The sequence below is a fragment of the Blautia faecis genome, assembly GCF_020554845.1.
GTDB lineage: Bacteria > Bacillota > Clostridia > Lachnospirales > Lachnospiraceae > Blautia_A > Blautia_A faecis.
The window spans coordinates 1-57,671 of sequence record NZ_JAJCIA010000005.1 but is presented as its reverse complement, the minus strand read 5'-3'; the positions used below and the strand labels follow the sequence as shown (position 1 = coordinate 57,671).

Sequence of the window (57,671 nt, the reverse complement as noted above, 5' to 3'; positions counted from 1 at the left end):
ACAGAATGGGAACGAGGAACCAGAAAGATGCCGGATTATGTATTACGTTTGTTAGCGTATAAGGTAAAGATGGATAATCTTATTGTAAAGGAAGATGTGTATGAAGAATAAAGTGATCGAAGTACAAAATGTGCAGATTTCTATTTCAAAACAAGAGTTAGATGATTATATTTGTATTACAGATATTGCTAAGGCGAAGTCAGGAGATTCACGTTGTGCAGATATTGTGAAAAACTGGTTAAGAAACAGAAATACATTGGAGTTTTTGGGAACTTGGGAGAAAATTTATAATTCCGATTTTAAAGTGGTCGAATTCGACCACTTTAAAGCAGAGGCAGGGTTACATACATTTGTATTAAGTGCAGCGGAATGGATCAATAAAACAAATGCCATTGGATTATACGTAAAGCGTGGAAAATACGGTGGTACATATGCACACAAAGATATTGCGTTTGAATTTGCATCTGCAATCAGTCCAGTGTTTAAGCTATATTTGATAAAAGAATTTCAGCGTTTGAAGGAAGAAGAAAACAATTCTGAGCAGAAGGAATGGGATGCAAAACGTTTCTTGAGTAAAAATAATTATCTGATTCAGACGGATGCTGTAAAAAAATATTTGCTTCCTCAAATGAATTACAGAGAAAACCTTCAATGGCTGGCATATGCGGAAGAGGCAGATATATTAAATGTGGCATTATTTGGATTTACGGCGAAAGCATGGAGAGAGGCAAATCCTGAACTTGCAAAGAAAAACAATGTCAGAGATTTTGCAACAATTAATGAATTAACAGTTCTTTCTAATCTGGAATCACATAATGCACAGATGCTGCGTGAAGGAAAAGAAAAAGAAGAAAGATTCAAAATATTACAAGAGATTGCGGAATATCAGCTGAATGTCTTGAATGCAGCTGAAGAGATCAAAATGATAGAGAGTGATGGAGCATTGTCAGAGGTATGAACCACCGGGTGAGTATTTTGTGAAATGTTTTGCTTATGTAGCTTATTTTATAAAAGTTGAATTGTCATTGCCATTACCATTGCCAATGGCGATGATAATGGCAATGAAAGTGGCGATGATGATATGACAATGACGTTACATCCTCCCTACTGTTTTTGTGACAACAATATAACGTCCTCCGTTCTAAAACAACGGTTTTATGGGAAAAATCGAAGAAAAAAAGGTCAAAAAGTTTGTAGTAATGACTTGACGTCCTCGGGGAGGTTGTGTGGTTCAGAGAGTTTGCCATGAAAACTAAACAATATTTAAACGAAAGTAAACTTGTGCTTGCGATTGTCTAAACGCTTGTTATAATAAAAATAGATAAACGCGATGTAAGGGGAAAATGAATGATTGCTGATGAAATGAAAGTCGATAAACTTCAAACAGGAAAAAAGATACGAAGTTTAATGGAAAAAAATGGAGATTCAGTTCAGGTTCTATCACAACGGATAGGGCTATCTAAGAGTGCAATTAGAAATGCTCTTTCCTTCTCACATTTGCTTCCGAGCAGACAATCCGTGAAGGATATCTGAAAGCATTCGAGCTTGCAACAAAGGGCTTTGAAGGAAAAGCAATGGCAGTTATGTCCTCCTTCAACTGGATCGGTACAGTACCAAGCTGTGCAAACAACGAGCTTTTGAACAACGTGCTCCGTGGAGAATGGGGATTTGTTGGAATGGTAGAAACCGATTATGACGGTTCCTATGGTTACATGATCACCGATCATTGTATCAGAAACGGAAATGATCTGATGCTTGGATTTAACAGTGCAGAGTCCAACAAACTGACAGACGAGAGCGCAACAGCAGTACTTGCAATGCGTCAGGCTTGCAAAAATATCCTTTATACAGTAGCAAACAGTGGATATTATGCAGATGGAAATCCGGCAACCGGAATGACCAATATGACAAAACTGTTTGTAATGATTGATGTGATTCTTGCAGTTGTTCTTATTGTAGTTGATACAATTGTAATTGTACGCTGGAGAAAAAAGAAAAAACAGGCTGCAAACGAATAATTAAACAATAATCTGGAGACATAAGTCCCCCTTTTAAATCTGGAATAAGAAGAGCAAGGAATCTGTGAAATTTCCAGAGCAAAAAAGGGGGATTTTTTTATATGATTTTTGTCTTGCAGAGTGAGGGAAAATTATTTATTATGAAAGGAGGCGTAATAACAGGAAAAAAGGAGGACTGGCATGATCAGCATTGCGATTGTAGAAGATGAAGAACTGTATGCAAAGCAGCTTCAGCAGTTTCTGCATCAATATGAAAAAGAGAACAAAGAGATGTTTGACATTACAGTCTATTCAGACGGCGATCAGATTGTAAATAAATATAAATCCCAGTACGATATTATCCTGATGGATGTGGAAATGAAATTCATGGACGGAATGTCTGCCGCTGAAGAAATACGCAAAATTGACACGGAGGTTGTGATCATTTTTATTACGAATATGGCACAATATGCAATCAGAGGATATGCAGTGGATGCGCTGGATTATGTACTGAAGCCGGTGTCCTATTTCGCATTTTCCCAGAGACTTAACCGCGCCATCAGCCGGATGAAAAAAAGGGAAACGAAGATCATCATGGTGAATATGAAGGGCGGCATGGTTAGGATCAATGTTGCAAATATTTATTATATTGAAAGTCAGGGACATACTCTGATACTCCATACCATACTGGGTGACTATGAGACAACAGGGAAAATGAAGGAGATGGAGGAAAAGCTTTCGGAGATGAATTTCTGCCGTGGAAATAAGGGATATCTGATCAACCTCCAGCATGTGGACCGAATCCAGGATGGATGCGCTTTGGTGAAGGGAGAAAATCTGACATTAAGCCGTGCACGCAGAAAGGCCTTCATGGAAGCCCTGACCAGATATTGGGGAGAGGTGATAAAATGACAGAATATTATCTGCCGGATATTCCAAGACTTTATACGGCACTTGCAGAGTGGATGGCTTGTCTGATTTTTATTCTGCCTTTCAAAAAAAGATTTTCACCGGCTGTAACAGGTTGTCTTGTGGCAGGCGCATTTGGAATACAGGGCGTATTTCTGATTTCTACCGGTGGGGTAAGATTGATTTTATGGATCCCTTGTATGATATTTGCAGTTTTTTTGATGGTTGCTTTTGTTTTTTGCTGCTGTGAGATAAGGATGACAGATGCGGCATATTTTGGAATGATTGCTTTTGTAGCAGCTGAATTTATGGCTTCTGCTGGGTGGCAGATTCTGTGTTATACAAGGAAAGAAGCATGGATGTCCTGGTGGCTGCAGGGAATGGCAATTCTTCTGATCTATGGTGTGATTGCAGTGATATTGTACAAAATTCTCCATGTTCATCTGCCAAAGGATGGACAGATGGAAATCACCAGAAGGGAATATTTTTCCGGACTTCTGATCGGTATTGCTGTATTTGCTGTCAGTAATATGAGTTATGTGAATGTGAACACTCCATTTACAGGCAGATATTCTTTTGAAATAGGGAATATCCGTACTATAGTAGATGTTGCAGGAATTGCAATTCTATATGCACATTTGATACAGTGCTGTGAACTTCGGGTAAGAAAAGAACTGGAGGCGGTGCAGAATGTGCTTCAGAATCAGTATGCGCAATACAAGCAGTCAAAGGAAAGCATTGAGCTGATCAATTATAAGTATCATGATCTGAAGCATCAGATCGCTGTGTTAAGAAGTGAAACTGATTCTGGGAAAAGAGAAGAATTTCTGGATAAAATGGAAGCGGATATAAAGAAATATGAAAACCAGAACAAAACAGGAAATAAAGTGTTGGATACTGTGCTGACTACCAAGAGCCTTTATTGCGCAAAGCATAACATTACCTTTACCTGCGTTGCAGATGGAACCTTGCTGAATTTTATGGACGTTATGGATATCTGCAGTATTTTTGGAAATGCACTGGATAATGCTATTGAATGCGAGTTGAAGATTCCGGATAAAGAAAAAAGGCTGATACACGTCAGTGTCTCAAAACAGAAAAACTTTCTGCTTCTCCGGTTTGAAAATTATTATGATACCGAACTAAACTATCAGGACGGAGCATTTATCACAACGAAGCGGGACAAGGAATTCCATGGTTATGGACTGAAAAGCATTCGCTATACGGTAAATAAATATGATGGCGCTGTCTCCATTGACACAAAGGAAAATTGGTTTGACCTGAAAATACTGATACCGGTCGGTGAAAATGCACAAAATAGATAAAGAAAACTATATAATATATACAAATACGGTATTGCAATTTTCTAAAAAAAGTAGTAAAACTTTAGTTAGATAAAGAGAAATGCATGGAACAGGACAAATTACAAAAGATAACCGGAACACAGAGAGCCGCAGACTGGTGAGAGGCGGCAGAAGGTATTTTGTGGTATCACCTGGGAGCATCCCGCTGAAAAAATAATAACTAATTTCAGTAAGCCGGGACGTAGTCTTCACGTTACAGAAGAAGCTGTTTATACAGACAGCAATGAGTGGTCGTATTTAGTAATAGATACGATAATACAAAGTGGTACCACGGAAATTCCGCCTTTGTTATCCATTGGATAGCAAGGGCGTTTTTTATATATATTAACCACTTGACTAAAAATGAAAGACGAGGAGAAAGATTATGAGTGGAATTATGATGATGGTAATCGCTATCGTAGTTCTGGGCGGCGCCTATCTTCTGTATGGCCGTTACCTCCAGAACAAATGGGGAATTGACCCGAAAGCAAAAACTCCGGCTTACGAAATGGAGGATGGAGTTGATTATGTACCGGCTGATACCAATGTAGTATTTGGACATCAGTTCGCATCCATTGCCGGTGCCGGCCCGATCAACGGACCAATCCAGGCAGCCATTTTTGGATGGCTTCCGGTACTGCTTTGGATCCTGATCGGTGGTGTGTTCTTTGGAGCAGTTCAGGACTTTGCATCTATGTATGCCTCTGTAAAGAACAAAGGACGTACAATCGGATACATTATTGAAGCGTACATTGGAAAACTTGGAAAAAAATTATTCCTTTTATTCTGCTGGCTGTTCTGTATTCTGGTTGTTGCGGCATTCGCAGATGTTGTAGCCGGAACCTTTAACGGATTTGCCACAAATGATGCAGGAGAAGTGACAAAGGTAGTGGCAAACGGAGCTGTTGCAACTACTTCCATGTTATTCATTTTTGAAGCAGTTGGACTTGGATTTTTCCTGAAATATACAAAGTTCAATAAATGGGTTAATACTGCTTTTGCAATTGTGCTGTTGGTCGCAGCAATTGTGCTGGGACTTCAGTTCCCAATGTATGTAAGCCTTGGAACCTGGCACATTATTATCTTTGTATATATTCTGATTGCCAGTGTAGCTCCTGTATGGGCATTGCTTCAGCCACGTGATTATCTGAACAGTTATCTGCTGATTTTCATGATCGTTGGCGCTGTTATCGGTGTATTTGCAGCGAACCCGGCATGTAATCTTCAGGCATTTACAAGCTTTAATGTAGATGGACAATACATGTTCCCAATCTTATTTGTAACAATCGCCTGTGGTGCAGTTTCCGGCTTCCATTCCCTGGTATCTTCCGGTACTGCTTCCAAGCAGATTAAAAATGAAAAGAATATGCTGCCGGTTTCCTTTGGTGCAATGCTTATGGAAAGTATGCTTGCAATTATCGCATTGATCGCAGTTGCATCCTTTGGACAGGGCGAGGCAGCAGCACAGGGACTTACCACTCAGCCACAGATTTTTGCAGGTGCGATTGCAAACTTCCTTTCTGTGATTGGTTTGCCTCACTCCCTTGTGTTCACGCTGATCAATCTTGCGGTATCCGCATTTGCGCTTACATCTCTTGATTCTGTAGCCAGAGTAGGACGTCTGTCCTTCCAGGAATTTTTCCTTGATTCCGACACAGATGAGAAAAATATGAGTTCGTTCCAGAAAGTGGTAACAAACAAATACTTTGCAACCATCATTACACTTGTACTTGCTTACCTGCTTACAAAGGTTGGATACGCGGAAATCTGGCCGTTGTTCGGTTCTGCAAACCAGCTGTTATCCGTACTTGCATTGGTAGCCTGCGCCGTATTCTTAAAGAAGACCAAGCGTCAGGGCTGGATGCTCTGGGTACCAATGGTATTTATGATGGCAGTTACCTTTACCGCACTTGGAATGACAATTGTAAAGCTTTCCAAAGCATTTGCAACAACAGGTCTGGATCTTGGAAATTCTTTACAGCTGATATTTGCAGTATTACTGTTAATACTGGGTGTGCTGGTTGCAATCCAGGGTATTAAGAAGCTTTTGGAAAAACCAGAGGCTGAAAAAGCAGCAAAACGGGCATAATAAGAATAACCCCGTCACAAAACAAGTCCCCTACGCAGTATATTTTACAGACTGCGCAGGGGACTTTTTTTATACGGCTTTCGCCTGTTCAAAATGTCTACGCATCGTGTAGACACTTTGAATTTTTACTTATTGCCTGTTATTAATTTTTTTGTTGAAATACAGAAAGAAAATCATATTAAGCAAAATTCCAACCAGTGTGGAGGCAGGTGCCGCTAGGCCGATTTTTGTCAGGCTGGCATCAGGCTGAATGCTCATATAATATGACATTGGAAGACGTACCAGAAGCGTCTGAAACAATCCCTGGAACATAACCCACAAGGTCTGATTATTTCCGTTAAAATAACCAACCATACTGAACATAATTGCTGTTAAAATTATTTCAGGAGCGAAGCCCTTCAGATAATCAAAGCCTTTCTGGATAACTGCTGCATCAGTTGAGAACAGGCTGGCAAGTACATCGCCCTTCAATAGAATCAGAACAAAAACCAGACATCCGAATAGCAGTCCGACTCCGATTCCGGTGAACATAGACTGCTTTGCACGCTTTGATTTTCCTGCGCCTACGTTCTGGGAAACGAAGGAGGCCATGGACTGCATCAGTGCGCTTGGAATCAGCATGGCAAAGTTTACAATTTTGCAGGCAACCCCATATCCGGAGGAGGCTTCCAGCCCTAATCTGTTTACAAATGCACAAAGTGCCAGGAAGGACATCTGGGTAAGAAATTCCTGGAGAGCCAGAGGCAGTCCGATTCCCAGAAAACGTTTACATTGGGAATTAAAACATAAGTCGGATTTTTTGATGGAAAAGGGAAGCTCCTTTTTCAGCAGGATGACGATCGCACATACTACACTGACCGCCTGTGCGAAAACGGTTGCGAGAGCTGCACCGGTGGCATCCAGATGAAGTCCTGCAACCAGAAATAAATCTCCGAAAATATTTACGATACAGGCTACCAGAACAAATAAAAGCGGCGATTTACTATCACCAAGCCCGCGGAAAATAGCAGAAAGCAGGTTATAGGCAACAATGAAGAAAATACCGCTTCCACAGATTCTTACATAGCTTGTGGTAAGTGAAACAGCCTCCTCAGGAGCCTGCATAAGTACGGAAATAGGGTGGGCGAAAGCAATCATTACAATAAAAAGTATGGCAGAAATGACAGCAAAAACAACTGCAGCACCGCCAATAACAGAGCCAATCTGTTCAGGCTTTTTTTCGCCAAGATAGCGGGCTATGAGGACTGTGATTCCCATAGCAAACTGTGTTACCACAAAGGTAACAAGGTTCAGCACCTGACTGCCGGTAGAAACAGCAGACAGTCCGGATGTAGAGCCGAAGCGTCCAACTACCAGAAGGTCTACTGCACCATATGCTGCCTGCAGTACAAGGGCTCCCAGAATCGGCAGCATAAAAAGGGCAAGCTTTTTCAGAATGCTGCCCTGGGTGAAATCATTTTTTTCATTTGTCAAGGTCAATTCTCCTTTCACACATAATTTTGTAAAATTTCTCCATGGTCCGGATGGTACACAGAATGTCCTCATCTGGAATACTGTCTACATAACCGGACAGGATAGTAAAGTACTGCTTATTGTACTTTTCGGAAAGGGCTTTTCCGGCTTCTGTGACAGTAAGATAAGTAACCCGGCCGTCCTCTGCAGATGCAAACTTTTTCACATAGCCTTTGGTTTCCATGTCCTTCACTGTACGGGTTACACCGGGACGCGGGAGAGAAAGAGCATCACTTACATCTGATACCTTCACTTGAATTCCCTGCTTTTCCAGCTTTTCAATGATATCCAGATATTGAATATAAGAAGATGCAACTCCATCTGGCAGAGGCGGCAGCATATCCCGGATCCGCTTGCCCTGATAACAGGCATCCATCATACGTTTGATAAGTTCAATGTCCATGTGTATTTCTCCTCACAAAAAATAATTACCACCGTTAATTATCAGTGGTAATTATAATAAGAGCAAAAACTTTTGTCAAGAAAAATGTGTAATTACATGTTTTGCATTGATTTTTTTGTATTAAACCGAGTGGATAAATTCCTCCACATAAAAAAGTGCAGCCCCGATTGCCGGCGTAGACTGCCCATGAGTTTCCACAAGAAGCTGTTCTTCTTCCAGCTCAAAAGGAGTCATGGAATTAATCTGTTTCAGCAGATAACACCAATGGAAATTCTGAAATCCGAAACAATCTAAATGGCATTGGCCTTTCGTTCTCCGCGCACTTGAAACAGGGGAATTCTTATCTGCGTTCAAATTGTCCAAATGGGTACAATATAATTTTCCCTGTCGATTACGCCTACGCTAGGCTTCATACAAATAATTGCACCTTTTCCTCGGGGAACAGAAGCCTTGTCCAGAAGTGCGAATACTTTAGTGAGTTCGGAACCTGGATTAGAGGTTTTTTTGATTTCCAAAGGATTCAATATCCCATCATGTTCCAGAACAATGTCAATTTCTCTGGCATCTTTATCACGGTAGTAATACATATATGGTTCTTGTCCACAGTTCAAATAGGTTTTTGCAATTTCAGACACAACATAGTTCTCCAAAATAGCACCGTTCATTGCTCCATATTCTAATACCTCAGCATTACTCCAACGAGTCAGATGGCTTACAAGACCAGTGTCATAAAAATAGAGTTTGGGTGTTTTTACCAGTCTTTTCAAAAGATTATTTGAATACGGGTGCAGATAAAATATAATTCCTAAAGTTTCCAGAATCTGTAGCCAGTCTTTTGCCTGCTTCTGATTAATATCCGCATCAACTGCGATTTCTGCAACATTTAGCATTTGAGAACATCTGGCGGCAACTGCTGTCATAAAGCGGAGAAATTTCAGTGAGTCAATGGAAGCTGAAAGTTCTTTAACGTCACGTTCAATGTAAGTGGACAGGTAGCTGCTATAAAAAATCTGGCTGTTTGTGTTCTTACCACTTGCAATAGCAGGCATGGAACCTCTATAAATTCTTTCAAATATTTCTCGTGTATCTGCTGGCGTACGTTGTTTTTCTCTGGAAACCAGCGAATTCAGTTCTATCTCAAATGGACTCATTTGCGCACCGCATATCTCAGCTTGTGATAAAGATGTCATTGGTAATACAGCCACTCGTCCTGCAAGAGATTCCTGTACGCCTTTCATTAATTTAAAAATCTGAGAGCCAGTAAGCCAAAATGCTCCAGGCTCCTGGTGTGAATCGGCATATATTTTTATATAAGTGAACAATTCAGGCGCATATTGAACTTCATCGATGAGGATTGGTGGTTTATGCAGCTGTAAAAAAAGTTCAGGATCATTTTTTGCAAGGTCACGCTCATTCAGGTCATCCAGTGAAACATAACTGCGAGGACTGTCATTCATTAATTTCTGTAGCATTGTAGTCTTTCCTACCTGCCTGGGACCAGTTACTAAAACTACAGGATATTCTTTGGTAACACTTTCAACAACGCTTTCCAAGCTTCTTGAGATATAACTCATAAGAACTCCTCCTTCGGCTCATATGTACTATGAATATATTTTAGCCGAAAATAAAAAGCATTTCAAGAGAAAAACGGCTGATTTTACATTATATGCAAGATTAGCCGGATTATTCTTTCGAAAATAGAAGTGGAAATGTTAATCATATTAGGTGTTGACGAAAAGTATAGCTGAATATATTATGAAAATAGTGAAAAAATATGTGATTTTACAGATGATATAAAGGGAATAAATAAAAATGAATGATAAAAATGAATTATATTATGCCAAGTCAAAGCGTGAAGATGGAACACAGGAATTATTGTGCAAGCATTTGAAAAAAGTTAGTGAAATGGCAGGGAAATTTGGCGCGCAGATTGATAATAAAAGAGCGGCAGAATTATGCGGGAAATTGCATGATTTTGGAAAATATAGCGAAAGTTTTAAAGGTGTGTTGGAGGGAAAATGTACTCATATTGACCATGCGCTTTGTGGGGCTGCATTTTTGTTCTGTCTGCTTGTAGAAAAGATGGTTCCGTCTGGTTATCAGGCAGTTATAGAAGCAATAAACGGACATCACGATGGTCTTATTGGTTATGACTATTTGGAAACATATTTAAAACATAGCCTCTTGGAGGATAAGCCTGTAGTGTGTAACTGTGGAAAGAATGCGGCACTAGCAGGACAGAAACAATATAAACAAGCGTCAAGAGCATTTTTTAATGATTTTCCAGAATTTTTATCAGAAGATCTGAAAATAGAAAAAATGAAGAAAAGGGAAGAAATTAATGAATCTATATATTCAATGTTACATACCCGTATGTTATTTTCTTGTTTGGTAGATGCTGATTATACCGTTTCATCAGAAAAAGAACTGCAAAAATCCTTAAATTTCGAAGCCGCTCAATATTTAAATCGTTTATATGAGTATAGAAAAGAACTGAAGAAGGACGGAAGGGGAGCAGAGAAGGTAAACAAAATTCGTGATTTATTATTTGAGCGTTGTGGTGAGGCTGGTGAATTAAAAGAAGGTTTATTCACACTTACAGCACCTACGGGAACTGGAAAAACATTGGCGTTGTTGCATTTTGCGTTAAGACATGCTGTAAAATATGAGAAAAAACGGATTATACTTGTACTGCCCTTTCTTGCATTGACAGAACAGAGCTATGAGGTTTATTCAAAGATTATTCCGGAAATTTTACAGGACCATAGTCAAAGTGAACTTGATGACAGACAGCGTGAATTTGCGGAACGCTGGGAATCCCCTTTTATAATAACTACTTCAGTTAAATTTTTTCAGACACTGTTTGCACAAAAACCAACAGATTGTCGTAAACTACATAATATTGCGAATAGTATTATTTTGTTTGATGAGGCACAGAGTTTACCATCAAATTTGTTGTCAGCAACTTTAAATGCTGTAAATACATTATGTGCCAGATATCATTGTACTATGATTTTTTCTACTGCTACGCAGCCGGAATTTAAATATATACAGGGAGTATCCTGGATGCCAACTGAAATTGTGCCAGAATATCCAATAATGTATGAAAAGCTAAAAAGGACACAAGTAGAATGGATGGTTGAACGACAGATTTCACTGCGAAACATAGCACAAGAAATGCAAAAAGAAGAGAATGTTTGCGTGATTGTAAATCTTCGCAGGCATGCTGCTGAATTATTCAAATTCCTAAAAAGCGACAATTGTGCTCCGGAGGAGCTGTTCTTCTTAACGACAGATCTATGTCCAAAGCATCGAAGCGAAATTATAAGAAAGGTAAAAGAAAGGCAAAGTAAGGGGCTGCCATGTAAAGTGGTTTCCACACAATGTATTGAAGCTGGTGTGGATTTAGATTTTGATGTTTTATATAGAGCCCTGGCTCCTTTAGAGGCTATTATTCAGGCGGCAGGAAGATGTAACAGGAGTGGAAATCAGAAAGTTGGAAGAGTAATAGTTTTTGAACCCAAAGTGGAAGGAAGTTTGTATCCGCCAGATAGATGGTATCAGAATGCAGCAATTGTTGTAAAAGAGATTCTATCAAGAGAAAGCATAGATATTAATGATCCCAAATGTATATCAAACTATTATGAAATACTTTTTAGTGAGTATGCAAAAGATAAAGTGGCTTTAACAAAAGCAATCGAAGAGCGAAATTATGAGAAAATTGCTAAAGAGTATAAATTAATTGAGAATCAGGGCAAAAAAGTTATTGTTCCTTTTAATAAAAGCATGTCGTTATATAGAAATGTAAGAGAAGAGATGCTTAATGGTAATTTAACGCCTGGACTGGTAAAATGTGCAGCGAAAATTACTGTCAATACATTTGAAAAAGATATAGAGAAGTATTGTGAGCAAATTTATTATTTTGACAGAAGGAGGAAGCAAAAAGTAGAGTCAGAATATTATGTTTTGCGTATGCAGTATGAGTATATGTATCGGGAAGATATGGGACTGCAATTTGAAGTGGGAGAAGATAATAATTGTGAGAAAAATTGTCTGATTTTTTGTTGACGAATTATGTGGGGAATGATACAATTAACACGACACCAATAACGAAAACCATATTGAAATATGAAAATGATATGTAAAAGTTTATATTGCGTATGTGGATAAAAATTGGTGAGAATAGAAATGTGTTTATTGTTAATGTGCGTGTATGGGGCTGATTTATCAGCCCCATATTGCCAAATAAAAGGAGAAGGAAGTGATTTGAATGGCGATATCAATTGAAGTTTGGGGGGACTTTGCATGCTTCACACCGCCTTATGCAAAAGTGGAACGTTTGACATATCCCTTTCCAACCCCATCGGCATGTAGAGGAATATTATCTGCTATCTATAGCAAGCCAGCGGAATTTTATTGGCAGATTGATCGGATTGAAATATTAAATCCGATTCAATATATTAGTTTTAAGCGGAATGAAGTGAAAACAAGAGTTAATAATAAAGTAATATATACAGACGAAGAAAGGACACAAAGACAGACTGTAGCGTTAAAGGACGTAAGATATCGGATAACGGCATCTATTTGTCCAAGACCTGATTTCAAAGGCAGAGAGCAGCAACTATATGATCAGGCTTACAGAAGAATAAGAAACGGAAAATGTTATTACCAGCCATCCCTTGGGGTAAGAGAGTTCACAGCTTATTTTGAGGAAAGTGATGGAAGTAAAGAGGCAATTGACATCAATATGGATGGGGGATTAATGGTTTATGATATTTTTGATCTTCATGATTGCGAGATAAGAAAAAAAGTTAAGACACAATTGTCGCTGTATCACGCTGTTGTAGAACATGGCATTATAAATGTTCCGACATATGACAGCCCTGAAGTGTTGAAAGGGGGAAGAAAATGCTGAAGGCATTATATGATTATGCAATGAAAAATAATCTGGTTTTGCCTCCTGGTTATAGCAACAAAACAATAAAAGCGTATGTTTCGTTAAGCAAAAAAGGTGAATTTCTCGGAATTATATTAGGGGATGATACACCTGTTTTATGTCCGGATATTGGAAGTCTTGCAAATGGAAAAGAGAAATGTAACCCAATTGTAGAAAAGAGGTCAGTGATTTTTAAAGATCTTTTAGATCAGGAAGATAAGACAAAAGTAAAAAGAAATTTTTATTACCAGGTTTTGAAGGACGGAAGTGATAGGATTTCGGAATTTGAAGTATGTGTGAAAATGGCAGAGGATGAAAAAACGCTTTTATTAGTTGCGGAAGCCTTAAATGAAAACAAAATAAAAGGATCAGATCGGATTTCTTTTATAGTTGATGGGAAAAAAATCGTACAGGCAAAGTGCTTAAAGGAGTGGTGGGATACATATCGAAAGAAGTTTTTCGATATAGAGAAAAAAGAAAGGTCTTTATGCTTGATTACTGGAGAAGAGACAGTTCCAATGGAAACAGTTCCTCCGGTTAATGGGCTTGCTGTAGTTGGAGGACATGCTCGTGGTGATGCTTTGATCTGTTTTGATAAAAGTGCATTTTGTTCTTATGATCAGAAGAAGAGTGTGAATGCACCAGTATCAGAAAATGCTTTTTTTGCTGTTAAAGCAGCTCTGGATCACTTATTAGAACATGCTCCGGTATTGGCAAATATGAAGTTTGTTCATTGGTATGAGCAGAATATCGAAGACAACAGTGATCCTATTCTGAGGGCTAATTTTCTGGGAATAACTATGGCAGAAAATGTTGATGTGGAAGAGGACATATCAGAGGATGATAGAACTAGAGAGGCTAGAATTGCAGAGATTCAAGCATCAAAATTAGTTAAAAGCGTTACAACAGGTGAAAAAATCCCATCTCTTTCGAATCAATATACTATATGTTTGTTATCTGGCGTTAATGGACGCGTTATGATTCGGCAGTATGAACGTGGTTCATATGAAGAATTACAAAAAAATGTTGCTCTTTGGAATGAGCAGTTGGAATTGAAAGACTTGAATGGAATACAAAATGAAAAAAGTAAAAAATTAAATGCAAGATTATTATGTTTGCTGAAAAAACAAAATTCCGATAGCAAGATATGGGAAAGAGTAGGTAAAGAATTACCAGAAATCACGCAGGCAATTATTGGTGCAATTATAAACGGAACACCATTGCCAGATGTGGTTGCAGTTCGCTCTTTAGCATATATTCGTTCACAGATGTTGGAAAAAGAGGAAAATTCAACTAGCATACAAATTCCAGATGCAACTGCTTGCCAGTGGCTGAAAGTTTGGCTTATGAGAAGAAAGGGGGCTGAAATTATGTCAGAATACGATTCCACACATAAAAGTGCAGCATACCATTGCGGTGCTGCTATGGCGGTTCACGCTGCAATACAGAATGTTGCAATGAAAAATGTAAATGCTACAATTGTACAGCGTTATTATTCAAGTGCAAGTCAGATGCCAGCATTGGTGTTAGGACAGATATCCAGATTATCAGCGTATCATCTTGAAAAAATAGAAAATGAATGGCTGAGAAAACAATATGAAGATACTTTGAATGATGTTTATTGTGCAATAGGAAAAGCAATTCCAGCAACACTGACGTTGGAAGAACAAGCGTATTTTGCGTTGGGATACAGACAGATGTGTACGAAATTGCAGAAAGATAAAAATGAAAGAATTGCAAAGAAGAAAAATAATGTAGAAGATTAATACATATAAGGGGGATTTTACTATGGCAATTAAAAATCGATATGAGTTTATTTATTATGTAGCATGCACCAATGCAAATCCTAATGGTGATCCTGATATGGGAAATACTCCGAGAGTAGATCCGCAAACTATGCAGGGATATATTTCTGATGTATCTACTAAAAGATTGATTAGAAATTATGTAACTATGTCAAAAGCGGGAGAACCAGGAATGGAGATTATCGTGCAGAAATCAACAAACATAAATAGGCATATTGCCAGAGCAAAAAGAGAGGCTGGGGTTGAAGATTGTGCGAAAGCGAAAGAGGCAATTTATGCAGGACGGCAGAAAGCCTGTGAATTGTTTTATGATGTACGTACGTTTGGTGCGGTAATGAGTACCGGACCGAATGCAGGGCAAGTAAGAGGTCCAGTTCAGATTACATTTGGAAAAAGTCTGGATCCGGTTTTACCACTTGATATTTCCATAACTCGTATGGCAGTAACAGATGGAGAAAAGGATTTGAAATTGGAAGATTATCAGCAGATGGAAAATGAGAAATCAGAAGATAAACTTCGGACAATGGGACGAAAACAGCTTATTCCTTTTGGATTATATGAGATAAGGGGATTTATCAGTGCTAATCTAGCAGCAGAAACAGGATTTGATGAAGAAGATTTAAATCTTTTATTTGAAGCGATTATGAATATGTATGAGCACAATCGTTCCGCAAGTAAAGGAGAGATGGAAGTGGTTTCTCCACTGATTATTTTTAAACATGTGGGGACTGATTCTGATCTGGAGCAGAGAGTTCGTCAGGCAAAACTAGGATGCGCACCGGCACATAAATTGTTTGATCTGGTAGAAGTTAAGAAGAAAGAACATGTAGTTTATCCCAGAAGCTATCATGATTATACTGCAGCTGTTCATTTGAATTGTGTTCCAAAAGGAGTTGAAATAGGCTTTAAAGAAGATGCATTCAATGATATAGTATGGAATCATCTTCCTGAAAATGAGGAATGGTTTACAAATGAATGATAAAGAGTATCTTCCTTTAAGTTGGCTTTCTCAGATATGTTATTGCCCAAGACGAGCTGCTATTCTTTTAAATGAACGTGTCTGGGTTGAAAATGTGGAAACTGCGAAAGGGCGTGCTGAACATGAAAGAGTTCATACACAAAGGATTGAGAAAAGAGGAGAATTTCTTAAACTTTATGAATATGAAGTGGTTTCCGAAGAATTGGGATTGAACGGGAAATGCGACTGTATTGAAGCGACAAGAGCTGATAACGGTTGTATAATTCCGGCTGTTGACTTTAAGGTAACTTTATTTCCAATAGAGTATAAGCATGGAAAGGTCCGGGAAGATGAATTAGAGTATAAAATTCAGTTATGTGCAGAGGCAATGTGTCTGGAAGAAATGTATCAGACAAATATTCCAGAAGGAGAAATATTTTTTATATCCTCTCATAAATGTTTGCGCGTTGAGCTTACAGAAGAATTGAGAATAATGGTGCGTAATGCTGCGTCAGAGTTAAGACGAATTCGTGAAGCATTTATCATTCCAGAGGCAAAGTATGGCTCGAAATGTAAAAAATGTTCTATGTTGGAGTATTGTATGCCTAAAGTGAAAAAATCTGCTTCTGAATATTGTGAAAAATTGAAATTGGAAGCGGAGGAGGGCGAATGCATATGAAGAGGCTTTTAAATACAATTTATATTCTTACACCTGGCAGCTATATACACGTGCGTAATCAAAACATAGTTGTGGAAATGGATGGTGAGGAAAAGATTTCAGTGCCAGCGCACACTATTGAAGCGATTATATGTTTTGGGCAAAATACAGTTTCGACACCGTTGATTGGATTTTGTGGAGAAATGGGAATTTCAATTGCATTTTTGTCCGAGAATGGAAAATTTCTTGGAAGAGTATGCGGTCCTGTAAGTGGAAATGTTTTATTACGAAAAAGACAGTATGAAAGTTTAAACGATGATGAATTTTCTGTTAAAATAGTAAGAAATATAATTTATGGGAAAATTCGTAATGCAAAAGCTGTTCTTTTAAGAAGTGCAAGAAATAAAGACGAAGAAGAAAAGAAGAGAGCTTTGATAGAAGCTGCTAATAAACTTAGTGTAAACGCAAGAAAATTGCAAGCTATCAATGATATAGATGCCATTCGAGGGCTGGAAGGGGCTGCTGCGACAATCTATTTTGCGCAGTTTGATAATATGCTGGATTCAAAAGAATTTGTTTTTGAAGTTAGAAGCAGAAGACCTCCTAGGAATGAAGTAAATGCAGCATTATCATTTGTTTATATGTTGTTGACTCGCGAGACACAATCGGCATTGGAAACAGTAGGACTTGATCCTGCCGCAGGGTATTTACATGTGTTACGACCTGGGCGTCCATCTTTTGCGCTAGATCTTGTAGAAGAGCTGCGAGCACCGTTGTGCGACAGATTCGTTTTGTCACTTTTTCATAAAGGACAATTACAAGCTAAGGATTTTGAAACTGATTCGGAAGCGGTATATTTAAACGATAAAGGAAGAAGAAAAGTTCTAAATGCTTGGCAAAAAAGAAAAAAGGAAACTATTAGACATCCTTTCCTGGATGAAAATATTGAAATTGGAATGATTCCATATGCTCAAGCAATGTTATTTGCCAGAGTTCTGCGTGGCGATTTGGATGAATATCCACCGTATTCCTGGAGGTGAAAAATGCTTGTTGTAATAACGTATGATGTAAATACAATGACTGTTGCAGGTGAAAAAAGACTTCGAAGAGTAGCAAAATTGTGCGAGCGGTATGGTGTGAGAGTGCAAAATTCTGTTTTTGAGGTTTTGGTAGATGCAACTCAGCTTACAGCTTTGAAACATGAGTTAAGCAAAGAAATAAATGAAGATGTGGATTCGATTCGATTTTATAGACTAGGGAATTCATATCAGAACAAAATCGATTCTATGGGAAAAAAACTGAAAGTTGAAGCTGGGGAGCCGTTGCTATTCTAAGAACTTGCGCGTATATATCCCATACATAAAACTTCGGGAGACTGGCGCAATATAAAATTATATAAATGTAAAGAACTTTGCTGTTTAATTAGAGAATAATTGAATGAATATAACAAAGTAAACTAATTAAACAAAAATTAAGCTGAAATACAGCTATATATTGTCTGTTTTTGCTGTAGCCTCTCGCAGAGAGGCGTGAATTGAAATATTATGCCAGATTTTAGCATATCGGTCGGCAAGAGTAGCCTCTCGCAGAGAGGCGTGAATTGAAATAAGAACTGCAACAGTGCCAGAAATAAATCTATGTAGCCTCTCGCAGAGAGGCGTGAATTGAAATATCCATCTATAGAATGGTATGAACAACGCCACCAGGGTAGCCTCTCGCAGAGAGGCGTGAATTGAAATCTAAATCAGATTATCAGTAGCAACATGACAATCTGTAGCCTCTCGCAGAGAGGCGTGAATTGAAATATGACAAAAGATGAAATCAAGCAATCAGTGAAAAGTAGCCTCTCGCAGAGAGGCGTGAATTGAAATCAAGGACGCAGAGTGCCGGGAAGAGCGCGATCTTGGTAGCCTCTCGCAGAGAGGCGTGAATTGAAATAGCGAAGAGCGGAAACCAACACAGGTTTGGAACGTAGCCTCTCGCAGAGAGGCGTGAATTGAAATAATAAACACGACCAGGAGGATATATATGCAGAAAGTAGCCTCTCGCAGAGAGGCGTGAATTGAAATGTGTAGAAAACAAATTCAAGCAGATGCACAGAAATGTAGCCTCTCGCAGAGAGGCGTGAATTGAAATAGAGCTTGAGACCCGAAGAACAGAAGCAAAGTTGTAGCCTCTCGCAGAGAGGCGTGAATTGAAATACATTGAAAGTGAAGCAGTAATCTCCGTTAAGGTAGCCTCTCGCAGAGAGGCGTGAATTGAAATAACGAACAGGGTGACACATATGGATATTCTTACCGTAGCCTCTTGCAGAGAGACGTGAATTGAAATAAATCTAGGCTTGTCAGGTCTCTGCAGCCATAGAACAGCAGCCTCTCGCAGAGAGGCGCGAATTGAAATGGTTCCGATAGTGATGTTGATGGAAACGGAATTGTAGCCTCGCTTAGAGAGAAATTTGAAATGTGCGTTAGCAGTTGTAATACTACACAGCAAAATAGAAATGAATAAAAGTAGGTGACAAAAGTTATGATTGATGATCCCTTTTCAGATTTACTGAAAACAAACAAGCGCAAAGAAAATATCTCCAAATTAAACGATGATCTTGCCTATGAGATTCTTTCCGTGGTGGAGGAAATTCCGGCGGGGAGAGTGGCAACCTATGGACAGATCGCGAAGCTGATCGGGCGGGAGAAGAATTCCAGATTGGTGGCGGGAGTGTTGTCACATGCAGAGAACTATGGGAAGTTTCCCTGCCATCGGGTGGTGAACCATATGGGGAGGCTGGCACCGGGGTGGACAGAGCAGGAGTGGCTGCTGAAAGAGGAAGGAGTTACTCTGAAAGAAAATGGTTGTGTAGATTTAAAAAAATATTTGTGGGAATGTTGATTTTAGAAAGGGTGTATAACGATAAAGAAAAATCTAAAACGAATACGGAATATATTTTTATGGTTTTTACTTATTGTAGTACTGGTAAATGTTTTTGCACCGCTGTATTGCAGGAAGCCAGATGAAAAATTTACGGAAACGCTGAAACAGACAGAATTTACTTCCGATACGTCAGGGGGCGAACGGATCCGCTGTATTGATGACAATGAAGAGGCACTTTTGTGGCGTCTGCGGATGATTGGAGCGGCGAAGAAGAGTATTGTACTGGCAACCTTTGATCTGCGGGCAGATGAAAGCGGAACAGATCTTCTTGCAGCATTGGATCAAGCTGCCAAAAGAGGTGTGGAAATCAAACTGTTGATTGATGGTATTTACCAGCAGCTTTTCTTGAATGGAAGTAAAGACTTTCAGGCGTTGGCAGCGAGGGAGAATGTAGTTGTTGGTGTTTACAATCCGGTGACTCCAGCAGGCTTATTTAAGCTGAATTACCGTATGCACGATAAATATGTGATCGTGGATGACGAAATGTATCTACTGGGTGGACGCAACAGCAATGATATTTTCCTTGGAGATTATACCACGGATATCAATGTGGACAGGGATATTCTGGTGTGGGATATCACAAAGGGCGAGGGAGAATCTCTGCAGGAACTGGAAACGTATTTCCGGCAGATATGGAATGAGGACTGCGTGCAAATAAAGGGTGGAAGAAAAAAGAATAGTTCAGATATTTCTGTGTCAGAAGAAGCATCGGATGACAGTGAGGGTGCAGAAAGCAATTCAAAAAACTCAAATATTGTGAATGGAATACCGAATGTTGAAAATGAAATTACAGACGAGACACAGGAAAAACTTTCAAAGTACGAAAAACAGTACCAGTCTTTAGAAATGCGTTACGCTTCCCTGAAAGAAAAATACACCGATATTGAAGATTACAGCTCCTGGCAGGAGGATACCATTCCGGCAAATAAAATTACGCTTGTCAACAACGGAACCCATGCAGGTCCCAAAACGCCCCTGGTACTTCAGACAATCCGCTATCTGGCGCAGAACGCAGAAAATGTAACGATCCAGACCCCATATGTGATCTGCAACGGATACATGTACGACACTTTAAATGAAATCGCGTCCCATGCCCAGTTAAAGATCATTCTTAACGCAGTAGAGAAAGGCTCCAACCCCTGGGGCTGTACCGACTACCTGAATCAGAAAAAGAAAATCCTGAATACCGGTGCCGATGTATATGAGCTGATGAACGAGGTTCCAGTTCACACCAAAGCAGTCCTGCTTGACGACCGACTCTCTGTCGTCGGATCCTATAACCTGGACATGAGAAGTACTTATCTGGATACGGAATTAATGCTTGTTATCGACAGCAAAGAACTGAATCAGCAGATTCAGTCCACGGAAGGTACTTACATAGAAAAAAGTAAAGAAGTTCTGTCAAACGGACAGGAGACCGAAGGGGCACAGTACGAAACGAAAGTGCTGAACTGGCAGAAAAAACTTTTCTATGGAGTTCTGCGGATTATAATCAGACCATTGCGCCAGCTGTTATAAGTATTATATTTCTTGAAGTAAAAACGGTGAAATACAGCAAAGAAGTTACTATTGTTATAAAAAAACAATACAAGAAAAAGGACTTAAGGGGCGTAACTGTCATATAAAAACTATAATAGTACGATTAAAATCTGTTAATATCTTCACTTGCTGTTCCTTGAATCCACATAAAACCACACAGGTTTTTCCAGTATTGTAAAGAAACGGAAAGAAAAAGGAAAAAAGCCAGTGAAAAATCAAATAAATAGTAAATTAGGAATTGATTTTTTTTATAAAAGCAGTTAGAATGACCTGTGGGAACAAAAATAGTTCCCCAAAATTAGAAAATAAAGGCAGGTGAACAGAATGGATAGTTGCGATTCTCATGGGCGAAGTAGTTGCATAGGATGGAAAAACGAAATGACAGATGAGCATCGCGCACATTCTGTTCTTCTTTTCATGTAAAAGGCGCATTGCGCTTAAGAACACTGTTTCATTTCTTTTTTCTATCCTATGAGTTCTTCAGAAGAATCCAATATTCCCTAGAACCTGTTTGAAAAAGCATTCCCGCAATCTGCACGCTCCACTTTGCAGTATATTTTACCCGAATTCGGTTGCCGCAGCTCGCTATGGTGTTCTCATCCGGGCAAAATCCCCCACAAATTGTGACGTACATCTTGCAGAAAACCTTTTTCAAACACGCTCAAAGAACAGAAAAGCTACACGCTAGAATTCTGTTTAAATACGGATTTTACTGTCCGTAAAAACGGACTTTGTATAAGTCTGTCAAAAATACATAAGATAAACACCTGGAAATGGTGAACTGTCTTATTGTCAGATTGGAGAAAGTAGGATGGAGAAAAGAGTGCAGGACTACACCCAGGATATTCTGGCTGTAGTAAGAAGTAATACCTCTCCGGCAGCTATGAGCGATAAGCTGGGAGATTTTCATGCCAATGACATTGCAGATGCAATGCCGAGGCTGACTGTTCAGGAACGCTGCAAACTGTACCGTATTCTGGACCTGAATATGCTGTCCGATGTTTTTGAGTATACGGACTCAGATAATGCAGCAGAATATGTGAAAGAGATGGATGTGAAAAAAGGTGCAGCCATTCTTTCACGTATGGAGACCGATGCCCTTGTGGAAGTTCTTCATAAGATTGATAAAGCCAAAAAGAAATTGCTGTTCGAATTAATGGACGATGATGTCCGCCACGATATTGAGATGATTGCTTCCTTTGATGAGGATGAAATCGGTAGCCGCATGACGACCAATTGCATTATCATTCGTGAGAACCTGACTGTGAAGCAGGCTATGAACAGCCTTGTAGAACAGGCTGCTAAGAACGATAATATTTCCACAATCTTTGTGGTAACCGAGTCACAGAAATTTTACGGAGCCATTGATCTGAAAGACCTGATCATTGCAAGACAGGATAAATCCCTGGAAGATCTGGTGGCAACCTCTTACCCATATGTATATGCCGAAGAGGATATTGACGACTGTATCGAAGAACTGAAAGCGTATTCCGAGGATTCCATCCCCGTGCTGGATAATGACAACCGCCTTTTAGGTGTTATCACATCTTCCAATATCATCGACCTGGTTGATGATGAAATGGGAGAGGATTACGCCATGCTGGCAGGTCTTACCGCAGAGGAAGATCTGAAGGAACCGCTGAAAGAGAGTATGAAGAAACGTATGCCATGGCTGATCGTTCTTCTTGGTCTTGGAATGGTTGTATCCTCTGTAGTTGGTGTCTTTGAGAACGTAGTTACCCATCTTCCCATCATCATGGCCTTCCAGTCCCTTATATTGGATATGGCCGGAAACGTCGGTACGCAGTCCCTGGCTGTTACCATCCGTGTCCTGATGGATGAGTCCCTCACCGGCAAGCAGAAGCTGGAACTTGTATTTAAAGAAATGCGGATTGGTCTTTGCAATGGTGCGTTGCTTGGTATATTGTCCTTTGTACTCATTGGACTTTACATTTACTTATTTAAAGGAAAGACTTTGGTATTTGCATACGCCGTATCCGGCTGCATCGGAGTCGCCCTGCTCCTTGCAATGCTGATCTCCAGTGCCGTAGGTACCTGTATCCCTCTGTTTTTCAAAAAAGTAGGTGTAGACCCCGCCGTAGCCTCTGGTCCATTGATCACCACCGTCAACGACCTTGTTGCTGTTGTGACATATTATGGACTTGGATGGGTATTCCTCATCGGAATACTGCATCTGGCAGGTTAATAAGATTGTATATTGAAAGCTCTTTGGGAAGTTAATAAAAATTCCTAGGGGGCTTTTCTTATTGCTATTTAATTGGTTGGTCGTTATCCCGGACGCGATTTCACAATGTATATTTACCGCCGCGCGTCGCAACGTTCCGGCAAGCTAATGACTAACCTTTTACTGCACAAGTCAAAAAGTGCGTTCAAGTGTTTTTTAGAGAAACAAAAAATGAAACGAATCGACTTTGAAATAGGAATCTGCTTCCCGCTGATCCTAGACTCACTATTCATTTTTGTGTTTGGATTTGGTATCCGGGGAGCTGCCATTGCAACTGTAATCTCCCAGTTTTTATCCGCAGCCTATGTACTTCTTTTCCTTGAGAAAAAGGCAGAAATGAAGGCACGGCTCCTGAAGAAAAAAGAACTTTCAGGATGCATGGAGAATGCAAAAAATATTATCAGCCTGGGTACTGCAGGCGTTATCATGCTGCTGACGGTGCTGCCAGAGCTGAAAAGAATGGAAAATTAAAACAACCGATTTTTGGCCTCCTGTTTTCGATAAGCAGAAGGCGTCATCCCAGTATGTTTTTTAAACTGGCGGATATAATGTTCTGTGGTATCATATCCGATTGCTTCCGCAATATTTGCCACAGTCATAGTTGTATTCGCCAGGAAATCCTGGGACCGTTCGATTCGAACGGTACGGACCACTTCTGTATAGGTCATTCCCATCAGATCTTTAATTAAACGGGAAGTGTATTCATTGGAATAATGAAAACGCTTTGCCACAGTCGAAAGTGTCACATCTCTGTAATTATCCTGGATATACTGAATAATCGCATAACGCTGCACATCAATCTTGCTGTTGAAAAGAGGCATCTGCACAGATTCCGAGTAATTTCGTACCAATAGATAGAAATCCAGAAGCAGTACATTGGTAATGCACTGATAAGAGTATTCCTGTTTATTCATACTTTCCCATAACATCCAGCAAAAAGATTCCCGGATGTAAGAATCCATTCCTGAATGAAAAAGAATATAATCATTTGCTCTTTTTGCATAAATATTATTCAAAAAGAAAGAAGAGAGCTTATTTGGCGTATTCAAAAAATTATAAAACATACTATGCAGAGTGTTGCGGCGGAGCATGATGTTGATAATAATACTATCATCATAAACAGAAATAGAGTGCTCTACAGAAGGGGGGATTACGCAGAAATCTCCTGTTTTCATGGAAATGGTCTGTCCGGAAATCTCCTGTGTACACTTCCCGTCGTAAACATATACCAGCTCAAAAAATGTGTGGGAGTGAATCAGCGCCGGGCTATAGCGGTTATGCTTCTGTACCACAATGCTATCTTTGTCCGCCATATCAAAAAAGAAAGAGTCTTTAAATTCCGGTGGAATGGTTTCTTTCACTTCCGGAATCAGTAAGTGGCGGCGGATCACCTCCTGAATATCCTGTTTTGCGATATAAGCATAAATCTGCCCGGCTTCCCGGGCTTCATACTGTTCTTTATAAAACAATTCTTCATCATTAAACTGATAAATCTGATGTCTCAGTTCTTCAACATCCATAAAAATCCCCCTTTTACAAAATCTATTCACACAATCCAAAATATTAAAATAAAGCTATTTATATGATGTATTTTAACATCTTAGATCAAATACATCAATAAAACTGAGCTAAATTGTGAATTTGAAATTTTAGGGGGAAGAATATAATAATCTCATAAACAGTTTTCAAGTGAACGGAGGGTAAACATGAGTGAACCGATTCTTGAAATGAAAAATATTTCCAAGAATTTTGGAAGCGTAATAGCACTGAAAAATGTAGATCTGGAGGTATATCCAGGGGAAATAAGAGGTTTGATCGGTGAAAATGGTTCTGGAAAGTCTACCATATCTTCTATTGCAGCTGGCATGCAGAAAGCCACCAGTGGAAGAATGACTTTCAAAAAGCAGAGCTGGGAACCAGCGAGTATGATAGATGCGCTACAAAATGGAATCGGAATGGTTGTGCAGGAGAGCGGAACCATTTCGGGGGTAACCGTTGCAGAAAATATTTTTCTGGCAGAGCTTTCCCAGTTTCGGAACAAGCTGGGGATGATCAATAAAAAGGCAATGAACCAGAAAGCGACAGAGGCAATGAGAGCCATTGGAGTAGAACATGTAATCGGCGATATGCCTATTGATTCACTGGATTTTCAGACCAGAAAGCTGGTAGAAATCGCTAAGGTTATGCTGAAAAATCCAGACATTCTGGTAATTGATGAGACAAGCACAGCACTTTCACAGGATGGACGTGAGATCATGTATTCCTTGATCCGAAAGCTGCGGGACAGTGGAAAAGCAATAATCTTTATTTCCCATGACCTGGAAGAGATTATGGAAGTTTGTGATACACTCACTGTTCTCCGTGATGGAAACCTGATCCGTACGTTTAAAAAAGAAGAATTCAATGCGGATGAAATCCGTACAAGTATGATCGGCCGCGAGCTTCAGGGAGATTATTACAGAAGTGATTTTACCCCAAGCAGCCAGAAAGAAGCTGCCATAACAGCCACTAATCTGAAGTACAAAGAGGAGTTAAAATCTGTAAGCATTACTTTGAAAAAAGGCGAAATCTTAGGCATTGGCGGACTTGCCGCCTGCGGAATGCACACTTTGGGAAAAGCCATGTTCGGCGCACTTGCCCTGGAAGAGGGAGAAGTAACCACTTACGATGGAACGAAGATCAACAGTCCCCACATCGCAGTTGCAAACAAGATTGGTTATGTGTCAAAGGACAGGGATGTGGAATCCCTTTGCCTGTCCGCAAGTATCCAGGACAACATTGCAGTTGGCGGAATGGAAAAATATGCCGTAAACGGATTCCTTATAACAAATAAAAAGGAAAAAGAATATGTGGCAAAACAGATAAAAGATCTTTCTATTAAATGTTCTGATGGCGACCAGCTGACAAGCCAGCTGTCCGGTGGAAATAAGCAGAAGGTTGTATTTGGAAAATGGATCGGCTGTGGAAGTGAGATCCTGATCCTGGATTGCCCCACCAGAGGTGTTGACATTGGCGTCAAACAGTCCATGTATCAGCTGATGATGGAGCTGAAAAAAGAGGGAAAAGCAATCCTGCTGATCAGCGAGGAGCTTCCGGAACTGCTGGGAATGAGCGACAGGCTTCTGATTATGAAAGACGGAAGCATTACCGGTGAATTTATGCGAAGTGAAAGCCTGACAGACGCAGATGTAATTGGATATATGATTTAAGGGGGAACATCAGATTATGAAAAATAATATGAATAAATATAAAGCAGCCCAAACTGCGATAAAGGTTCTTCCATTTGCGGCTCTGGTGCTTTTATTCGGAATCTTCCTGGCAGTAGTCAGTGCAAAAGGCTATCGGCTGGATATGTATCTGCAGATTGTTTTTAACGAAGGTGTTGTGTTGGCGGTGGTTGCTACAGGAGCAATTTTCATTTACACATTGGGAACTTTTGATATCAGTCTTGGCGCTGCAACCTTGTTTTCTGCAACCATGGGTGTGGTTACTTACAATACTACACAGAATGTGGTGTTAATGATCCTGGCAATCTTTGTAAGCGGAGTTGCATGTTCCCTTGTAAATTCCCTGCTGGCTTCGGTATTTCATATTCCAGCATTTGTTACTACAGTTGCCATGATGTCTGTGCTTTCTGCGATTGCCTCACAGATCATTACCACAAAGGGTGGTGCACTTGGCGGGATCAGTATTCCGGGAGTAGTGGTAAAGCCGTTTGACAATATAGTTTTTAAAATCGTAGTATTGGCAGTCTTCTTTATTATCAGTTATTTTGTTTTCAATCTTACAAAAGTGGGAAGAAGGCAGAAATTTATCGGAGGAAATCCGGTGTGCGCAGCTCTTACCGGAATTGAATCCAACAAATATACCATTATTGCTTTCGTAATGGCAGGCCTGGGCGTAGGGCTTGGAGCGTTTCTTACTCTGGTTTATACACCATCTGTAACAACCACTACGGCCTCCAGCATTGGTATGAATATTTTTATTGCAATTGTATTTGGCGGAATGCCTATTTCAGGCGGAGCACGTTCCAGAATTTATGCGGCACTGGTTGGCGGTTTTTCCTTTATCCTGCTCAATGACATTCTGGAGCTGGTGATTGACGGAAGTGCGGCTTATGGAATCACCCAGGTGATCAGTGCAGTATTTTTCCTGATCGTTGTATATGTAACAAGCATGAATTATAAGACAAATATACTTCCAAGATAATGGAGAATAAGAAATAACTGTCCGATATATGGGATTTTTAATGGTGAATTAGCGTATAACGCTGCAAATAAAAAGGAGGAAATTCTAATGAAACGAACAATGAAAAAAATGGTAAGCATGGCATTAACAGGAACTATGGCTGTAGCAGTTCTTGCAGGAGCAGGAACAAGTGAAGTAAAGGCTGCTGACAAGGCAAAGATTGGTGTGCTGGTTGCAGACGTAAGTGGCGAGGAAGCACAGGGCTTCCGTTCTTATTATGAGAATTATATCGCTGGTAACTATGACGTAGAATTTAACTACACAGATGCGCTGCAAAGTGCAGAAGATGAGAAAACAGCAATTGAGAAGTTTGCTTCCCAGGGGTGTCAGGCAATCATCTCTTTTTCCAGCAACGATCGTGTACAGCAGATTGAGACTTGTGAAAAATACGGAGTTTACTATGCGGTAGCTTCCGGTGTGCTGGATGACGCACAGTATGAAACTTACAAAACTTATGAATATTTTGCTGGTCAGGTAGGACCTGGAAATGATACAGAGTTTGAAGCTGGAAAAGATATGGGAGCTTACTACAAAGAGCAGGGTGTTTCCAAAGTAGCAATCTATGGAGCTTTTATTCCGAACCCAATGCATGTTTACCGTGTTGCTGGTGTCCTTAACGGACTGGGTTGCACCTATGGCGGAGAAAGCGATATGAACGCTATCGCTGGACAGATTTTCCAGGATCAGACAGTTGATTTATCTAAAGTAGAAGGCGATGTAGAGGTTGTTTCCTATCTTCAGGGATATGGTGACACCACAACGGATGAGTTAAACGCAGCAATCCAGAAAACACCGGATGCATTTATTTCCGTAGGTATGGCAACCACATTCTTTGCACAGTCCTTAAGTGAGGCAGGAATCTCCTTCTCAGATATTGATTCCTTTACTGAGACAAACGGAAATTCTATGAAAAATGGTACCCTTACTTATCTTGCTGGAAAATATTCTTCTTCTATCGGACCAGTTTTTGCACTGGTAATGAATGCAATCAATGGAAATGTGATCAGAGACGAGGACGGAAACGCTCCATCTATCAGCCAGGGATATCTGGTAGCAACTGACAGCGACACATTTGATAAATACTCTGTTTCTGACAGTGGTGATGCACCAATCTATGACAAAGAAACTCTGGACAGTATTATTGGCGATAACGTTACATTTGAGGATGTAAAAACATTAGTAGAATCTAAGTAATTGTTTTGCAGGTAACTGTGAAGACATTAAACAGTTACGAATTTAAATAACTGGAAATTAATTTATGAAAGCTCTGACCGATAACCCTGGATGCCCATATCCAGGAAATCGGACAGGCTGGATGGAGGCTGGAATTTATGAGCACCCCTAAGAAAATAGCGGGAACATTTACGATCCCTGTACTGACCTTACTTATTTTGGAAGTGATCTGTCTGTCACATGGAGAAAACATCATAACAAATCAGAAGGGCTTTGATAATTTTGTGGTCTATACTGCAATTGTTATGATTACAACAATTGCCCTGTCCATTAACCTGAACAGTGGAAGATTTGATTTTTCACTTGGAGCCATGGCTTCTCTGTCTGCTGTAGTGGGAGCGAAGATAAGCTATGCAGTATTAGGCGGCGGCTCAGGAAGTGCAGCACTTATGCTGGTAATCACTATTGCGGCCGGCGCTGTGCTGGGAATGGTATCTGGTCTTATTTATGTGACTCTCAGGATTCCGCCCATCATAACATCTTTGGGTGTAACCCTGATCTATGAAGGTGTTTTGTACACCATTACAAGCGGAAAATATGTAATGACAGAGGTACAGAATTCTTCCATGTCAGGCTTTGTAGGAACCTGGATTTATGCGGCGATTATTATTGCTGTGGTACTGGTCCTTTCCATTCTTCTGTTTGATTATACAAGGTTTGGTTATGACTATAATGCATTGAAAAATGGGCAGAAGGTAGCAGTAAATACAGGAATCAAAGAGATTCCAAATGCCATTGGCTGTTATGGGATCTGCGGTGCGCTGATGGGAATTGTTGGATTTTTGAATGCGGCAAGAAGTACGACCATCAATGGAGGCCAGCTGAACTTTGGCTCTATTTCCATTATGTTTACAGCATTTTTGCCAATGTTTATTGGTTCTTACATAAGCAGGTATAGCAATGAGAAACTTGGATTTTTGCTGGCTGCGGTTTGCATGTCTTTGCTGAATTCCACATTTGCAGTTCTCTCAAATGTGGTGACCGCTTCCATGCAGTCTATTATCAATGCAGTATTGCTGATGGCATTCCTGATTTATCTGAATAATGAAAAATTACTGGTAAGAATTTTCACGGGAAAAATCAGACAATAACTTGAGCCTGTTTGAAAAATCATTCCTGCAATCTGCACGCCCCACTTTGCGGTATATTTCACCCGAATTCGGTTGTCGTAGCCCGCTACGACGCCCTCATCCGGGCAAAATCTCCCACAAATTGTGACGCACATCTTGCAGAAAGCCTTTTTCAAACACGCTCTGAGATTGCAGCGGCCCTGCCGGAAAACTCCGTAGGGTCGCATTTTTATAACAATTTTGACAAAATTCTATGTGACAAGAGGTTTTTATGGCTGAAATGAAAAATCAGAAATTGTTGAATAAAGCATTAAATCTGCTTCCGGATCTGGTTGAGACAAAAGTAGATGCAGTGCAGACAGTAGAACTTTATAAAAATGATAACAGTATTGTCATTGAGCAGGCAGTTGATTACAGAAAGAGAGTTTTGAAAAAGGGAAGCCGGGTATGCCTGGATTTTGGAAATCATCAGGTTGGGTATCTGACTTTAAATCTGAATTACAGGGGGAGTCATCCAGACGCGCCTGTGTGGCTGAAGCTTCACTTTGCAGAAAATGCGACGGAGCTTTTTGAAGATGGAAAAAGCTATCAGGGCTGGATCTGTTCTTCTTGGATCGAAGAGGAACAGCTCCATGTGGATGTGGTTCCTTCCCAGCTGCGCCTGCCAAGGAGATATGCGTTCAGGTATGTGATGATCGAGGTTCTGGATATTAGTTCCAAGTTTGATCTTGTTGTGGAAGATGCTTTTTGTACCGCTGTTTCTTCTGCGAAAGACCAGGAGCTTTCCGCATTTAAGGCGCAGAATCATAAGCTGGCAAAAATGGATCAGATCGCATGCAGAACCCTTCACAATTGTATGCAGCAGGTGTTTGAGGACGGTCCGAAGAGAGACCGCAGACTGTGGATGGGAGATCTTCGTATCCAGGCACTGACCAATTATGAAACTTATAACAATAATGATATGGTGAAAGCCTGCCTGTATCTGTTTGCAGCACTTCCTATGGAAAAAGGAAGGATGGGGGCGTGCTTGTTTCTTTCCCCGGAACCGGAAGTGGATGATACCCAGATGTTTGATTATTCCCTGTTTTTCATAAACACACTTTGGGACTATTACGAAGCTACAAAGGATAAGGAAACTTTGCAGGAGTTATGGCCTGTAGCATTAAGACAGATCGAACTGGCAGAAGAGCAGCTGGATGAGAAAATGTTGGTAGGAGATTCAGATGTGCTGGGCTGGTGCTTTGTGGATTGGAATCTGAATCTGAATAAACAGGCGTCTGCCCAGGGGATTTTTCTTTATGCGCTTAGTGCAGCTATCCGGATTGCCCAGGTGCTAGGAGATGTTATGACGGAGGAAAAACTGGCGGAGCTTTACTGTGAGTGCAGAAATGCGGCGAATTTATATCTCTGGGATGGAGAAAAACAATGCTACATCAGTGGAAAAGAAAGACAGGTTTCAGTTGCTTCCCAGGTGTGGATGATTTTGGGAGAGGCGATTGAAGACCAGGCAGCAGTAAATCTTCTGCGCAGGGTGGAGACCATTTCGGAAGCTGAAAAAATGGTGACGCCATACATGTATCACAATTATATTGCGGCGCTGCTTCTTGTGGGGGAGAAAAAAATGGCTCTGCAGAAAATGGAAGCATACTGGGGCGGCATGACCGATCTGGGAGCGGATACATTCTGGGAATTATATAATCCGGAAAACCCTTCAGAATCACCATATGGCGGCACCATCGTGAACAGCTACTGCCATGCCTGGAGCTGTGGCCCGGCGTATTTTCTTAGAAAGTATTTTACAGCAGACGGCTCATTGAAAGGGGAAAAATAATGACAGAGATCGATATGAAAGGAAATCCTTTTTTTCTGGATGAAGAAGGAGAAAATTGGGTTCTGGATACCTGGAAAAATATGAGTCTGGAGCAGAAATGCGGACAGGTATTTTGCCCCATGGGGTTCAACGGAGAGGAAGAAACGCTGAAGCATTTTACCCAGGATATTCAGGTGGGTGGTCTGATGTATCGTGCAGACAGCGCGGAAAATATTCAGGATATTTATAGAAAGCTGCAGGCGTTTTCCAATATTCCGCTGCTACTTGCGGCTAATACGGAAGCAGGCGGAGACGGACTTGCCTATGAGGGAACTTCCTTCGGAAAACCTATGGCAGTGGCGGCTACAGATGATCCGGAAAATGGATACCGAATGGGATATACCGCCTGCAAAGAGGGTGCAGCTTTGGGGCTGAACTGGTCTTTTGCGCCTATTGTGGATATTAATTATGATTTTCACAATCCCATTACCAATGTAAGAACTTTTGGAAGTGATCCAAAGAAGGTGCTGGATTTTGCCCTGGAATATATGAAGGGAGCAGATGAATGCGGTGTGGCTGTTGCTATCAAACATTTTCCAGGAGATGGGGTGGATGAAAGAGATCAGCATATTCTTACAAGTGTTAATTCTTTTTCTACAGAAAAATGGGATGAAACCTATGGATATGTTTATGGGAATCTGATAAAGAAAGGTGCGAAGACCGTGATGGTAGGGCATATTGCCCAGCCTGCTTATGTGAAGGCGCTCAATCCCCAGGCAACCAGGGAAGAGATGCTGCGTCCGGCTTCTTTATCCAAGGAGCTTCTTACTGGGCTTCTCAGAGGAAAGCTGGGATTTAACGGGCTGATCAGCACAGACGCAACACCTATGGTTGGGTTTACCGCAGCTATGAAGCGCAGCGAGGCGATTGTTCAGGCAATCAATGCAGGCTGTGACATGATTTTGTTCAACAAAAGTCTGGAAGAGGATTTTGGATATCTTCTGGCTGGTGCGAAAACTAGAAATTTGAGCATGGATAGACTGGATGAGGCAGTTCTCAGAATTCTGGCCACAAAAGCGTCACTGGGGCTTCATAAGAAGAAAGCGGAGGGCACTCTGGTTCCAGAAAAAGAGGCGTTGGAAATTGTGGGCTGTGAGAAGCACAAAAGCTGGGCGAAAAAGGTGGCAGACCAGGCAATAACTCTGGTAAGGGATGAGCAGGAACTGCTTCCAATTTCCCCTAAGAAATACAAGCGGGTTTATCTGAATGTAATCCAGAAAGATCTGGATCCAGAGAATGCTTTTGTGCAGTCATGGAAAGAGAAGTTTGAGCAGGAAGGCTTCCAGGTGACGGTCCGTGACCGCCGGGTATCTATCTCTATGGAAGATTTCGTGAATCCGGCAGGTATGACACCGGAAAAAGGAAAACTGATGCACGAAATGTACCGAAGTGTGGAGGAGATGAAGCAGGACTACGACTTGTATGTTTATATCTGTAACATGGAAAATGCTTCCAATAATACCACTCTTCGCTTGAATTGGAATGTGTGCTTCGGGCTTGGAGATGATGCACCCTGGTTTGCTCCGGAGATTCCGGCGCTGATGATTTCTACAGCTTATCCATTCCATCTGTTTGATGCACCGATGGTGAAAACTTACATTAATACATACAGTGGGAACCCGGAATTTATTCAGGCAGCAATGGATAAGATTATGGGACGCTCGGAATTTACAGGGGTAAGTCCGGCGGATCCTTTGTGTGGGAAAAATTATATTTAAGATGATTGCTGGCAGGTTTATTTGCAGTTGTTAACGGAATGGAGAAATATATGAAAGCTTTTATATTTGATTTAGATGGTGTTATTGTTTTCACTGACAAATTTCACTATCAGGCGTGGAAAAAGATGGCGGATGAAATGGGAATTTATTTTGATGAGACCATAAATAACCGTCTTCGCGGTGTGAGCAGATCGGAGAGCCTGGAAATTATTCTGGAGAGATATGAAGGACCGGCTCTTTCCAAGGAGAAAAAAGCAGAACTGATGGAGAGTAAGAACAATACTTACAGAGAGCTTCTGGCATCCATGACACCGGCTGATGTGACGGAAGATGTAAGAAGAACTCTTGCGGAATTACATAACAGGGGGTATAAGCTGGCACTTGGCTCTTCCAGTAAGAACGCAAAATTTATCCTGGAAAAGGTTCAACTGTTGGATGCATTTGATGCGATCTCCGATGGAACGAATATTACCAAGTCCAAACCGGATCCGGAAGTATTTTTGAGAGCAGCAGAGTTCCTTGGAGAAAAGCCTGAGGATTGTTATGTGGTGGAAGATGCTTATGCTGGAATTGACGCAGCGAAGAGCGCGGGAATGCAGGCTGTGGGAATTGGGATTGCAGCTGGATATGCGGCTGCTGATGTGAAGATTCAGAGTTTTGGAGAGCTCCTGACACTGGGAGCCTGAAAATGAATGAGAAAACCTCCAATTTTGGAAATGCTGATGTTTCCATAATTGGAGGTTTTTTGCTAAACCGCGTTTCCCAGTTTTTGAAAAAAAGCTGGTTTTTCCCACTTTTCGTCTATGATATTTGCAGAACAGGTGAAAAAACAATTATTGTCTTTGATTGGTGAAATGGCTACCGTTCCATGGCTGTTTTCCAAAAATACTTCTTTTGGAAACTTGGGCATTTTTGTTTCATGAATTCAATGCTTCTTTTACTCTTGAGAAAAAATACAATGGCTATCAATTATTAGTTTGTGATGGCTCAGATTTAAACATCGCTTGCAATCCCGAAGACAAAGATACCTAATTTGACAAACTCCAAGGAAAAAAGTAAAATACTAATAACTATGCAGAAACATGCATACTACAGATTTTTTCAAAAAGAAATTATAATAAAAATACGAAGAAGCGAGGATGGACCGAAATGAATACATGGGAAGCAAACATTCGTAAAGTAGTACCTTATACACCCGGCGAGCAGCCCAATCAGCCGGACATGATCAAGCTGAACACAAACGAGAACCCATATCCCCCTGCACCAGGCGTGGAGAAAGCATTACACGGGATTCAGCCAGATACCCTCCGCCTTTATCCGGACCCTACAGCTGGCGACCTGGTACACGCAATTGCCTGTAACTATGGGCTGAAAGACGAACAGGTTTTTGTAGGTGTTGGCTCAGATGATGTACTTGCCATGAGCTTCCTCACCTTCTTTAACTCAGATAAACCGATCCTTTTTCCAGATATCACCTATTCTTTCTATGACGTATGGGCGGATCTTTTCAGAATCCCATATGAATGTAAAGCTCTTGATGAGAACTTCTGTATCCGCAAAGAAGATTACTTCGGAGAAAACGGCGGAATTATTTTTCCGAACCCCAATGCACCTACAGGAGTGGAGCTGCCCCTCAGTGACATCGAGGAGATTCTCTTACACAACCGGGACGTCATTGTGATCGTAGATGAAGCATATGTAGATTTTGGAGCGAAATCAGCACTGGAGCTTATAGAGAAATATGACAATCTCCTGGTAGTCCAGACCTTCTCCAAATCCCGTTCCATGGCTGGAATGCGTATCGGCTTTGCATGCGGCAATCCACAGCTGATCAGATTTCTGAACGATGTAAAATATTCCTTCAATTCCTACACTATGGATCGTACCACTCTTGTAACCGGTGTGGCAGCTATCCAGGACAAGGCATATTTTACAGAAACCTGTGAGAAGATCATTGCTACCAGAGAATGGGCGAAGAAAGAACTGGCTGCTCTTGGTTTCACATTCCCGGATTCTAAGACCAACTTTATCTTTGCTTCTCACAAAAGCTGTCCGGCCAAAGAAATTTTTGAGGCCCTTCGTCAGGAGCATATTTATGTAAGATACTTCCCGAAGCCGAGGATTGACAATCATTTGCGGATCACTGTAGGGACTCAGGAAGAAATGGAGAAATTAATACATTTTCTGGAAAAATATCTAAAAAATCATAAATAAGTGAAAAATATCTGTTTGAACGAAAATTCTGTTCTGGTGATTTTTTAAATACACTCTGGAGCCTGTGTGAAAAATACTTCGGAACAGGAAGCTCAGAACGACAGGAGTAAATATGAAATATAAGAAATTATTGAAAAAAGCAGCTGTAAGTCTGTTACTTGCCCAGTCCCTGATTTTTACAGGCTTGCCCATTCAGGCAGCAGATATTGCCGGGCAGGGTATGGTCTGGACAGAAAGTGCGGAAATGGAAAATGCAGGAGACACTGTATCCGCTGTGTCGTCTGATAAGATGGCTGCGGAAGAGTCTTATGTGCAGGATGATTTTTCAGCAGGTGATGATCTGTCAGGGAGCGAAAGCACTTTAGATGATGCCGGTCAGGCTGGCAATGGAAGTACGGAAAACGATGCCAGCTTCACAGGCATGACAGATGGAAATCCCTCCCAATCGGAAGACCTGTCAGACGGTTTCTCAGATGGTGGTACTGATGAACTTCAGGAACAAGATTCTGGCTTTGGCAGCATGGATCCGGATTCTGCCGAAGAAGAGAAAAGTGAAGACGATCTGACCGATGCGGAGATTGAGGCTCAGTTGGAGCCGATCCGTGAGCTGCAGCCCATAAGCTATGTAGACCCGCCATCTGGCAACGGGAATGGTGATACAGGAAGCGTAGGTGCTGCCAGAGCTGCGTCTTATCCTGCGAAATACGATCCCCGAAGCAGTATTTCCATCCCGGTAAGGAATCAAAAGCCTTCCAATATGTGCTGGGCATACACATTGGCTGCCAACCTGGAAATCTCATTTTTGCAGGCAGGAGCTGGACTGTTTGATCTGTCAGAAGAACATCTGGCATATTTCTTTGCCCACCGAATGAACGATCCCCTTGGAAATACAGCTAATGACAAAAACGAGATTCTCCATTCCTACAGAGATGGAGGAAATCAGACCCTGGCTGCCATTTTCCTGAGTACGTGGAGCGGTATGGCTTTGGAATCCCAGGTTCCTTATGAGACAAATGCAGATCATACTCTGGACTCTGACAAGGTGCCGTCCTCCCAAATGGCATACCAGACCACAGCATATCTGGAAAATGCGGCGTTTTCCTCTTATTCTGTAAATAACATTAAAAGTCTGATATCAGAATATGGATCTGTTTCCATGTCCTTTGGAATGTATGATACCTATTATAATCCGTATACGTATGCATACAGCTACCCGGGAAGTGCAGGCGTGAATCATGCAGTAACCCTGATTGGCTGGGATGACAATTATTCCAGGGAAAATTTCAATTCTGCCAGCAATGTTACTTCAAACGGGGCATGGATTGCCAGAAACAGCTGGGGAGATGACTGGGGAGAAGCCGGTTATTTTTATATTTCCTATGAGAATAAATGTAATTATAATATTGTGGCAGCAGAAGCCACCACCAGTCCGAAGTACCGGAACAACTATTTCTATGACGGTTCCAGTGCACTGAGCAAGCTGAAGCTGTATCCTTCCGGCAGCAGTGGGATTTCCTCTATTGCCAATGTTTTTCAGGCAAAAGCCGGAAATGGGAATGGAGAAGCCCTTGGAGAAGTGGTTCTGGCTACTTACACTGACGGAGGAAGCTACAGCATTCAGATTTATACAAATCTGAAGGATAAGAGCAATCCGGTAAGCGGAACTCCGGCATTTGCCAATCCGGTTACTTTTTATCAGGAACATGCCGGTATTTCCACAGTGGAAGTGCCTGAGGTAAATCTGATGAATGGAACCCTGTATTCGGTAGTGCTCACCAATATCGGTTCCGACACAGTGGAATACTTGTGCGAGACTAACAGTGCTTATGACTGGGTGGAGTTTCAGGCTGGTCTGGAGGCGGATCAGAGCTTCTGTTACCATGAGAAAAATGGATGGAGTGATTTTTCCAAAACAAGTCCAAGTGCCTGTGCAAGAATTAAAGCTCACACAAGAACCTTGAGCAGTGCAGTGAATGTAACCAGACCTGCTTCCTTTCAGGCTGCGGCCCACGCCTATAACCAGATCAGTCTGACCTGGAGTAAAGCAGCTGGAGTTTCCGGATATCAGATCTATAGAAGAACCTCCGGCGGAGAGTATCAGAAGGTAGAGACAGCCTCCTGGTCAGATACTTCCTGGACAGATACGAAAGTTCAGCCGGGAATTACGTATACATACAAGATCCGTGCGTACAGTATGGTGAACGGTACTGCGAAATATTCCGATTATACTGCGGAAGCTGCTGCGAAGACCGTGCTTGCCACTCCGTCAGTGTCGGTGAAGGTTTCTTCCGGACTTTACAATACAGTAAACTGGAATAAGATTTCCGGTGCAGCTGGCTATGTGGTTTACAGGAAAACATACTCTGGAAAATGGACGAAGCTTGCAAACATAAAGAAAGTAGCTACTACATCCTACAAAGATAAAAAGATAAAATCAGCTACCGTTTATGAGTATACAGTAAGAGCTTATTGTACTGTGGATAAGAAAACAGTGGCAAGCAGTTACAAGTCCAGTGGAACGTATAAATCAGCACCCTCCAGGCAGACCGTCTCATCGGTTTCCAATACGAAGAAAGGTCTGAAATTAAAGTGGAAGGCACAGAAGAAGTGTGATGGTTATTACATTTACAAAAAAACCGGAAACGGAAAATATAAGCTGGCGGCTACTATTAAGAAGGGAAAAACTTCCACCTGGACAGATACGAAGGTGAAAAAAGGAAAGAAGTACCGTTATTATGTGCGTGCTTATGTAAAAGAGCCAAATGGTGTTGTAAAGGGAAAGTATAAAGCATCGGCGGCTGTTACAAGAAAGTAGGAAATCAATTACAGAGAAGAAACAGAATCTGCAGTAAAGCATTGTGAAATAGAAGACAGTTTATAGTAAAAACTATGATGGCTTTTATGTGACAGAATATTTAGATACTAGAGCGTGTTTGAAAAAGCATTCCCGCAATCTATACGCCCCACTTTGCGGTATATTTTGCCCGAATTGTGACGCACATCTTGCAGAAAGCCTTTTTCAGACACGCTTTAAAAAACGGAAGCCCATTACATGAGCTTCCGTTTTAACATTTCTGGATTAGATGAATATTTAAGTGCAGTTTCTTTTGTGATCTGGCGGTTTCGATAAAGCTCCAGCAGGCTGTTATCCATGGATTTCATGTCTGCCTGGGAGGAAGAGGCGATCACACCGTCAATCTGATAAATTTTGTTGTCGCGGATCATATTTCGAATGGCAGGGGTAAGCCTCATGATCTCAAAAACCGGAATATTGTGCCCATTCACATCCGGCACCAGCTGTTGGGAAATAACAGTCTGCAGAACCATGGAAAGCTGAATGGCAATCTGATGCTGCTGGCTGGGTTCGAAAACATCCATAATACGGCTGATGGTATTGGCAGCTCCGGTAGTATGAAGGCTGGAAAGAATCAGATGTCCGGTTTCAGCAGCAGTCATGGCAGTCTGGATAGTCTCGTGGTCACGCATTTCTCCAAGAAGGATCACATCCGGGCTCTGACGCAGGGTGGCACGCAGGGAAACCAGATAATTGGCAGTATCCGTACAGATCTCGCGCTGGCTGACAATGCATTTGTCATGTCTGTGCAGGTATTCCAAAGGGTCTTCCAACGTGATGATATGGCCTTCACGGCTGTGATTGATCTTGTCGATGATACAAGCCATGGTGGTAGATTTTCCGCTTCCGGCAGGACCTGTGATCAGAACCATTCCCTTGGTAAGATCAGCTGCTTCCATAACAGCTGGAGGAATGTGCAGATCCTGCGGATCAGGCAGATTAAATGCAATAATACGGATGACAGCGGCAAGAGAACCACGCTGCCGGTATGTATTTACACGAAATCTTGAGAGACCCGGGATAGCCATGGAAAAGTCATCGTCACCGGTTTCCAGCATAGGTTCTATATTCCGGTCGTGAGCAAGCTTGTAAATGATCCGGATAAATTCATCTGTCTCCGGAGGCATGAGCCGTTCTTCAAAACCATCCAGCGTACAGAGCTTTCCGTCAATTTTTACGGAAAGGGGACGACCGGCAATAATAAATATATCAGAGGCTTTTTTCTGAGTGGCAAGCTCCAGAAAAGCCTTTACTTTTTCTTCCATAAAATTATTCTCCTTTGTAGACGGACTGGCTGTTGTCCGGATTCCAGTCTGCAGTTACAACCGTATTCCAGGAGAGGATCCCGGCGATATTGCTGCTGGTCATGTTCAATCCTGCATTAATGGTATCAGAGACAGCGTTATCAGAGGAAGCGTTATCAGAGGCAACGTTATCAGAGGCAGCGTTATCAGAGACAACGTTATCAGAAGCAGCGTTATCAGAAGCAGTGGAATCAGCTGTACAGTCAGTCCAGAATACAGCAATTTTCACAGCCAGACTCTGGGTGTCGGAAAATGCTTTCACATATTCAGCAGTATGTTCCTCTGAATTCCATTCTACATTCTCCTGTGAGTTCAGATAATCGGAGACGAGCTGGTAATATGCAGTCTCTGTTTTTGCTTGCTCCTGAAATCCTTCCAATGTCTGAACCAGCTCTGAGTAAAAATCAGCTGCCTCACTGCAGACATTATAATAGGCTGAGGTCTGCTCCAGAGAAAGGCTGCTGGAGCGCAGATCTTGTCTGGAAGTACCATAGCCAAGCAAGGACAGGATCACCAGCATAAGAACTCCGAAGATTAGAAAAAGGGAAGGAATTCCAGTTGCGGAAAAAAGATGATTCTTTTCTTTCATGAATCTGCTTCCTCCTTTGTGGAAAAAACTGGAAAGCGAATTGTCTGTGCATAAAGACTGGGTTCCTCATTTGCATTCTGGAGTTTTATAAAAGTGACCTGAACTTCTTTGACCTTGTCAGAAGCAGAGCAGACAAGCCTCATTTTATAAACCGCGCTTTCTTCGGAAGTATTCTGCCAGTGCCTGTCAAAATAATAGCAAATACTGTCCTGATCTGCAACTCCATCTGGCATCAGTGCCAGAAAATTTTGGACAGTGCCGTCAGTTCCTTCCAGAATTTCACCGGCACTGGTGATAAGCTCCTGGATATGAGAGTCCTCCCGGGCATGTATCCTTGCCATGTAGGAAGCCGCAAACAGTCTTACGCAGACACCGCAGGTCAGTCCCAGAAAAAGAAGGACAAATATCATTTCCATAAGAAAAAGCCCGGATTTGGAATGGGTAGTGATTTTTTTCATAAAAACTTCCTTTCAGCACATCATTCAGAAGTGACCAGCCCCAAATTCAGGAGTCTGTGAATCAGGCAGGAACCCCTGGATGAAGCAGAAAACTGGAACAATGTCCATCTGTGTCCGTTAATGTGATTCTGTAAAAAGTGTTTTCCAAAGTGTCAATTTGGAAATCCTGAAGCTGTGCAAGGTTGGTTCCCATGGAAAGATCGGCCTGGGAATCCGATGCTGTAAAAAGCTCTTTTAAGTGACTGCCATCAAAATAAATGTAAGTGCAGTAATCTTTACCCTCAATAGCTTCCTGAAAGCAAAGAACCTGTGTTCCCTGAAGCTCTGTAAGGGAGGTCATTCCGGGAATATCGTGCTGACGAAACTTGGTAGTGATGTAAGAGGCTGCTGTATAAAGGGTGTTATTAGTGTCCAGGCTTTTTACAGAGGCCTGATAGTTCCCGGCACCAAAAAGCATCAGAAATAGAAGAAACAGCACATACATTGCAAAAAGCAGCAGGGCTGCCAGTGAATCAATGCTGTGGTTCTTCCGGGTAAATCTGGAATTCATCTGGCACCTCCTTTTCTGGCATTTACCGGAAGTACGCTGATCGATGGCAGAAGATTGGATCCGTTTGGAACATATTCTACCACAAATTTCTCGGAGTCATAGGTAATATGGTAATCCGAAAGCAATTCATCCAGGCTCTGAGGGTATTGGCCTGTGAGGGCGTAGGTGCGGATGGCACCTCCTTCAAGTGCCTGCGTTAAAGTAACCTGTTCTTTTTCCAGGGAATCAGTCTGTGTACGTGCAATTCCAAGATAGAAGATCAGGCAGAGGACTGCAGCGAACAGGATTGGAACAATAAAGCGGAAAATCCGCCTGATACGAATGAGTCTGGTTTCAAATATATCCATTTTCACTCTCCCTTACAGCTGTTATGCGATCATTTCAGATAACAGTCCTAGCAGCGGCATCATAACAGAAAGAAGGACCAGTCCTACAAGAATTGAAAGGACGATCACAATAGTAGGCTCCAAAATTGACACAATATGGGAAACAGAGTCTGTGGATTTCTCTTCATACTGCTCAGCCAGTTTTTCCATTACTTCGTCAGATGCACCAGCTTGAAAACCAAGGGAGATCAGACGAAGCTCCATAGCCTTAAAAAGCCCGGATTCCGTGATGGCTTCTGTAAATCCATATCCTTCAGCGAGCTGCTTCTGAATGGAAGCAAGCTTTTCCCTGGTCTCGGTCTGGGAGACAACAGCGCCTGCCAGCTCCACACAAAGCTCAGGGGAAAGTCCGCTTCGGATTCCCAGGGAAATACATTGGCAAAGACGACTGTAATCCAGATTTACCGGTATCTCTTTCGTGCCTGGAAAACGGCAGACGATTTTGCGGATCAGTTCCTGCCCCTTTGGGTGAAGAACCAGGAAAAGGATAAAGCCGATCATCGCGGCCAGAAGAATAAGGAAGGCAGTAGAATAGTGGCTAAGTGTTTCGCCGATTCCAAGAAGGGCACCGGAGATTCCGCTCATTTCCAGTCCAAGCTGGCGGAAAACCTGGCGGAAAACCGGGAGAACCTTTACAAGAAGAATTACAATAACCGCAGTCATCATGCCCAGCATAACAAGGGGATAGGCGACTGCACTCTGGATCTGGTCTGTGATCTGAATCTCCTTCGCATAGAAAGCAGACAGACCCTTTATAACCTCATCCAGACAGCCGGTCTCTTCGCCGGTGCGGACATAGGCAGCAGCAGAAGCAGGAAAAGCACCGGATTGTTCCATGGCGTGCGCCAGAGAGCCGGATTCCTCCATGTCTTTATAAAGAAAGGTCAAAATTTCTTTGCCCCGTTCTGTCTGGCTGTCGTCATTTAAGATGGCAAGTCCCTCAATGGCGGACATTCCGGAACGTAATATGATGGAAAACTGTTCACAGAATTGAAACAGCTCCCGATTGTTTAATTTGGTAATCATATAAAGTCCTCTCTGAAAAAACATCAGGCAGATCCTGAAAAAATCCATGAACCTGCAAGGCGTTTTTCGTTGTGCTATCGGGTAAACTGCAGCGTATAATTTGCGCTGTCACCGATATAGGAATTGATAAGCTCTTCATCTTCACTGTTGGCGGTAAAGGTTGGATCCATGCGGTTCCATTTCTCCCCGTCATAGGTAATTGCCTGTTCCACCCACCCTTTTCCACGTATGTAAACATCAATCCAGGCATGCTTGATGTCACCTGCATATCCGATCTGAAGCTTACAGGGAATATCCCGGCTTCGCAGCATTGCCGTCATCAGGGCAGCATAATCAAAACAGATTCCCTTTCCGGTAGAGAGGGTTTCGTCTATATCAGGAAGATAGCCTGTCTCAACGGTGGCTGCTTTGTCCTCGTCGTAGGTGACATGCTGGGTTACATACTGGAAAACGGTGTCAATGCTTTCCTGTTCCGTGGCATCCTCTGCCAGAAGAGAAAGAGCCAGCTTGCAGGCTTCTGAGTCCGGGGTAAAATTTACATACTGGTTCGGATACAAAAACGGGAGAAATTCATTCTCCAGGGAAACCTCCAGAGCCTGGGCAAAAAGTGCGGCATACTGACTGCCGTTTACCTGCTCATAACAGGATACCTGGTAGGTGCCGCTTCCACTGGTAAACGGAATGACAGCACTTTCGCCGGAGCTTACAAAATAAGAATAAACAACGCCGTCATCCGCGGAAAGCTGGATGTTTTTGGTGGTACCATTGCTGTCACTGACAGCAGTCAGATATCCCTGACTGATATTTGAAATATCCAGTATCAGAGGTGAATATCCTATGGTGTCTGTTCCCGGGGCTTCCGGAACCAGAACCTTCAGCGGGGAAAAAACAGGCGGTTCTTCGCTGGAACCGGATCTGCCGTTCTGACCGCAGCCTGTTGCAGGGAAAACTATTAGCAGGCAAAATAGAAATAAGCAAAGCAGAAGGGCCGAAATGCGTTTAGACATAGCGCCGCTCCTTTTTATAAGTTGATCATTCATTTTCAAACACGTTCCAGGGATTTTTGAAATTCGGGAAGATCGTACCATGCTGGTGGTTCCTTCATACGAACCACGAAATGGCACAGATCAGGACGGATCCTGGCTTCCAGGTATTCCATAGGACCAAGTGAACAGTGTGCTGTTCTGGTGTTGAAAAAAATAGGAGATCCCGGTTCAATGTTGAGAATCTGTGCATCAAGGAAATCAGCTGAGCTGATGTTGATGTGTTCTTCGCCAGTTTCAAATTTAATTCCGTAGTGCTTCTGAATAAAGTAATAGAGATCTACAAGCTGTTCGCGGTAGGTATCTAAATCCGGGAAAAAATCGATACGGATATAATTTGTCTGGATTATCACAGGCTGTTCATTAGAGGAAACCACTCTTTGAAGGCGGAAGACTTCTGTTCCTTCATTAAGCTCCAACGCACTGGCAACCTGGCTGTTTGCAGGAATACGGTCAATCCAGGTTCCGCTGATGGTCAGGGCGGCATTATCCGGAAACAGAGTGTTTATGTCTATTACGTTATGAAATTTTGAGAAGCTGGTAAGCTCCCGTTCTTTGGGATTGATAACCTGTGTGCCGGCCCCCTGTTTCACCTTTATGCATTTGTCTTTAACCAGAAGGTCAATGGCATGCCGGACCGTCGTACGGCTTACCGAAAACATTTTTCCAAGCTCATCTTCTGTGGGAAGATAGGAACCTATGGGATAAACGTTATTATCTATATCGGATTTTAATTTGTTATAACATTTCTTGTATGCAGGAAGTTTTTCCATAATGTTTCCTTTCAAATAAGGTTGTTTAGTAACTTATAGTATATATGTATCAAACAAATAAGTCAAATAATAATTAAAAAAACAGAAGAACTTATACAAAATGCATAAAAATAAGAGGAGTATCTTGTCAAATAAAACACTTTACTAAAAAAGAAAAACATTGTATAGTAATGTTTATAAACATAATCATGAATTTGAAAATAAATTAAAAATAAAGGAGAAACATAATGACGAAAAACAGGAATTTGTACCGCGCGAGATAAGAGAAAAACCATTGTATGAACTGGAAGCGGTAGAAGATATTCCGGTATCAGAGCTGTATCAGGTTAAGGTAAACGGAAAGGAACAGAGAGTATATCATACAGAATTTTTTGATTTTGTTTCTTTCTTGGATGAAAATGAAAAGGCAGAGGTAGAAGTTACAGTAAACGAACCATTTCAGAAAGCTGTTATCCGTCCTGCAGCTGCACAGATACCATTCAAAGAAGAGGGAAACAAAATCAGCATAAGCCTTCCTGCCGGAAAGAGAATTACTCTTGAACTGGACGATAAACTGGAGTCACCACTTTATGTTCTTCCGGGAAAATACATACCGAAGCCTGAGAATGCTGAGAGTTCCGTATGTGATCAGTGGTTCCGGAAAAACAGTTCCGGAGGATACAGGAACTTATCCTAAAAGTGCCCTTGTGACGACTGATACAGAGATTGAGAGCCAGAGTATGGTTGATTATCTGTGCAGCTGCGGACATAAAAGGATCGCCTTTATTACTTCAGGAGATGAAGGTCTTGGAAGATGCCATCTCAATGGCTATAAAAGGTCACTGGAAAAAAATGGACTGGAGTACGATGAGAAGCTTATAATTCGTTTAAAACCAGGTAAAAGAATTTATACGATTGAGAATGGTTATAACTGTACCTGTGAGCTTTTGAAATCGGGGGTGGATTTTTCCTGCATTTATGCAATTTCAGATACTCTGGCGGTAGGAGCATGCAGAGCAGTTATTGACAGCGGCAAAAGAGTACCGGAGGATTATTGTGTGGCAGGAGCAGATGGTCAGGACATTGCGGAATATTATCATCCATCCATCACCACATTGAAATATCCAAGAGTGGAAATTGCCCTGCAGAGCGTCCGTACCTTGTTTGGTCTGATAGACCGGAAAAAGGTAGTGAAACGGCAAATACTGGGCGGAACTCTTATAGAGCGGGAGTCTACGCGCAAACTGTAATGCGTGTCTGCTGTCCTCCAGACATCGAAAAGGAATCTGTGAAAATATTTGAGAATGATTATCATGCGTTACAATCGGCTCAGATATTTTTACAGATTTTTTGCTTTCGTATTTTTTAGACAGATTTTTGTAAGTTTTAACAAGGAAATTCCGTTGACAAAAGTGACAGTTTGCTTTATTATATGAAGTGAATAAAAGGCAAACCTGTTGAAAGACAGGGACGCAAAGCCAAGGGTCTAAGGTCTCAGGACTATGACAGCCGGTTGCCGCATTGATATTGATTAGGTAATGTAATATGACAGGAGACGTGGTTCTTCTATTTGTGGCGACCGTTTATTTAATCTGATAAACGGTTTTTTTATTTTCACAAACTGATGGGACTGATAGTTTCCAGATAGCGGCAAGTCAGTTACATTATGGTTCAAGAAAGGTGTGTTATTTATGAAAGGAAAGAAATTAACAGAGTGGCTCGCAAATAAAAAAGTTGTTTCCAGTTGTGCTGCTATAGCATTGGCAGCAGTGATCGGCGGCGTTTCATTATTCTCAGGAACAGGAGAAACACCTGAATTCCCCAGTTACACAGATCCGATCATGGAGACTTCCATCATAGAAGATGAAACTCCACTGGCTTCCCAGCCGAAGACTACTGTAAAGACTACCTCCAGTACCAAGACAACCAGGAAGACTGTTAAATTAAAAAAGGCTTCCAAGAAGAGCTACACCAAGAAACTGAAAACTAAAACAAAAGTAACCAATAAAACAAATAAATCCGGTAATACAACAGTAGATACCAAGACAACCGTTGTTACCAAAGCAACAGCGAAATACACCAAGAAATCCAAAAAGAAAGTTGTTACATCCAAGATCACAACAACTGTTCAGACAACAACTACACAGCAGGTATCAATTGACAATGAGACCGCTGTAAGCACTACTTCTTCTGGTGCTTCCGCTGCCCAGGTAACTGCAGCAGCAAGCTCTTCACAGAACCAGAGCAAACACGAGGAAAATGTAGCAAGTGTTGCAGGCAAGATGGACAATCGTGTAATTGCAGCATATCAGCAGCTGGGATTTAAGCTTGTTGTTGATCCATCCGTCAACTATTCAGGATATTTTGATGCAAGATCAAGATCTATTACAATGAAGCAGATTGATGATTCTGTTTATCATGAGCTGGGTCATTTCCTTGCATTTATCGCAGGAAATGCAGATAAGACAGCAAGCTTCCAGAGCATTTTTGCAGCTGAGAAGGCAAATGTTACAGCTTTTAATAAAGCCTATGTAACACAGAATGCTTCCGAATATTTTGCAGAATCTGTTAAGGATTACATCCTGAACAATGCTTCCCTGAAGAGTAGCAGACCACAGACTTATGCAGCTGTTCAGAATGCACTGAATCAGATTACAGACGCACAGATCGCTAAGATCCAGAAGATTTACGGAGCGTTCTGGAATTAATAATTTTAAAGATGACCGGCACCCGGAGAAATATCTCCGGGTGTTTTATTGTGAATAGCACAGGCGTGGGAAACCGGTATTTTATAAAAAGGTAAGTGACAGCTGGTACTTATCTTTGGGTCACCGGGAGAACAGGACTCTTATATATGTCGAAGAGTCGGGATATGCGTCGACAGAAAATTCTTGCAATGAAAAACCTTAGGTGTGTATAATACAAAACAAAGGTTATCACTTTCTTGCAGGCAGGGATAGATATATTTGAGTTACTGGTAGGTTACTGGTCACGGGGTGAACAGTAACACTGGTAGAAGTGAACAGTAACATGTATTTGGAATGGATGTAGACACGGCGCCTGAAATGTGTTAAAATAAACTTTAATAAGTTTTTTGAAGGATGTTTTTATAATTCAGTATATAGCTTCTGTCTAATCAGACATTTGTATCCCGTTAAATCAAAATTGAAATGTGTTTTAGAATTGTATTAGTCGAAGAGGTAGATGATTGATGAAAGAAAAGTATGAATCATTATCCCTGGCTACGCTGAAAGACTTGGCAAAAGCCAGAGGACTGAAGGGCATTTCTACTATGAGAAAGCCTGAATTAATTGAACGTATGCTGGAAGAGGACAGGAAAGAACAGACTGCAGAAAATGAGCAGACTATTTCCGGAACAGCAGAAGAGAATACCATACCTGCAAGACCAGAGTATGTGGCAGCAGAAAAAACAGAAAATACGGGAAGTGTTTCTGCACCGGAGAGAAGAGAGGCACCAACCAGATCCCGTACCATTATACGGCGCAATCCTGAGTATCGCAGCAATAACAGCAATAATTATGGCAGAAGTGAAAATACGGGACGTCAGAACAGCTATAATGGAGAAAACAGACCGGAGAACTTTGTGAAGCGCACTACTGTAGCGAAACCTGTAGAAGTGGTTCCGCCAGCCGAATTAAGACCCGAGGAAACGGAGCAGCCCCGTACAGGCGCAGCCAGTGAGAACCGTACAGAAGAGGGAGTAAGCAACGCTTACAATGTTCCGGCTGAAACAGTCCAGCTTGACAGTGGCGAAAAGGCCAATGGAATCCTGGAGGTTATGCCGGATGGTTTTGGATTTATTCGAAGTGAGAATTATCTTCCAGGAGAGAATGATATCTATGTTTCCCCGTCACAGATCCGCAGATTTAATTTGAAGACAGGAGATATTATTCAGGGAAATATCCGTATTAAAACACAGGGGGAGAAATTCAGTGCCCTTTTATATGTAACGTCTATCAATGGTTTCCATCCAAGTGAGGGACAGAAGAGATACAATTTTGAAAATATGACCCCAATCTTCCCAGATGAACGTCTGATCATGGAGCGTCCTGGCGGAACTACTGCCATGCGTATCGTAGATCTGATCAGCCCTATCGGAAAGGGACAGCGTGGTATGATCGTTTCCCCGCCTAAGGCAGGTAAAACTACTTTGCTCAAGGATGTTGCGAAATCTATTCTTAAGAATAACAAGGATATGCATCTGATCATTCTTCTTATTGATGAACGTCCTGAGGAAGTTACCGATATCAGGGAAGCAATACAGGGACCGAACGTGGAAGTTATTTATTCCACATTTGATGAGCTTCCGGAGCATCATAAGCGTGTATCCGAGATGGTTGTAGAGCGTGCACGCCGCCTTGTAGAACATAAGCAGGATGTTGTGATCCTTCTGGATTCCATTACCAGACTGGCAAGAGCCTATAACCTGGTTGTTCCCCCAAGTGGAAGAACTCTGTCAGGAGGTCTTGATCCGGGAGCACTTCATATGCCGAAGCGCTTCTTTGGTGCAGCACGTAATATGCGTGAGGGAGGAAGCCTTACCATTCTTGCCACTGCACTTGTTGACACCGGAAGCAAAATGGATGACGTTATTTACGAGGAATTCAAGGGAACCGGCAATATGGAGCTTGTTCTTGACCGCAAGCTGCAGGAGAAGCGGGTTTTCCCGGCCATCGACATTCAGAAATCCGGTACCAGACGAGAAGATCTGCTTCTGAGCAAAGACGAGCAGGAAGCTGTATATATTATGCGAAAGGCTCTTAACGGAATGAAGTCTGATGAGGCAGTGGAACAGATCCTGAACATGTTTGCACGTACTGCAAATAATGCTGAATTTGTGCAAATGGTAAAAAAACAGAAATTGTAATGTTCACAAAAAACACCGTGCAGAATATTATCTGGGATTAGTTTTAGAAATTTTTATAAATAACTTGCATTTCTCATAACGCCATGCTATAATCAGTAGGCTGTGTAAAGTGTGAATTCGTCAGATTCAACGCAAATAAAATAGAATAAATATAGAGAGGTGAAAATCATGAGAGAAGGAATCCATCCGAATTACTATCAGGCAACTGTAACCTGCAACTGCGGTAATACTTTTGTAACAGGATCTACCAAGCAGGATATCCACGTAGAAATCTGCTCCAAATGTCATCCGTTCTATACAGGACAGCAGAAAGCTACTCAGGCTCGCGGACGTATCAATAAGTTCAACGAGAAATACGGCCTGAATAAATAATTTGAATATTACTGAATGAGAAGGTTGAGGTTGGGAAATCTCAACCTTTCTTTGTAACTGGAGGATAAAATGAAACCATCCAATATCGGTGGACAAGCTGTAATGGAAGGCATTATGATGCGCCATAAGGATAAATACTCCATTGCAGTACGACGTCCTGATAAAGAAATTGAAGTAAAAGTGGAAGATTATAAATGCATTTTCGGGAAAGCCAGGATCTGGCGGAAACCGATCATCCGCGGAATGGTAAGCTTTATCGATTCTCTGGTAACCGGAACGAAATGCCTTATGTATTCAGCTGAAATTGCAGGTGATGAGGAGGACGAGGAAGAGACCAGAAAGAATGCTGCTCTTTCTCCAGAAGAACTGGAAGCCAAGAAGAAAAAAGAAGACAAGGCATTTAAAGCCTTGCTCTATGTAACTGTGGCCATTTCTATTGTAATTTCCATTGCAGCCTTTATGCTGCTTCCTTATGCACTGGCCAGTCTTTGCCGTAAAGTAGGCGCTTCGGAAGTGGTGGTTACCATTGTGGAAGCGTTTGTGAAGCTGGGTCTGTTTATGGGATACATGATCCTGATCTCCAGAATGAAGGATATTCAGAGAACCTTTATGTATCATGGTGCTGAACACAAATGTATCAACTGTGTGGAAAATGGTAAGCCACTTACTGTGGAGAACGTGCTTGAGAGCTCCAGATTCCACAGACGCTGCGGAACAAGCTTTCTGTTCCTGGTTATGATAGTAAGTATTTTCCTACATTTTATTTTTGTACTGGTACCGTCTTACTGGTTCCGTCTTTTCGGCCGTCTGCTCATGGTACCTGTAGTATCTGGAATTTCATTTGAAATTATCCAGTGGGCAGGCAGGACAGACAGTAAATTTGCCTTGATGATGAGCAAACCTGGTATGGTAATGCAGAAATTTACCACAAAAGAACCTACAGCTGATATGGCAGAGGTTGCCATCAAGGCTGTGGAGGCTGTGTTTGACTGGAGAGCATATTTAAAGACAGAATTCAATCTGGATATTCCATATGAGAACAAAGAAAACGGTGATCTTTCCGCTGCTTCCGCGCAATCTGAAAGCGGGGAGAGTGAAGAACGTACCGGGAATGTACCGGAAACGGGAGCTGCACAATGACTTCTCTGGAAACACTATTAAAAGAAGGAACCAAGGTTCTGGAACAGCATAAGATCCAGGAAGCCAGGCTGGATGCCTGGCTTCTTCTGGAGCATGTGACAGGAATGAACAGGGCTTTTTATTTCGCTCATTCAGCTGACGGGATTGAAGAGGAAAAAGCGGACAGATACCGGGAACTGATCCGAAAAAGAGCAGGTCATGTTCCATTACAGCATATTACCCACCAGGCATATTTTATGGGATTTGAATTTTATGTAAATCAAAATGTACTGGTTCCGAGGCAGGATACGGAGACATTGGTGGAGAAGGCTCTGGAAGTCATGAAAGGGAAAAAGACACCAGGGATTCTGGATATGTGCACCGGATCGGGGTGTATTCTTTTAAGTCTTCTGGCACTTACCGGGGATGCATATGGGGTGGGTGCTGATGTTTCCCCACTTGCTCTTCAGGTGGCAGATAAGAATGCGGTAAGCCTGGAAGTGTCAGACAGAGCTGTTTTCGTGGAAAGCGACTTGTTTTCGTCAGCTTTTTTTCAACAAAACACTGGCAAAGATATGCCTCAGTATGATATCCTTATTTCGAATCCCCCCTACATCAGAAGCGCAGAGATTGAAGAGCTTATGGAAGAAGTGCGGGATCACGATCCAAGACTTGCATTGGATGGCCATGAAGATGGTCTGTATTTTTACAGAAAAATCGTATCGGAGGGAAAGGCTTTCCTAAAGGAAAATGGCTGGATGCTGTTTGAAATCGGATATGATCAGGGCGAAGCTGTAAAGGCGCTGATGCGGGAAAATGGCTTTTTTGATGTACAGATTGTTAAAGACCTGACGGGACTTGACAGAGTTGTGTTGGGCAGACGATAGTTTTATATAAGTAAAGAGAAGAACATAACAGGAGGAAAACCATGTTTGACAAGTTGGACGATTTGCTCATACGTTTCGAGGAAGTTCTGAATGAGCTGGGTGAGCCAGATGTAACATCTAATCCAGATCGTTTCCAGAAACTTATGAAGGAACAGAGCGACCTGCAGCCAATTGTGGATACCTATAAGGAATATAAGAAAAATAAAGAAACCATTCAGGACAGCCTTTCCATGCTGGAAGAGGAGAAGGATGAGGATATGAGAGAAATGCTCAAGGAAGAGCTTTCCGATGCCAAGAAGCGTGTGGAAGAGCTGGAGCATGAACTGAAGATCCTTCTTCTGCCTAAGGACCCTAACGATAATAAGAACGTTATCGTGGAGATCCGCGCCGGTGCCGGTGGAGATGAGGCTGCTCTTTTTGCAGCTGAGATCTACAGAATGTATGTAAAATATGCAGAATCCAGGCGCTGGAAAACAGAGATGATGAGCTTAAACGAGAATGGAATCGGCGGATTCAAAGAGGTTACCTTTATGATAAACGGTGCCGGAGCTTATTCCAGACTGAAATATGAGAGTGGCGTACACCGGGTACAGAGGGTTCCGGAGACGGAATCCGGCGGAAGAATCCATACTTCCACCTGTACGGTTGCAATTATGCCGGAAGCTGAGGAGATTGATTTCCATCTGGATATGAACGACTGTAAATTCGACGTATTCCGTGCTTCCGGAAATGGCGGACAGTGCGTCAATACTACAGACTCCGCAGTACGACTGACCCATATTCCTACAGGAATCGTAATTTCCTGTCAGGATGAGAAGTCCCAGCTGAAGAATAAGGATAAGGCGTTAAAGGTTCTTCGCTCACGTCTGTATGAGATGGAGCTGGCCAAACAGCATGACGCAGAAGCAGAGGCGCGAAGAAGTCAGATCGGTACAGGTGATCGTTCTGAGAAGATCAGAACCTACAATTTTCCACAGGGACGTGTAACAGATCACCGTATCAAACTTACACTTCACAGACTGGATAACATTCTGAATGGAGATCTGGATGAAATCATCGACAGCCTGATCGCAGCAGACCAGGCAGCGAAATTGAGCAATCTGCAGGAACAGTAAACTTAGAGCCTTTTTCAAACACGCTCTAAAACAACAATCATATGAAAAATGGGAGGGTATTACCTATGAAAAAAACAGCTCTTGTAATTATGGCAGCCGGAGTTGGAAGCAGATTTGGAAATGGAATCAAGCAGCTTGCACCAGTTGGACCAAATGGTGAGATCATTATGGATTATTCCATCAGAGACGCATTGGAGGCTGGCTTCAATAAAATTGTATTTATTATCCGTAAGGATCTGGAAGAAGAATTTAAAAGCACCATTGGTGCAAGAGTAGAGAAGATCGCAGAAGTTGCGTATGCATATCAGGAAATGGAGAAGCTTCCGGAAGGCTTTGTGAAACCGGCAGACAGAACCAAACCATGGGGAACCGGCCATGCTGTTATCTGCGCAAGAGAGTTCCTTACAGAGCCATTTGCAGTTATCAATGCAGATGACTATTATGGAAAGGAAGCATACGTAAAAGTACATGATTATCTGGTTCGGGAGCAGCCAGCAGATGATGTTCTGCATATTTGCATGGCAGGTTTCCGTCTTGGAAACACCTTAAGTGATAATGGAAGTGTTACAAGAGGACTTTGCCACATTACAGACGGAAAGCTTACAGGTGTTACCGAGACACACAATATTTTTAAAACAGCAGATGGCGCTGAGAGTCGCGAAGATGGCCAGCCGGCAGAGAAGCTTGACTTAAACGAGCTTGTTTCCATGAACATGTGGGGACTGACTCCTGCGTTTATGGATACTTTATACGATGGATTTGTAGAGTTTCTTCAGAATGTAAAAGCTGGTGATATCAAGGCAGAGTATCTTCTTCCGGTTATGATCGATGCATTGATCCAGAAGGGAACTGCCCAGGTAGATGTGCTTGAGACAAAGGATACCTGGTTTGGTGTAACTTACCAGGAAGATAAAGAGGTTGTGATCAAAGCCTTTAAAGAGCTTACCGAGGCTGGCGTATATCCAAACGGACTTTACAAATAAGATTATCGGATACTGTATATTGTAATTGTTTGCAGTTTTGCCTGAAAATATGGAAAAGAATGTATGATTCCTATATGCTTTCAGGTGTAATAAGCAAGGAGGATAATTAGATATGGGAAAATATTTTGGAACAGACGGATTTCGTGGAGAGGCAAATGTTCAGCTGACAGTTGATAATGCGTTTAAAGTAGGACGTTATGTAGGTTGGTATTATGGACGTGACCATAAGGCGAAGATCGTAATCGGAAAAGATACCAGACGAAGCAGCTATATGTTTGAGTATGCCCTTGTTGCAGGACTTACCGCTTCCGGAGCAGATGCTTATCTTCTGCATGTAACCACTACTCCAAGTGTATCCTTTGCGGTTCGTACAGAGGATTTTGACTGCGGTATTATGATTTCCGCAAGCCATAACCCATTCTATGATAATGGAATCAAGCTTCTGAATGGAAACGGACAGAAGATTGAGGCTGAGATCGAGGAGCGTATTGAGGCCTACATTGATGGCGAGATCGAGGAGCTTCCTCTTGCACGCAAAGAAGACATTGGACGTACTGTTGATTTTGCTTCCGGACGAAACCGCTATATCGGATATCTGATCTCCATTCCAAGCCGTGATTTCAAAAATGTAAAAGTCGGACTTGACTGTGCCAACGGAAGCTCATCCGCAATTGCAAAAAGTGTTTTCGAGGCACTTCAGGCGAAAACTTATGTGATCAACAATCAGCCGGATGGAACTAACATCAATACAAACTGTGGATCCACCCATATCGAAGTCCTTCAGAAATATGTGATAGACAATGGCCTGGATATCGGATTTGCTTATGATGGAGATGCTGACCGTTGTATCGCAGTTGATCATCGTGGAAATATCATCGATGGTGACAAGATTATGTATGTCTGCGGTAAATATCTGAAAGAGCAGGGGAAACTGAATGGAAATACTGTTGTTACCACAGTGATGTCCAATATGGGACTTTACAAAGCTCTGGAGCGTGAAGGAATGCGTTATGAGCAGACTGCCGTTGGTGACAAATACGTTGCCGAGAATATGATGGCAAATAACTACAGCATTGGTGGAGAACAGTCCGGACATATTATTTTCAGCCGTTATGCAGCTACAGGTGATGGTATCCTTACTTCTCTTATGGTCATGGAAGCATGTGTAGATAAGAAGTCTACCTTATGTGATCTTGCCAAAGAGATGAAGGTTTATCCTCAGGTTCTTCGAAATGTACGTGTAGCAGATAAGAAGACTGCGCGTGAGAACCCGAAGGTGGTTGAAGCAGTCGAAGCAGCAGGAAAGGCACTTGGCGATTCCGGACGTATTCTGGTCCGCGAGAGTGGTACAGAGCCGCTGATCCGTGTTATGGTGGAGGCCGAGACAGATGAGCTCTGCCATCAGTATGTAGACAGTGTTGTGGAAGTAATGGAAGCCGAAGGACTGATCGTTGGTTGAGAATGAAAATCAGAAAAACAGCATTAATATTGACAGCGGTCATGGGGCTTTCCCTTCTGGCTGGCTGTGATAATGAAAAACAGCAGATTTTTAAGGAAGCAGAGAAAGATCTGGAGCAGGGCAGCTATGAGTATGCGCTGGATGAATTTACTACTTCTGTGAATAATGGTGTGAAGCCTGCAGTGTCTTACCGCGGGATTGGAATCTGTCAGCTGCGTCTGGGAAATTATGAGGATGCCATTACTGCCTTTACCAGTGCTCTTGGCGAGGAGAAAGTAAGTAAAAGTATGGCCCGGGACCTGTATCTGTATCGTGCTACGGCACGTCTGCAGGCTGGGTATCTGGATGATGCCATGGCAGACTGTCAGGTGCTTGCCCAGAATTATGAGATGGATGCAGATGCCTGGTTCCTTACTGGAAAGGTTGCCCTGGAAATGGATGTCTATGATGAAGCTGCCTCTGATTTTGAGCAGGCATATGGGGAAGATTCCAGCTATGACCGGGCCATCCAGATCTACGAGACGTACCTGGATAAGGACATGGAAGCGGATGGAACCAGGTATCTGGAGGCTGTTTTGTCTACAGATGCAAAGGGAGCAGAGGATCTTTGCAGCCGGGGAAGAATCTATTACTATATGGGAGATTATACCAATGCCCAGAAAGAGCTGACAGATGCTTCCAATCAGGGAAGTACAGAGGCGCTTCTGGTCCTTGGAATGGTCTATGGCGCTCAGTCAGATTACGCAAATGCCCGGGCAATGTACCAGCAGTACATCAATCAGAAGCTGGATGATACGTCCGGGGATCAGACACAGACTGCCGCACAGGGATACAATGGACTGGCAGTGTGCGATATGGCAGAAGGAAACTATGATTCTGCTTTGGAAAATATCAGCAGCGGAATTTCCATTGCTTCCGATGATGAAATGCAGAGCTTGTTATTTAATGAAATTGTAGCTTATGAGAAAAAACTGGATTTTTCCACAGCGCAGGAGAAAGCTGTGTCTTATGTCGGAATGTATCCGGAGGATGAAGAAGCTGCGAAAGAGCTTGATTTCCTGAAATCCAGGACTGGAAGTAATGAATAGGAAACAGAGAAGGTTCTTGAAGCTATTTTTATAATCATAAAAGGATTTGAAATCTGAGGCAATATTGAATGCCGGATTTCAAATCCTTTTTTGGTAATATACTCAGATCTTTTTTACATAAAGGCGGTTGCCACGATACATGGGGCGGCCGTTCACGCCACTGAGATCGTAGGACATTGCAAAGTAGGAATCCACGCTGCTTACAAGCGCCCAGTCAGGATCATAGACCTTTCCACCAATTTCAGCCCAGCCGTGACCGCCGGAGCAGATTACATAAACTTTTTTCATTCCTACGCGTTTGCAAGGTAGGCGAAAGCTGCTGCATAGGAAACACAGTCACCTCGTCCGCCGCGGAAAAACATATCTTCAGCGAAATCCTTTTCCCAGTCCTGTGTATTTCTGAATTCACGCCAGCAATAGTAGGTGTACTGCTTCTTGACGTAATCAAAGCTGGCACGGAGGCGCTGCATTTTGTTCATTCCTGGTCTGCTGATCTTTTCTACAATCTTGTTCGCTTCTGTCATTAGCTTCAGCTTGCGCAGGTTAGAACCGGATTTGCTGGCACGTCCGGAAGCATCAAGGGCGATACCGTTTATAGTGGTGGAGGTCAGCATGTATGCGCCGGTGGTTCCTGTGCTGATACGGAAAAAGTAGTAATTATTTTTGATTTTTTTCCAGCCGTAGCGCTGAATTCCATTTTTGTCAAAAAAGTAATAGCGGGATCCGATTTTGACTTTGCCTTTGACTTTCTTGCCGCGGGCATTGTAATAGTAGTGGCGGCCCTTGATGGTCTTCCAGGTATCAGAAGAGGAACTGGAAGCTTGTCCCTTACCAGAATGGGTCTTCTTATTGGTGACAGTGAAAGAAGATTTCGCAGTTTGGGAAACAGATGTCCGGGCAGCTGCCTGGGTGGGAAGAGTACCTGTCAGGAGCGTACAGGACAGGCAAAGGCATGCTGCAAGAGTTTTGAGATTTTTCTTTTTCATAGGTTCCTCCTTTTTGGGTCTTTTACTATTATTATATACTATATGAGATCTGAACTGTAGTTGTTGTTTTCAGATCTGAAATATGTTACTGTTCACTCCGTTCACAGTAACGCGCTTCGCGATGCACAGAAATCATG

The 57,671-nt window shown here is 42.0% G+C and carries 57 protein-coding genes, 1 CRISPR repeat array, 1 riboswitch and 1 other annotated feature (1 of these 60 running past the window's edge); of the genes, 41 read left to right on the top strand and 16 right to left on the bottom strand.

From position 1 onward, the window contains the following. The 7 genes from LIZ66_RS03960 to LIZ66_RS03930 all read left to right on the top strand — a co-directional run. A protein-coding gene (locus LIZ66_RS03960; RefSeq protein WP_173771526.1) for a helix-turn-helix domain-containing protein crosses the window boundary here: on the top strand, window positions 1-111 show its 3' portion. The gene continues 96 nt to the left of window position 1, outside the view; only the last 111 of its 207 coding nucleotides appear in the window; the start codon falls outside the window, past its left edge; the stop codon is at window positions 109-111. Then, complete coding sequence (locus LIZ66_RS03955) at window positions 101-958, top strand: KilA-N domain-containing protein (RefSeq protein WP_173771524.1); 858 nt, start codon at window positions 101-103, stop codon at window positions 956-958. The genes LIZ66_RS03960 and LIZ66_RS03955 overlap by 11 nt, the downstream gene beginning before the upstream one ends. A gap of 389 nt (window positions 959-1,347) precedes the next feature. Next, entirely contained in the window at window positions 1,348-1,533 is a 186-nt protein-coding gene (locus LIZ66_RS03950) for a hypothetical protein (RefSeq protein ID WP_173771522.1), read from the top strand. Between the two features lie 41 nt (window positions 1,534-1,574). Further along, on the top strand, window positions 1,575-2,018 hold the full coding sequence (locus LIZ66_RS03945) for a hypothetical protein (RefSeq protein ID WP_408611492.1): 444 nt from the start codon (window positions 1,575-1,577) through the stop codon (window positions 2,016-2,018). Window positions 2,019-2,198: 180 nt separating this feature from the next. Continuing rightward, window positions 2,199-2,909 (top strand): LytR/AlgR family response regulator transcription factor, encoded by a 711-nt coding sequence (locus LIZ66_RS03940; RefSeq protein WP_227200243.1) that lies wholly within the window; start codon window positions 2,199-2,201, stop codon window positions 2,907-2,909. Beyond that, window positions 2,906-4,231, top strand: coding sequence for an ATP-binding protein (locus LIZ66_RS03935; RefSeq protein ID WP_173771518.1), 1,326 nt, complete (start codon window positions 2,906-2,908; stop codon window positions 4,229-4,231). The genes LIZ66_RS03940 and LIZ66_RS03935 overlap by 4 nt, the downstream gene beginning before the upstream one ends. A 75-nt stretch (window positions 4,232-4,306) precedes the next feature. Then, window positions 4,307-4,560 (top strand) — a binding site (T-box leader). Window positions 4,561-4,634: 74 nt separating this feature from the next. Further along, window positions 4,635-6,338: a carbon starvation CstA family protein gene (locus LIZ66_RS03930; RefSeq protein ID WP_173771516.1), complete on the top strand. Its 1,704-nt coding sequence runs from the start codon at window positions 4,635-4,637 to the stop codon at window positions 6,336-6,338. 129 nt (window positions 6,339-6,467) lie between these two features. On the opposite strand, the gene LIZ66_RS03925 is transcribed toward LIZ66_RS03930, so the two are convergent. From LIZ66_RS03925 to LIZ66_RS03915, 3 genes are all read right to left on the bottom strand, one after another. Continuing rightward, window positions 6,468-7,811: an MATE family efflux transporter gene (locus tag LIZ66_RS03925; RefSeq protein WP_173771514.1), complete on the bottom strand. Its 1,344-nt coding sequence runs from the start codon at window positions 7,809-7,811 to the stop codon at window positions 6,468-6,470. Next, the gene (locus LIZ66_RS03920) at window positions 7,801-8,253 is read right to left on the bottom strand and encodes a MarR family winged helix-turn-helix transcriptional regulator (RefSeq protein WP_173771512.1); all 453 of its coding nucleotides are present in this window, start codon (window positions 8,251-8,253) and stop codon (window positions 7,801-7,803) included. Before LIZ66_RS03920 ends, LIZ66_RS03925 begins: the two co-directional genes overlap by 11 nt. A gap of 350 nt (window positions 8,254-8,603) precedes the next feature. Next, complete coding sequence (locus LIZ66_RS03915) at window positions 8,604-9,827, bottom strand: ATP-binding protein (RefSeq protein ID WP_173771510.1); 1,224 nt, start codon at window positions 9,825-9,827, stop codon at window positions 8,604-8,606. Window positions 9,828-10,065: 238 nt separating this feature from the next. Between LIZ66_RS03915 and cas3 the strand changes: the two genes are divergently transcribed. The 9 genes from cas3 (at window position 10,066) to LIZ66_RS03870 (ending at window position 21,056) form a co-directional block, all read left to right on the top strand. After that, a complete protein-coding gene (cas3, locus tag LIZ66_RS03910) occupies window positions 10,066-12,321 on the top strand; it encodes a CRISPR-associated helicase Cas3' (protein ID WP_227200241.1) in 2,256 nt (751 codons plus the stop codon). A 202-nt stretch (window positions 12,322-12,523) separates the two neighbouring features. After that, complete coding sequence (gene cas5c, locus LIZ66_RS03905; protein WP_227200240.1) at window positions 12,524-13,168, top strand: type I-C CRISPR-associated protein Cas5c; 645 nt, start codon at window positions 12,524-12,526, stop codon at window positions 13,166-13,168. Then, window positions 13,162-14,955, top strand: a complete 1,794-nt coding sequence (gene cas8c / locus LIZ66_RS03900) for a type I-C CRISPR-associated protein Cas8c/Csd1 (RefSeq protein ID WP_227200238.1) — start codon at window positions 13,162-13,164, stop codon at window positions 14,953-14,955. Before cas5c ends, cas8c begins: the two co-directional genes overlap by 7 nt. A gap of 22 nt (window positions 14,956-14,977) precedes the next feature. Next, window positions 14,978-15,973, top strand: coding sequence for a type I-C CRISPR-associated protein Cas7/Csd2 (gene cas7c, locus LIZ66_RS03895; RefSeq protein ID WP_227200237.1), 996 nt, complete (start codon window positions 14,978-14,980; stop codon window positions 15,971-15,973). Continuing rightward, entirely contained in the window at window positions 15,966-16,631 is a 666-nt protein-coding gene (cas4, locus tag LIZ66_RS03890; protein ID WP_227200235.1) for a CRISPR-associated protein Cas4, read from the top strand. The genes cas7c and cas4 overlap by 8 nt, the downstream gene beginning before the upstream one ends. Beyond that, window positions 16,628-17,650 (top strand): type I-C CRISPR-associated endonuclease Cas1c, encoded by a 1,023-nt coding sequence (cas1c, locus tag LIZ66_RS03885; protein ID WP_227200233.1) that lies wholly within the window; start codon window positions 16,628-16,630, stop codon window positions 17,648-17,650. Before cas4 ends, cas1c begins: the two co-directional genes overlap by 4 nt. A 3-nt stretch (window positions 17,651-17,653) precedes the next feature. Next, a complete protein-coding gene (gene cas2 / locus LIZ66_RS03880) occupies window positions 17,654-17,944 on the top strand; it encodes a CRISPR-associated endonuclease Cas2 (RefSeq protein ID WP_227200231.1) in 291 nt (96 codons plus the stop codon). A gap of 175 nt (window positions 17,945-18,119) precedes the next feature. Beyond that, window positions 18,120-19,010: direct repeats of the CRISPR family, unit length 32 nt; unit sequence GTAGCCTCTCGCAGAGAGGCGTGAATTGAAAT. A gap of 126 nt (window positions 19,011-19,136) precedes the next feature. Beyond that, a complete protein-coding gene (locus LIZ66_RS03875; RefSeq protein ID WP_207739503.1) occupies window positions 19,137-19,496 on the top strand; it encodes an MGMT family protein in 360 nt (119 codons plus the stop codon). Window positions 19,497-19,715: 219 nt separating this feature from the next. Next, window positions 19,716-21,056 carry a phospholipase D-like domain-containing protein gene (locus LIZ66_RS03870; RefSeq protein ID WP_227200229.1) on the top strand — a complete coding sequence of 447 codons (1,341 nt, stop codon included), beginning with the start codon at window positions 19,716-19,718 and terminating at the stop codon, window positions 21,054-21,056. A 490-nt stretch (window positions 21,057-21,546) separates the two neighbouring features. On the opposite strand, the gene LIZ66_RS18985 is transcribed toward LIZ66_RS03870, so the two are convergent. Next, window positions 21,547-21,711, bottom strand: coding sequence for a DUF6783 domain-containing protein (locus LIZ66_RS18985; RefSeq protein ID WP_408611491.1), 165 nt, complete (start codon window positions 21,709-21,711; stop codon window positions 21,547-21,549). Window positions 21,712-21,888: 177 nt separating this feature from the next. Here LIZ66_RS18985 and mgtE point away from each other — a divergent pair, with 177 nt between their 5' ends. Then, window positions 21,889-23,283, top strand: coding sequence for a magnesium transporter (gene mgtE, locus LIZ66_RS03865; protein WP_227200227.1), 1,395 nt, complete (start codon window positions 21,889-21,891; stop codon window positions 23,281-23,283). 210 nt (window positions 23,284-23,493) lie between these two features. Next, on the top strand, window positions 23,494-23,793 hold the full coding sequence (locus LIZ66_RS03860; protein ID WP_330386374.1) for a polysaccharide biosynthesis C-terminal domain-containing protein: 300 nt from the start codon (window positions 23,494-23,496) through the stop codon (window positions 23,791-23,793). Here the strand turns inward: LIZ66_RS03860 and LIZ66_RS03855 are convergent. After that, entirely contained in the window at window positions 23,790-24,842 is a 1,053-nt protein-coding gene (locus LIZ66_RS03855) for an AraC family transcriptional regulator (RefSeq protein WP_173736035.1), read from the bottom strand. The genes LIZ66_RS03860 and LIZ66_RS03855 overlap by 4 nt on opposite strands. Before the next feature lie 186 nt (window positions 24,843-25,028). Here LIZ66_RS03855 and LIZ66_RS03850 point away from each other — a divergent pair, with 186 nt between their 5' ends. The 4 genes from LIZ66_RS03850 (at window position 25,029) to LIZ66_RS03835 (ending at window position 29,894) form a co-directional block, all read left to right on the top strand. Next, window positions 25,029-26,531 (top strand): sugar ABC transporter ATP-binding protein, encoded by a 1,503-nt coding sequence (locus LIZ66_RS03850; RefSeq protein WP_173736034.1) that lies wholly within the window; start codon window positions 25,029-25,031, stop codon window positions 26,529-26,531. A gap of 16 nt (window positions 26,532-26,547) precedes the next feature. After that, window positions 26,548-27,531: an ABC transporter permease gene (locus LIZ66_RS03845; protein WP_226837343.1), complete on the top strand. Its 984-nt coding sequence runs from the start codon at window positions 26,548-26,550 to the stop codon at window positions 27,529-27,531. 87 nt (window positions 27,532-27,618) lie between these two features. Then, on the top strand, window positions 27,619-28,764 hold the full coding sequence (locus tag LIZ66_RS03840) for a type 1 periplasmic-binding domain-containing protein (RefSeq protein ID WP_173736033.1): 1,146 nt from the start codon (window positions 27,619-27,621) through the stop codon (window positions 28,762-28,764). Between the two features lie 137 nt (window positions 28,765-28,901). Continuing rightward, window positions 28,902-29,894, top strand: coding sequence for an ABC transporter permease (locus LIZ66_RS03835; protein WP_173717889.1), 993 nt, complete (start codon window positions 28,902-28,904; stop codon window positions 29,892-29,894). Here LIZ66_RS03835 and LIZ66_RS18975 read toward each other — a convergent pair. Then, window positions 29,837-30,028, bottom strand: coding sequence for a DUF6783 domain-containing protein (locus LIZ66_RS18975; RefSeq protein ID WP_306467780.1), 192 nt, complete (start codon window positions 30,026-30,028; stop codon window positions 29,837-29,839). The two genes, LIZ66_RS03835 and LIZ66_RS18975, sit on opposite strands and share 58 nt — an antisense overlap. Between LIZ66_RS18975 and LIZ66_RS18970 the strand changes: the two genes are divergently transcribed. From LIZ66_RS18970 to LIZ66_RS19775, 8 genes are all read left to right on the top strand, one after another. Continuing rightward, a complete protein-coding gene (locus tag LIZ66_RS18970; RefSeq protein ID WP_308768373.1) occupies window positions 29,948-30,157 on the top strand; it encodes a DUF6783 domain-containing protein in 210 nt (69 codons plus the stop codon). The genes LIZ66_RS18975 and LIZ66_RS18970 overlap by 81 nt on opposite strands. Beyond that, window positions 30,145-31,704, top strand: coding sequence for an alpha-L-rhamnosidase-related protein (locus LIZ66_RS03830; protein WP_202017071.1), 1,560 nt, complete (start codon window positions 30,145-30,147; stop codon window positions 31,702-31,704). Before LIZ66_RS18970 ends, LIZ66_RS03830 begins: the two co-directional genes overlap by 13 nt. Further along, on the top strand, window positions 31,704-33,461 hold the full coding sequence (locus LIZ66_RS03825; RefSeq protein ID WP_173717890.1) for a glycoside hydrolase family 3 protein: 1,758 nt from the start codon (window positions 31,704-31,706) through the stop codon (window positions 33,459-33,461). Before LIZ66_RS03830 ends, LIZ66_RS03825 begins: the two co-directional genes overlap by 1 nt. 50 nt (window positions 33,462-33,511) lie before the next feature. Next, window positions 33,512-34,147: a beta-phosphoglucomutase gene (gene pgmB, locus LIZ66_RS03820; RefSeq protein WP_173717891.1), complete on the top strand. Its 636-nt coding sequence runs from the start codon at window positions 33,512-33,514 to the stop codon at window positions 34,145-34,147. A gap of 2 nt (window positions 34,148-34,149) precedes the next feature. Further along, a complete protein-coding gene (locus tag LIZ66_RS03815) occupies window positions 34,150-34,314 on the top strand; it encodes a hypothetical protein (RefSeq protein WP_173717892.1) in 165 nt (54 codons plus the stop codon). Between the two features lie 296 nt (window positions 34,315-34,610). Next, a complete protein-coding gene (hisC, locus tag LIZ66_RS03810; protein WP_173736032.1) occupies window positions 34,611-35,675 on the top strand; it encodes a histidinol-phosphate transaminase in 1,065 nt (354 codons plus the stop codon). Window positions 35,676-35,787: 112 nt separating this feature from the next. After that, window positions 35,788-38,490: a C1 family peptidase gene (locus tag LIZ66_RS03805; protein WP_227200218.1), complete on the top strand. Its 2,703-nt coding sequence runs from the start codon at window positions 35,788-35,790 to the stop codon at window positions 38,488-38,490. 88 nt (window positions 38,491-38,578) lie between these two features. After that, complete coding sequence (locus LIZ66_RS19775; RefSeq protein WP_334297236.1) at window positions 38,579-38,731, top strand: DUF6783 domain-containing protein; 153 nt, start codon at window positions 38,579-38,581, stop codon at window positions 38,729-38,731. Here LIZ66_RS19775 and LIZ66_RS03800 read toward each other — a convergent pair. From LIZ66_RS03800 to LIZ66_RS03765, 8 genes are all read right to left on the bottom strand, one after another. After that, window positions 38,724-39,794, bottom strand: a complete 1,071-nt coding sequence (locus tag LIZ66_RS03800; protein WP_173717895.1) for a type IV pilus twitching motility protein PilT — start codon at window positions 39,792-39,794, stop codon at window positions 38,724-38,726. The genes LIZ66_RS19775 and LIZ66_RS03800 overlap by 8 nt on opposite strands. A gap of 4 nt (window positions 39,795-39,798) precedes the next feature. Then, the gene (locus tag LIZ66_RS03795; RefSeq protein WP_227200217.1) at window positions 39,799-40,422 is read right to left on the bottom strand and encodes a hypothetical protein; all 624 of its coding nucleotides are present in this window, start codon (window positions 40,420-40,422) and stop codon (window positions 39,799-39,801) included. Beyond that, window positions 40,419-40,880 carry a hypothetical protein gene (locus LIZ66_RS03790; protein WP_227200215.1) on the bottom strand — a complete coding sequence of 154 codons (462 nt, stop codon included), beginning with the start codon at window positions 40,878-40,880 and terminating at the stop codon, window positions 40,419-40,421. Before LIZ66_RS03790 ends, LIZ66_RS03795 begins: the two co-directional genes overlap by 4 nt. Window positions 40,881-40,941: 61 nt before the next feature. Continuing rightward, window positions 40,942-41,430, bottom strand: a complete 489-nt coding sequence (locus LIZ66_RS03785) for a DUF4860 domain-containing protein (RefSeq protein ID WP_227200213.1) — start codon at window positions 41,428-41,430, stop codon at window positions 40,942-40,944. Beyond that, window positions 41,427-41,777 (bottom strand): hypothetical protein, encoded by a 351-nt coding sequence (locus LIZ66_RS03780; RefSeq protein WP_173773976.1) that lies wholly within the window; start codon window positions 41,775-41,777, stop codon window positions 41,427-41,429. The genes LIZ66_RS03785 and LIZ66_RS03780 overlap by 4 nt, the downstream gene beginning before the upstream one ends. Before the next feature lie 21 nt (window positions 41,778-41,798). Further along, complete coding sequence (locus LIZ66_RS03775) at window positions 41,799-42,842, bottom strand: type II secretion system F family protein (protein WP_227200211.1); 1,044 nt, start codon at window positions 42,840-42,842, stop codon at window positions 41,799-41,801. A gap of 74 nt (window positions 42,843-42,916) precedes the next feature. Continuing rightward, entirely contained in the window at window positions 42,917-43,849 is a 933-nt protein-coding gene (locus tag LIZ66_RS03770; protein ID WP_227200209.1) for a transglutaminase-like domain-containing protein, read from the bottom strand. A gap of 35 nt (window positions 43,850-43,884) precedes the next feature. Further along, entirely contained in the window at window positions 43,885-44,658 is a 774-nt protein-coding gene (locus tag LIZ66_RS03765) for a GntR family transcriptional regulator (protein ID WP_227200208.1), read from the bottom strand. 274 nt (window positions 44,659-44,932) lie between these two features. Here LIZ66_RS03765 and LIZ66_RS03760 point away from each other — a divergent pair, with 274 nt between their 5' ends. The 11 genes from LIZ66_RS03760 (at window position 44,933) to LIZ66_RS03710 (ending at window position 56,548) form a co-directional block, all read left to right on the top strand. After that, on the top strand, window positions 44,933-45,334 hold the full coding sequence (locus LIZ66_RS03760; RefSeq protein WP_227200206.1) for a hypothetical protein: 402 nt from the start codon (window positions 44,933-44,935) through the stop codon (window positions 45,332-45,334). Next, entirely contained in the window at window positions 45,264-45,887 is a 624-nt protein-coding gene (locus LIZ66_RS03755; RefSeq protein WP_173716502.1) for a LacI family DNA-binding transcriptional regulator, read from the top strand. Before LIZ66_RS03760 ends, LIZ66_RS03755 begins: the two co-directional genes overlap by 71 nt. A 187-nt stretch (window positions 45,888-46,074) precedes the next feature. Continuing rightward, a riboswitch (cyclic di-GMP riboswitch) is annotated at window positions 46,075-46,158 on the top strand. 170 nt (window positions 46,159-46,328) lie between these two features. Beyond that, window positions 46,329-47,345: an anthrax toxin lethal factor-related metalloendopeptidase gene (locus tag LIZ66_RS03750; protein WP_227200204.1), complete on the top strand. Its 1,017-nt coding sequence runs from the start codon at window positions 46,329-46,331 to the stop codon at window positions 47,343-47,345. Window positions 47,346-47,848: 503 nt separating this feature from the next. Next, window positions 47,849-49,525, top strand: a complete 1,677-nt coding sequence (gene rho / locus LIZ66_RS03745) for a transcription termination factor Rho (protein WP_227200262.1) — start codon at window positions 47,849-47,851, stop codon at window positions 49,523-49,525. A gap of 168 nt (window positions 49,526-49,693) precedes the next feature. Further along, on the top strand, window positions 49,694-49,897 hold the full coding sequence (gene rpmE, locus LIZ66_RS03740; RefSeq protein WP_117851138.1) for a 50S ribosomal protein L31: 204 nt from the start codon (window positions 49,694-49,696) through the stop codon (window positions 49,895-49,897). A gap of 69 nt (window positions 49,898-49,966) precedes the next feature. Continuing rightward, entirely contained in the window at window positions 49,967-51,037 is a 1,071-nt protein-coding gene (locus tag LIZ66_RS03735; RefSeq protein WP_173736122.1) for a DUF1385 domain-containing protein, read from the top strand. Then, the gene (gene prmC, locus LIZ66_RS03730) at window positions 51,034-51,903 is read left to right on the top strand and encodes a peptide chain release factor N(5)-glutamine methyltransferase (protein ID WP_118578119.1); all 870 of its coding nucleotides are present in this window, start codon (window positions 51,034-51,036) and stop codon (window positions 51,901-51,903) included. Before LIZ66_RS03735 ends, prmC begins: the two co-directional genes overlap by 4 nt. 41 nt (window positions 51,904-51,944) lie before the next feature. Next, the gene (gene prfA, locus LIZ66_RS03725) at window positions 51,945-53,018 is read left to right on the top strand and encodes a peptide chain release factor 1 (protein ID WP_118578120.1); all 1,074 of its coding nucleotides are present in this window, start codon (window positions 51,945-51,947) and stop codon (window positions 53,016-53,018) included. A gap of 65 nt (window positions 53,019-53,083) precedes the next feature. Continuing rightward, window positions 53,084-54,001 (top strand): sugar phosphate nucleotidyltransferase, encoded by a 918-nt coding sequence (locus tag LIZ66_RS03720; protein WP_118578121.1) that lies wholly within the window; start codon window positions 53,084-53,086, stop codon window positions 53,999-54,001. Between the two features lie 112 nt (window positions 54,002-54,113). Continuing rightward, window positions 54,114-55,460: a phosphoglucosamine mutase gene (glmM, locus tag LIZ66_RS03715; RefSeq protein ID WP_148461077.1), complete on the top strand. Its 1,347-nt coding sequence runs from the start codon at window positions 54,114-54,116 to the stop codon at window positions 55,458-55,460. Between the two features lie 2 nt (window positions 55,461-55,462). Further along, window positions 55,463-56,548 carry a tetratricopeptide repeat protein gene (locus LIZ66_RS03710; RefSeq protein WP_227200203.1) on the top strand — a complete coding sequence of 362 codons (1,086 nt, stop codon included), beginning with the start codon at window positions 55,463-55,465 and terminating at the stop codon, window positions 56,546-56,548. 102 nt (window positions 56,549-56,650) lie between these two features. On the opposite strand, the gene LIZ66_RS03705 is transcribed toward LIZ66_RS03710, so the two are convergent. Both LIZ66_RS03705 and LIZ66_RS03700 read right to left on the bottom strand, forming a co-directional pair. Then, window positions 56,651-56,836 (bottom strand): hypothetical protein, encoded by a 186-nt coding sequence (locus LIZ66_RS03705; protein WP_227200201.1) that lies wholly within the window; start codon window positions 56,834-56,836, stop codon window positions 56,651-56,653. Window positions 56,837-56,838: 2 nt separating this feature from the next. Continuing rightward, complete coding sequence (locus tag LIZ66_RS03700; protein ID WP_227200199.1) at window positions 56,839-57,534, bottom strand: transglutaminase domain-containing protein; 696 nt, start codon at window positions 57,532-57,534, stop codon at window positions 56,839-56,841. Between the last annotated feature and the right edge of the window lie 137 nt (window positions 57,535-57,671).

Excerpts from the sequence above, each read along its gene's own strand:
- LIZ66_RS03955 (WP_173771524.1), top strand. The coding sequence starts at position 101 with ATGAAGAATAAAGTGATCGAAGTACAAAATGTGCAGATTTCTATTTCA.
- LIZ66_RS03950 (WP_173771522.1), top strand. The coding sequence starts at position 1,348 with ATGATTGCTGATGAAATGAAAGTCGATAAACTTCAAACAGGAAAAAAG.
- LIZ66_RS03945 (WP_408611492.1), top strand. The coding sequence starts at position 1,575 with ATGGCAGTTATGTCCTCCTTCAACTGGATCGGTACAGTACCAAGCTGT.
- LIZ66_RS03940 (WP_227200243.1), top strand. The coding sequence starts at position 2,199 with ATGATCAGCATTGCGATTGTAGAAGATGAAGAACTGTATGCAAAGCAG.
- LIZ66_RS03935 (WP_173771518.1), top strand. The coding sequence starts at position 2,906 with ATGACAGAATATTATCTGCCGGATATTCCAAGACTTTATACGGCACTT.
- LIZ66_RS03930 (WP_173771516.1), top strand. The coding sequence starts at position 4,635 with ATGAGTGGAATTATGATGATGGTAATCGCTATCGTAGTTCTGGGCGGC.
- LIZ66_RS03920 (WP_173771512.1), bottom strand. The coding sequence starts at position 8,253 with ATGGACATTGAACTTATCAAACGTATGATGGATGCCTGTTATCAGGGC.
- LIZ66_RS03915 (WP_173771510.1), bottom strand. The coding sequence starts at position 9,827 with ATGAGTTATATCTCAAGAAGCTTGGAAAGCGTTGTTGAAAGTGTTACC.
- cas3 (WP_227200241.1), top strand. The coding sequence starts at position 10,066 with ATGAATGATAAAAATGAATTATATTATGCCAAGTCAAAGCGTGAAGAT.
- cas5c (WP_227200240.1), top strand. The coding sequence starts at position 12,524 with ATGGCGATATCAATTGAAGTTTGGGGGGACTTTGCATGCTTCACACCG.
- cas8c (WP_227200238.1), top strand. The coding sequence starts at position 13,162 with ATGCTGAAGGCATTATATGATTATGCAATGAAAAATAATCTGGTTTTG.
- cas7c (WP_227200237.1), top strand. The coding sequence starts at position 14,978 with ATGGCAATTAAAAATCGATATGAGTTTATTTATTATGTAGCATGCACC.
- cas4 (WP_227200235.1), top strand. The coding sequence starts at position 15,966 with ATGAATGATAAAGAGTATCTTCCTTTAAGTTGGCTTTCTCAGATATGT.
- cas1c (WP_227200233.1), top strand. The coding sequence starts at position 16,628 with ATGAAGAGGCTTTTAAATACAATTTATATTCTTACACCTGGCAGCTAT.
- cas2 (WP_227200231.1), top strand. The coding sequence starts at position 17,654 with ATGCTTGTTGTAATAACGTATGATGTAAATACAATGACTGTTGCAGGT.
- LIZ66_RS03875 (WP_207739503.1), top strand. The coding sequence starts at position 19,137 with ATGATTGATGATCCCTTTTCAGATTTACTGAAAACAAACAAGCGCAAA.
- LIZ66_RS18985 (WP_408611491.1), bottom strand. The coding sequence starts at position 21,711 with ATGTACGTCACAATTTGTGGGGGATTTTGCCCGGATGAGAACACCATA.
- mgtE (WP_227200227.1), top strand. The coding sequence starts at position 21,889 with ATGGAGAAAAGAGTGCAGGACTACACCCAGGATATTCTGGCTGTAGTA.
- LIZ66_RS03860 (WP_330386374.1), top strand. The coding sequence starts at position 23,494 with ATGAAACGAATCGACTTTGAAATAGGAATCTGCTTCCCGCTGATCCTA.
- LIZ66_RS03855 (WP_173736035.1), bottom strand. The coding sequence starts at position 24,842 with ATGGATGTTGAAGAACTGAGACATCAGATTTATCAGTTTAATGATGAA.
- LIZ66_RS03850 (WP_173736034.1), top strand. The coding sequence starts at position 25,029 with ATGAGTGAACCGATTCTTGAAATGAAAAATATTTCCAAGAATTTTGGA.
- LIZ66_RS03845 (WP_226837343.1), top strand. The coding sequence starts at position 26,548 with ATGAAAAATAATATGAATAAATATAAAGCAGCCCAAACTGCGATAAAG.
- LIZ66_RS03840 (WP_173736033.1), top strand. The coding sequence starts at position 27,619 with ATGAAACGAACAATGAAAAAAATGGTAAGCATGGCATTAACAGGAACT.
- LIZ66_RS03835 (WP_173717889.1), top strand. The coding sequence starts at position 28,902 with ATGAGCACCCCTAAGAAAATAGCGGGAACATTTACGATCCCTGTACTG.
- LIZ66_RS18975 (WP_306467780.1), bottom strand. The coding sequence starts at position 30,028 with ATGTGCGTCACAATTTGTGGGAGATTTTGCCCGGATGAGGGCGTCGTA.
- LIZ66_RS03830 (WP_202017071.1), top strand. The coding sequence starts at position 30,145 with ATGGCTGAAATGAAAAATCAGAAATTGTTGAATAAAGCATTAAATCTG.
- LIZ66_RS03825 (WP_173717890.1), top strand. The coding sequence starts at position 31,704 with ATGACAGAGATCGATATGAAAGGAAATCCTTTTTTTCTGGATGAAGAA.
- pgmB (WP_173717891.1), top strand. The coding sequence starts at position 33,512 with ATGAAAGCTTTTATATTTGATTTAGATGGTGTTATTGTTTTCACTGAC.
- LIZ66_RS03815 (WP_173717892.1), top strand. The coding sequence starts at position 34,150 with ATGAATGAGAAAACCTCCAATTTTGGAAATGCTGATGTTTCCATAATT.
- hisC (WP_173736032.1), top strand. The coding sequence starts at position 34,611 with ATGAATACATGGGAAGCAAACATTCGTAAAGTAGTACCTTATACACCC.
- LIZ66_RS03805 (WP_227200218.1), top strand. The coding sequence starts at position 35,788 with ATGAAATATAAGAAATTATTGAAAAAAGCAGCTGTAAGTCTGTTACTT.
- LIZ66_RS03800 (WP_173717895.1), bottom strand. The coding sequence starts at position 39,794 with ATGGAAGAAAAAGTAAAGGCTTTTCTGGAGCTTGCCACTCAGAAAAAA.
- LIZ66_RS03795 (WP_227200217.1), bottom strand. The coding sequence starts at position 40,422 with ATGAAAGAAAAGAATCATCTTTTTTCCGCAACTGGAATTCCTTCCCTT.
- LIZ66_RS03790 (WP_227200215.1), bottom strand. The coding sequence starts at position 40,880 with ATGAAAAAAATCACTACCCATTCCAAATCCGGGCTTTTTCTTATGGAA.
- LIZ66_RS03785 (WP_227200213.1), bottom strand. The coding sequence starts at position 41,430 with ATGAATTCCAGATTTACCCGGAAGAACCACAGCATTGATTCACTGGCA.
- LIZ66_RS03780 (WP_173773976.1), bottom strand. The coding sequence starts at position 41,777 with ATGGATATATTTGAAACCAGACTCATTCGTATCAGGCGGATTTTCCGC.
- LIZ66_RS03775 (WP_227200211.1), bottom strand. The coding sequence starts at position 42,842 with ATGATTACCAAATTAAACAATCGGGAGCTGTTTCAATTCTGTGAACAG.
- LIZ66_RS03770 (WP_227200209.1), bottom strand. The coding sequence starts at position 43,849 with ATGTCTAAACGCATTTCGGCCCTTCTGCTTTGCTTATTTCTATTTTGC.
- LIZ66_RS03765 (WP_227200208.1), bottom strand. The coding sequence starts at position 44,658 with ATGGAAAAACTTCCTGCATACAAGAAATGTTATAACAAATTAAAATCC.
- LIZ66_RS03755 (WP_173716502.1), top strand. The coding sequence starts at position 45,264 with ATGCTGAGAGTTCCGTATGTGATCAGTGGTTCCGGAAAAACAGTTCCG.
- LIZ66_RS03750 (WP_227200204.1), top strand. The coding sequence starts at position 46,329 with ATGAAAGGAAAGAAATTAACAGAGTGGCTCGCAAATAAAAAAGTTGTT.
- rho (WP_227200262.1), top strand. The coding sequence starts at position 47,849 with ATGAAAGAAAAGTATGAATCATTATCCCTGGCTACGCTGAAAGACTTG.
- rpmE (WP_117851138.1), top strand. The coding sequence starts at position 49,694 with ATGAGAGAAGGAATCCATCCGAATTACTATCAGGCAACTGTAACCTGC.
- LIZ66_RS03735 (WP_173736122.1), top strand. The coding sequence starts at position 49,967 with ATGAAACCATCCAATATCGGTGGACAAGCTGTAATGGAAGGCATTATG.
- prmC (WP_118578119.1), top strand. The coding sequence starts at position 51,034 with ATGACTTCTCTGGAAACACTATTAAAAGAAGGAACCAAGGTTCTGGAA.
- prfA (WP_118578120.1), top strand. The coding sequence starts at position 51,945 with ATGTTTGACAAGTTGGACGATTTGCTCATACGTTTCGAGGAAGTTCTG.
- LIZ66_RS03720 (WP_118578121.1), top strand. The coding sequence starts at position 53,084 with ATGAAAAAAACAGCTCTTGTAATTATGGCAGCCGGAGTTGGAAGCAGA.
- glmM (WP_148461077.1), top strand. The coding sequence starts at position 54,114 with ATGGGAAAATATTTTGGAACAGACGGATTTCGTGGAGAGGCAAATGTT.
- LIZ66_RS03710 (WP_227200203.1), top strand. The coding sequence starts at position 55,463 with ATGAAAATCAGAAAAACAGCATTAATATTGACAGCGGTCATGGGGCTT.
- LIZ66_RS03705 (WP_227200201.1), bottom strand. The coding sequence starts at position 56,836 with ATGAAAAAAGTTTATGTAATCTGCTCCGGCGGTCACGGCTGGGCTGAA.
- LIZ66_RS03700 (WP_227200199.1), bottom strand. The coding sequence starts at position 57,534 with ATGAAAAAGAAAAATCTCAAAACTCTTGCAGCATGCCTTTGCCTGTCC.